Below are 40,724 nucleotides of genomic sequence, written 5' to 3'. Positions count from 1 at the left end.
TGGATGTCTGGGCGATCGCCTCGATCATCAACACCAATGCCAGCAACGGCACCAAGATCCTGTGGATCCTGCTGATTCTGGTTCTGCCGGTGGTCGGCCTGATCATCTGGTGGTTTGCCGGGCCCAAGGCGAATTACGGCCGCTGACGCCTCGGGCATGTCGTCATCAGGACGCGCAAGGGCCGATCAGCCCTGCGCGATGGCGATTGTGTCTGCGGCCTTTGGATCCGGACCAAAACGGTTGGTCGACCGCTCACCATCCGTGCAATGCCAGACAATCAGGATGATCCAGCCAATCAGGGGAATAAGCATGATCAGCACCCACCACCCGCTTCGACCGATATCGTGAAGACGGCGGACGGTGACGGCCAAGGCAGGCAGAAACGTCGCCAGAGAGTAGATGTCCGAGATCCCGAATTCCTGCGCGGAAAACCCTTGCGCGAAGCCAAGGATCACCGCGACGATAAAAAGGATCACCGCGACGATAAAGTTGAACAGGGTAAAATACCAAAATTCGGACCGGCGCGCGCGCCCTGAAAATGTCACATATTTTGAAAAGCAGCTGCTGACAGCTTCGAACATGTTCATCTGAACGACCTCGAAAAAAATGTTACTACGCGCATCAGATTGAGAGAATACAGCGCGTCGTCAACTTATTTCGGCCGCCGCAGATAGACGTAATAGGCGCCCTCGCCCCCGTGATTGAGATGGGCGGGGGTGACCTGCTGCACCAGTACGGCCAACGCGCCGCCATGCAGCCAGAACGGCACCTGATAGCGCAGCGCGCCGGGGCGCGTGGGCAGAGGCCCGTGATCGCCGCGCCCCTTGCCGGTGATCACCAGAACCAGCCGCAGCCCCGCCGCATGGCACGACATCACGAACTGGATCAGCCGGGGATGCGCCTCGGCCAGGGTCATGCCGTGCAGGTCGAGCCGCGCCTCGGGGCGCAGCCTGCCACGGGTCATGCGCTGGTGGGTCTTGGGGTCCATCCGCAGCTGTGCGGCGGCCAGGTGCTGCGCCGGGCTGGGCGCGGGGGCATGCTGGCGCAGCGGGTGCTGAACTGACTGCCCGACCTTGAAAGGCGCAACCGCGCCCGGAGAGGGGCGCGGCAGGGGGTCTGGCTTGCGCGGCTGCGGCTTGTGAGGCTGATGAGGCTGCGGGTCTGCCTCGGGCGGGTGCGGTTTCGCCGCGTCCGGGTGCATCGGCTTGGCAGTGGCTGCGACCCGTGCCCAGATCTCGGAGTCTTCGGGCGTCAGGCCCCGGCGGCGGCGCATCAGCCGGTCGCGACAAGCTGCCAGTTCGGATCGTCCTGACCCATGCCGCGGGCGAAGGTCCAGACATCCTTTTGCTTGCGCGCCACCTTGGGATCACCCTCGACGACATTGCCATCGGCGTCGCGGGTGGCGGCGATCAGCTCGCCTGTAAAGCGGACGGTGATCTCGGCCAGACCGGTCACGGGGTCCAGCTCGGCACTGACAAGGCCGGTGTCGCGGGTGCCCAGATACTGCGCCTCCACCGTCTGACCGTTCTGTCGGCGCAGGTCGATGACGGACTGGAACGCCTCGGCCACCGGGTCGGCCAGAAAATCGCGCACCTCGGACAAATCGCCCCGCTCGAACGCCATCAGGATCATCTCATAAGCCATTTTCGAGCCGCCGAGGAAATCATGCACACCAAAGCCAGGCTCGACCTGCTTCATCAGGGCGAGCGCCTCGGCGGTCGGGCTGCCAGCCTCGGCATGGTTCAGAATATCGTGATCAAACTCTTCGGCGGTGCCGTCGATCACCTCGAAGCGTCGGGCGGGCTGGGCCGGGTTCTCAACTTCGGGCGGCTCGAACCCGTCGCGTGTTCCCAGCACGTTGCGAAGCCGCAGGATCAGGAATATGGCGATCCCAGCCAGAACAAGGAGCTGTAGAAGAGGGTTGGACATGAAGGCAACCTTTGTGCGAACGGGTCTGTTGGTATCTGTAGGCTTGGTCATTATGTAGGGAACGCAGCGGTGCAAGTCCAGTTTCCGCACCGCAAGGAGGTATTTGGCAATGTGGCTGTTCTGGCTGTTTCTGGCCATTCCCATCGTCGAGATCGCGCTGTTCATTCAGGTTGGCGGCCTGATCGGGCTGTGGCCGACGCTGGCCATCGTGGTGCTGACCGCGGTTGCGGGGACAATGTTGATGCGCAGCCAGGGCGCGCATGCCTGGGTCGAGATTCAGCGCAGTTTTTCGGAATTCCGCGACCCGACACGGCCATTGGCGCATGGGGTGATGATTCTGGTGGCCGGTGTCCTGCTGCTGACGCCGGGCTTTTTCACCGATGCCGTCGGCCTGTCGCTGCTGGTCCCGGGCATCCGCGATCTGGTGATGCGGCAGGTCGCGCGGCGGATGCGGGTGACGCGGGTCGAGATGGGCGCTGCGACAATGCGCCGCGACCCCCATCGTCCGCCCTATGGCGACGGGGTGATCGACGGCGATTACTTCGTGGCCGATGACGACCCGGATGCCGCGCAGACAAAAGGCGACCGCCCTGCGCCGCCGGATCTGCCGCCGCAGATCGGCGATGACGTTCCGCCGCGCCGGCGCCCCGGCGGATCGGGCTGGACGCAGCATTGAGGCGGACCCGCCCGCCTGCTAGAAGCGGGCGGAACCCAGATACGAGGATCCAAGATGGCCGACGAAATCACCCCGAACGGCGCCGCGGCGCAACCTCAGGCGCCCCAGACGCAGCTGCGCATGCAGGTTCTGGCGCAATATATCCGCGACCTGTCTTTCGAGAACGGCGTCGCGCAGAAGGGCGCCCCCGCAGGCGAGGTTCAGCCCGAGATTTCGGTGCAGGTCAGTCTGGATGCGCGCCGCCGCGGAGCGGAAAACCAGTATGAGGTGATCAACAAGTTCCGCGTCACCTCGAAAAACCGCACCGATGGCGCGACGCTGTTTCTGGCCGAGCTGGATTATGCCGGTGTGTTCCAGATCGAGGGCGTGCCCGAGGACCAGATGCACCCCTTCCTGATGATCGAATGCCCGCGCATGCTGTTTCCCTTCGTGCGGCGCATCATCTCGGACCTGACGCGCGACAGCGGCTTCCCGGCCTTCAACATGGACCCGGTGGATTTCGTGGCGCTGTATCGTCAGGAACTGGCGCGCCGCGCGCAGGCGCAGGCGGCTCAGCCCGCGCAGGCCGAAACCAAGCTGTCCTGATCCGGGCGCAAGGCGGTGGCCGCGCGCGCGCAAAGGGCCTGGCAGCGCATGCTGTCAGGCCGCAGGCTGGACCTGCTGGACCCGACACCCTTCGACATCGAAATCGGCGACATCGCCCATGGTCTGGCCTTTGTCGCCCGCTGGAACGGGCAGACGCAGGGCGACTGGCCCTATTCCGTGGCCGAGCATTCGCTGCTGGTCGAGGATATCTTTGCCCGTCTGGACCCTGCCGCGCCGCCGCAATGGCGGCTGGCGGCACTGCTGCATGACGCGCCGGAATATGTCATCGGGGACATGATCTCGCCGGTCAAATCGGCTCTGGGTCGGGAATATGGTGCGATGGATGAACGGATCGCGGCGGCGGTTCATCGCCGCTTTGGCCTGCCTGCGGTGATCCCCAAGCCGGTCAAGGCGCGGATCAAGGCGGCTGACCGCATCTCGGCGCGGATCGAGGCCGTCAGCATCGCAGGCTTTGGCGAGGCCGAGGCACGCCGTCTGTTCCCGATCCGGGACGAGGCGCTGTTGTCCGAATTCGGGCTGACATTGCGGCCACCGTCTGAAACGCGGGCGGCCTATCTGACGCGCTTTGCGCATCTGATAAAGCTGATGGATGCCGCACGCGCCTGAAAGCCGCGCGCGGCACTCAGATCAGATCGTCAGGTCTTCCAGCGCTTTGCCCTGATCAAGCAATTCCTGCACCCAGCGCGGCTTACGCCCACGCCCGGTCCAGGTCATCGTCGAATCCTGCGGATTGGCGTATTTCGGCGCGACGCTGCCCGTCTTGCGGGTCTTGGCGCCGGTCAGTTCCGCTAGGTTGAAACCGTGTGCGCGGGCGGCGTCTTCGACGGCGCTCATGGCCTCGCGGCGGCGGCGGTCCTCATAGGTGCTGATCGCGCGGTCCAGTTTGGCCCGCAGATCGCGCAGTTCCTTGAGCGACATTTTTTCAAAGTCCATGGTCATATTGCCTGCTATTATGTGCGTTATTATTGCGTGCTATATCATAGCCGCAGTATTTGGCAATTCAAGCTGTCGGACAATTAACGAGGGCCTCTTTTTGCAAGTATTCGCTGCAGCGTCCGGCGATGCATATGCAGCCTGCGCGCGGTTTCACTGACATTCCTGTCGCATTGCTCGTAAACCCTCTGAATATGCTCCCACCGCACGCGATCGGCGGACATGGGATTTTCGGGCGGCGGCGGCAACACCTCTCCGCTGGACAAAAGCGCTGACGTAACGTCATTCGCATCCGCCGGTTTCGCCAGATAATCCGTAGCGCCCATTTTGACAGCAGCAACTGCGGTGGCGATCGCGCCATATCCGGTCAGAACGATAATACGCGCATCGGCCCGACGCTCGCGCAAGGCCTCGACCACATCCAGCCCGTTGCCATCTTCAAGCCGCAGGTCGATCACGGCATAGGCGGGGGCCTTGCGTTCGATCTGGCGCATGGCCTGCGCGACACTCAGCGAGGTTTCGGTCTGAAAGCCGCGCTTTTCCATCGCGCGTGCAAGGCGGGTGACGAATATCTCGTCATCATCCACCAGCAACAGGCTGGGATCGGGTCCGATCTGTCTGGTCAGGTTATCCATCGCGCGTCCCTGCAAGATAATTGGAGGATGTAGTAACATACGCGCCAGGCGGCAAACAGTTGCGACAAATCGCAATGCCGCAGGCGGGTGCGACCATCAGGACACCATCAGGACGCCGCGTCCACAAAACAGCCGACACGCTCGGCCATATCCTCGGGGCGTTCGGTATTGGGGAAGAATTCCATCGTCTGGTTTCCGGGCATGACCAGATAGGTCATGGTCATGTGATCGACCAGATAATATTCCTTTTCCTCTTCGTCGTTGATCTTATACCAGTTCCGCCAGCCCTTGTTCACCGCCTGAATTTCCGCGTCACTGCCGGTCAGGCCAATCATGTCATCGGCGAACAAGCTGGTGAAATCGGCCAGAACTTCGGGCGTATCCCGACGCGGATCGACGGTGATGAACACATTCTGAATATCCGTGCCCTGCTCGGCCAGCAATTCCTGTGCCTGCGCATTTCGCGCGACATCCAGCGGGCACACATCGGGACAAAATGTATATCCGAAATAAAGCAGCGAGGGCTTGGTGAAAACTTCATCCGCCGTCACGCGCTGTCCGTCATGACGGGTCAGCGTGAAATCGGTGCCAAAAGCATCCATGCCGCCCGCGACCGTGCTGCCACGGCATTGCGCAAAATCGTCGCCCGCGCGTTGCTGGGTCAGAAACAAGGCGCCTCCGGCCAGAACTCCGATCGCGGCCGCCGCGCCGAATATCAGGATTTTCAGGTCGGCCATGGGATATCCTTATTGCGTGTCAAATCCGCGCATTGATTGCGCATCGGGTCGCGGTTATCAAGGCGCGCTCTGTCGCAGGAAGGTCGCGATGCCGGAACCCGCCGCACACACAGCCCCATACGAACCTCTGGCCGAGGCCCCCCTGACCATCAGCGACCACCACACGGCCGAGCCGATCCGCATCCGCACGCTGGTGCTGCTGCGCTGGTTCGCCATCGGCGGGCAGATGGCGGCGGTGGTGGTGGCCTGGAGCATGGGCATCGGCTTTGTCAAAGCCCCGGTGCTGGTGTTGATCGCGGCCTCGGTCACGATGAACCTGTGGCTGTTCCTGCGCCCGCCGCCCCGCACCTCGCCCGGTCGCGCGGTGGCGCAGCTGAGTTTCGATCTGGTGCAGATCTCGGCGCTGATGGCGCTGACCGGGGGTATGGCCAATCCGTTCGCGCTGCTGGTGCTGGCGCCGGTGACGATTGCGGCGGCCTCGTTGCGGGGGCGGCAGGTGCTGGCGCTGGGGCTGGCCACCGTGGCCCTGATCACGGTCGCGGCGGTGTTCGGCCTGCCCCTGCGGGGCCCCGACGGCCAGATGCTGCGGATGGAGCCCATTCTGGCGCTTGGCCACTGGGTCGCGCTGGTGATCGGCGTGGTGTTCTTTGCGGGTTACGCCCACCGCGTCACGGCCGAGTTGCAGGCGACCTCGAACGCGCTGTTCGCCTCGCAGATGGCACTGTCGCGCGAGCAGCGGCTGCAGCATCTGGGGGGCGTGGTGGCCGCGGCGGCGCATGAGATGGGCACGCCGCTGGCCACGATCAAGCTGATCGCGGGCGAGCTGGCCGACGAGTTGGCCGACCGCCCGGATCTGGCTGACGATGTCGCGGCCCTGCGCGCCTCGGCGGATCGCTGCGCCCAGATCCTGCGCAGCATGGGCCGCGCGGGCAAGGATGACCTGCACATGCGCGCAGCCCCCCTGCGCGCCGTGCTGGAGGATGCCGCCAGCCCGCACGCCGATCGCGGCCCCGTGGTCGAGATCAATGCCGAAGGCCCGGTGATCCACCGCGATCCAGCCATCATCCACGCGCTGCGCAACCTGATCCAGAACGCGGTCGATTTCGCCGAAAGCCGCGTGGTGATCGAGACGCAGCTGACCCAGACCAGCCTCAGTGTGACGATCCGTGACGACGGGCCGGGCTATCCGGTGGCGCTGCTGTCGCGGCTGGGCGACCCCTATCTCAGCCGCCGGGCCGAGGTGCAGCGCGGCAGCTATGAGGGGATGGGCCTTGGCCTGTTCATCGCCAAGACCTTGCTGGAGCGGTCGGGCGCGAGGCTCAGCTTTGGCAATGGCGGACCGGGGGCGATCGTGTCGGTGCGCTGGCCTCTGGACCGCATCCGGGCCGAGGATCGCCGCGCGCTGGCCGAAAATCCGCATATAGATCGCTGAGCGCTTAACCCATTCTTAATTAAGCTGTGCAAAACCTGCCATAAGTGACGAACGGAGGCTGGCTGCAATGAACATCGAAGGCATCGAACTGGTTGCGGTTGCGGTTCTGGCAGGCACGCTGTCGGTCATTCTGGCCATTGCCGTGATCCGGCTGTGGGATCGCCTGCGTCAGGGGCGCGGTTACCGGGGCGCGGGGCGTGACCGTCTGGATGCCGCGATCCAGCCGATGGTCTTTCTGTTCCGCCAGCACCGGCTGGTCGATGCGACGGCGCCCGCGCGGGGGTTGCTGGACCGGATCAGCGCGCCCGGCGATGACTGGACGCGCCTGCAGCAATGGATCGGCCCCCGCTTCCCCGAGGCGCCTGCCCGGCTGGCGCAGCTGGAGCGTCTTGGCCGGGTCGAGATGACCGGCGCACAGGGACGGGGCAGCGCGACCCTGCGCCTGCTGGCCGAGGATCTGGGCGAGCGCATGTGGCGCGTCAGCGTGACAGATCCCAACGCGGAACATGCGGGCATCGTGGTCGATTCCATGTCACTTCACGCAATGGAAGAGGAACTGGAGCTGCTGCATCTGGCGCTGGACCAGACCCCCATGCTGGTCTGGCGACAGGACGAGGAAGAGCGGATCACATGGGCCAACGCCGCCTATCTGCGCCGCGCCGAAACCCGCCGGGACGAGGCGCTTGGCTGGCCCCTGCCGCGCTTGCTGGACGCGCCCAAGCCGGTTCCCGGTGCGGGCACCGCAACCCGCCGCGCCGCGATCGAGGATAACGGGATCGTCTCGTGGTATGACTGTCACAGCCACCGCATGGGCGACGAGGTGATGATGTTCGCCCTGCCCGCCGATGCGGCTGTGCGGGCCGAACGCAGCCTGCGGGAATTCGTGCAGACGCTGACCAAGACCTTTGCCGATCTGCCCATCGGGCTGGCGATCTTTGACCGTCAGCGCAATCTGCAGCTGTTCAACCCGGCCCTGATCGACCTGACCGGCCTGCCCACCGGCTTTCTGACCGCGCGCCCGACCCTGTTCGATTTCCTCGACCAGCTGCGCGAACAGCGGATGGTGCCCGAACCCAAGGATTACCGCAGCTGGCGCCAGCACATGTCCAATCTGGAAAGCGCCGCCGCCACCGGCCACCATGTCGAGACATGGTCGCTGCCGGGCGGGCAGACCTATCGCGTCACCGGGCGCCCCCATCCCGACGGCGCGGTGGCCTTCCTGTTCGAGAATATCACCTCGGAAATCAGCCTGACCCGCAAGTTCCGCGCCGAACTGATGCTGGGCAGCCATGTGCTGGACGGGATCGAGGATGCTCTGGCCGTCTTTTCGGAAAGCGGTCAGATGGTGTTGTCCAATCAGGCCTATCGCCTGCTATGGGGCGACGGCACCCCCGATCTGCCCGGCGCTCTGGCGCGCTGGGAATCCGAGACGCGCGCCGGTCCGGGCTTTGCCAGCCTGCGCGAGGCCATGACGGCCACTCCGGACAGCACTCTGCGCAGCGATGGCGCGATGGCCGGTCCACAGGGGCAGTTGCTGGGCTGGACCGTCTCGCACCTGACCGGCGGACGGATCATGCTACGCTTTCGTCAGCCCGCAGCCGATCCCCTGACCGCACAGACCGCGCTGCTGACCGAACATCCGCCCACGCGGAAATTGCCCGGCGCCGTGACCCGCTGAACCGGCAGGGCGCCTGCCGGTCACCGGCACGGCGCCGTCATCGCAGCCGGATCAACCGCTGAACCCGATGGTCGCGCGGATCGCCTTTTCCCATTCGCCATAGCGCATGCTGCGGGTGTCCTCGGCCATATCCGGGGTAAAGCTGCGATCCAGCGCCCAGGAGGCCGCAAACCCCTCGGCGTCGGGATAGATCCCTTGCCGCTGGCCCGCCAGCCATGCGGCCCCCAGTGCGGTGGTCTCGGTAATCTTCGGACGGTCGACCTGCGCGCCGATAATGTCGGACAGGAACTGCATCGCCCAGTCCGAGGCCGCCATGCCGCCATCGACCCGCAGCGCGGTCCGGTCGCCCCCTTGCCAGTCGGCCGTCATCGCCTCCAGCAGATCGCGGGTCTGGAAGCCCACACTTTCCAGCGCCGCGCGGGCAAATTCGGCGGGGCCGGAATTGCGGGTCAGCCCATAGATCGCGCCGCGGCATTCGGGCTTCCAATAGGGCGCGCCCAGCCCGGTGAAGGCGGGCACCAGAATGACGCGCTGGCCGTCATCCGCGCTTTCGGCCAGAGGCTGCGTTTCGCGCGCCTCGCGGATGATCTTCAGCCCGTCGCGCAGCCATTGCACCACCGCGCCCGCGACAAAGATCGAGCCTTCCAGCGCATAGGTCGGCTTGCCGTCGAACTGATAGGCGATGGTCGTCAGCAGCCGCTGGGTCGAGGCGACCGGCGTGTCGCCGGTGTTCAGCAGCGCAAAGCAGCCGGTGCCATAGGTCGATTTCATCATGCCCGGCCGGAAACAGGCCTGCCCCACGGTCGCGGCCTGCTGATCGCCCGCAACCCCCGTGATCGGGATCGGGCGCCCGAACAGATCCGCCCGCGTCATGCCGAAATCGGCGGCGCAGTCGCGCACCTCGGGCAGCATCGACATCGGGATGCCGAACAGATCGCAGATCGTCGCGCTCCACCGGCCCTTGTGGATGTCATACAGCATCGTGCGCGCCGCGTTGGTCGCGTCGGTGGCATGGACCGCGCCGCCGGTCAGCCGCCAGATCAGCCAGCTGTCCACGGTGCCAAAGGCCAGATCGCCCGCCTCGGCCCGCGCGCGCGCGCCATCCACATTGTCGAGCAGCCATTTGACCTTGGTGGCCGAGAAATAGGGATCGACCAGCAGCCCGGTGCGGGCGGTGATCATGTCGCCATGGCCCGCCGCCTCCAGCTCGCGGCAGAAGCCCGCCGTGCGGCGATCCTGCCAGACGATGGCGTTGTGAATGGGCTTGCCGGTCCTGCGGTCCCAGACCACGACGGTTTCGCGCTGATTGGTGATGCCGATCGCCGCAATGTCGGGGTTGCCCGCCTTTTCAATGGCGCCGCGGCAGGTGCCCGCGACCGTGGCCCACAGATCCTCTGGGTCGTGTTCGACCCAGCCAGAGCGCGGGAAATGCTGGGGAAATTCCTCCTGCGCGCTGGCGCAGGGGTGCAGGTCGGCGTCGAACAGGATCGCGCGGGACGAGGTCGTGCCCTGATCAATGGCAAGGATATGGGTCATGCGGTTCCCTCTGTCAGCATGGCAAAGGGGCGCGGCGGACCGCGCCCCAAATGGTTGACGCGGGCGGCCTATTGCTGCCAGCGCTGGATCAGTTCCTCATAGGCGATGGTCACCGGCTCGGGCTTTTCATCCTCCAGCTTCGGCTTGGGCGCGCCTTCGCGGTCCAGCCAGACCTGCGGGTCTTCCGGCTCGTTCAGCACCGGGCCCAGATCGCCCTGCACGCCCGCGCGCTGCAGACGCTCCATCACGGCTTCCTGCTGCTCGCACAGCGCGTCTAGCGCCTCTTGCGCGGTTTTCGCACCCGAGGACGCGTCGCCGATGTTCTGCCACCACAGCTGCGCCAGTCGCGGATAGTCGGGCACGTTCAGCCCGGTATCGGACCAGCGCGTGCGGTCGGGCGAGCGGTAGAATTCGACCAGACCACCCAGTTGCGGCGCGCGTTCGGTAAAGCTTTCATGCCGCACGGTGCTGTCGCGCACGAAGGTCAGACCGGCATGGCTTTTGGCGGTGTCCACGGTCTTGGAGACGATGAACTGCGCGTAAAGCCAGGCGGCCTGCGCCCGGTCCACCGGGGTCGATTGCATCAGCGTGGCCGAGCCGACATCCTGATAGCCGACCTTCATCCCCTCTTCCCAATAGGCGCCATAGGGCGAGGGGGCCATGCGCCATTTCGGCGTGCCGTCATCGTTCATCACCGGCAGACCTTCCTTGACCATATCGGCGGTAAAGGCGGTGTACCAGAACATCTGCTGGGCGATCTGACCCTGCGCCGGGACCGGACCGGCCTCGCTGAAGGTCATGCCTGCGGCTGCGGGGGGCGTGTAGTTCTGCAGCCAGTCGATGTATTTCTCGATGGCATAGACCGCCGCCGGGGCGTTGGTCGCACCACCGCGCGCCATGCAAGAGCCGACGGGTTGGTAATTGTCGTTGACGCGGATGCCCCATTCATCGACCGGAAAGCCGTTGGGTTCGCCCTTGTCGCCCATGCCCGCCATCGACATCCACGCATCGGTGAACCGCCAGCCAAGGCTGGGGTCTTTCTTGCCATAGTCCATATTGCCCCAGACCGTCTGGCCGTCGATCTCGCGCCCGGTGAAGAACTTGGCGATGTCCTCATAGGCCGACCAGTTGACCGGCACGCCCAGCTCATAGCCGTATTCCTCCTGGAACGCGGCCATGATCTCGGGATCGGTGAACCAGTCGTGGCGGAACCAGTAGAGGTTGGCGAATTGCTGCACCGGCAGCTGATACAGCTTGTCATCGGGGCCGGTGGCCGAGGCCAGACCGATGAAATCGTCCAGATCCAGATCGGGGTTGGTGAAATCCGCGCCCTCGTTCGCCATCCAGTCGGTGATATTGCGGGCCTGCTGGTAACGCCAATGGGTGCCGATCAGATCGGCATCGTTGATGTACATGTCATAGACGTTTTCGCCGGTCTGCATCTGGGTCTGCAGCTTTTCGACGACATCGCCCTCGCCGATCAGGTCGTGCGTGACCCGAATGCCGGTGATGGCCGTAAAGGCGGGCGCCAGCACGCGGGCCTCGTATTCATGGGTGGTGATGGTTTCCGACACGACGTTGATCGACATGCCCGAATGCGGGGCTGCGGCGTCGATGAACCACTGCATCTCGGCTTCCTGCTCATCGCGGGTCAGCACCGAGCGGTCGCCGATCTCGGCATCGAGGAACGCGCGGGCGGCCTCGATATCGGCGAAGGCGGGGCCGGACATCGCCAGCAGGACCGCCGTGGTGGACATAAGTTTCAGGTTCATGGTTCCCTCCCTAGGAATTGTCAGTCTTGGTGCTGCCTGTCACACCCACCGGAACACGGCGGCGGCGTAGAACAGGCAGATCAGCAGCGCCCAGGGCTGCAGCGCCGCCCCCATCACACCCAGCCATGCCAGGTTGATGAAGGCGGACCCCAGAAGCGTGATGAACAGGCGGTCGCCGCGCGTCGTCTCGATCCCCAGAACGCCGCGGCGGGGCGTTTCGGGAAACCGGATCGCCAGCACCGAAAAGGTGGCCAGCAGCAGGGCGATGATGACGAAAAAGATCGCGGTCGGTGTGGTCCAGGCCATCCAGGACATGATGCGTTCCCCCCTTACACGCGGCCCAGGGCAAAGCCCTTGGCGATGTAGTTGCGCACGAAATAGATCACCAGCGCGCCCGGCACGATGGTCAGCACCCCCGCCGCCGCCAGCACGCCCCAATCGACGCCGGACGCGCCTTGCGTCCGGGTCATCGCGGCGGCAATCGGCTTGGCCGCGACCGAGGTCAGGGTGCGCGACAGCAGCAGTTCGACCCAGCTGAACATGAAGCAGAAGAACGCGGCCACGCCGATGCCCGACGAGATCAGCGGCATGAAGATCCGCGTGAAAAAGCGCGGAAAGCTGTAGCCGTCGATATAGGCGGTCTCGTCGATTTCCTTGGGCACGCCGCGCATGAAGCCCTCAAGGATCCAGACCGCCAGCGGCACGTTGAACAGGCAATGCGCCAGCGCCACCGCGATATGCGTGTCAAACAGCCCGACGCTGGAATAGAGCTGAAAGAACGGCAGCGCAAAGACGGCAGGCGGCGCCATGCGGTTGGTCAAGAGCCAGAAGAACAGATGCTTGTCGCCCATGAAGTGATAGCGGCTGAAGGCATAGGCCGCAGGCAGCGCGACGGCGACCGAGATCACCGTGTTCATCACCACATAGATCAGGCTGTTGACATAGCCCATATACCAGCTGGGATCGGTCAGGATGGTGACATAGTTCTGAAAGGTCAGGTTCTGCGGCCAGAGGCTGAAGGTGCCGGTGATCTCGGCATTGGTCTTCAGGCTCATATTGATCAGCCAGTAGATCGGCAGCATCAGAAACAGCAGATACAGCCCCATGATGATCACGCTGCCCCTGATGCGCGGCAGGGCGCGGGCACGGGGGGTTGCCGTGGCGGTTGCGGTCAGATCGGCCATCGCATCAGCCCCTTTTGTCCAGATTGGTCATCACGGTATAAAACACCCATGAAATCAGCAGGATGACCAGAAAATACATCAGCGAGAAGGCGGCAGCCGGCCCCAGATCGAACTGGCCAAGCGCCATCTTCACAAGGTCGATCGACAGGAAGGTGGTGGCATTGCCGGGGCCGCCTCCGGTGACGACGAAGGGCTCGGTATAGATCATGAAGCTGTCCATGAAGCGCAGCAGCACCGCGATCATCAGCACGCCCGCCATCTTGGGCAGCTCGATATAGCGGAACACCTTCCAGCGGCTGGCCTGATCAATGCGCGCCGCCTGATAATAGGCGTCGGGGATGGATTGCAGCCCGGCATAGGCCAGCAGTGCGACCAGCGAGGTCCAGTGCCACACATCCATCACGATCACCGTGGCCCAGGCATGAACCGTGTTCTGGGTATAGTTATAGTCGATTCCCAGCGCGTTCAGCGTATAGCCCAGCAGCCCGATATCGACGCGGCCAAAGATCTGCCAGATCGTGCCCACCACATTCCACGGGATCAGCAGCGGCAGCGACATCAGCACCAGCACGATGCTGGCCCAGACCCCGCGTTTCGGCATGTTCAGCGCGATCAGGATGCCAAGCGGAATCTCGATGGCGATAATGATCCCCGAGAAGGCCAGCTGGCGCCACAGCGCGCTCCACATCCGGTCGGAATGCAGCAGTTGTTCGAACCAGCCCAGCCCCTCCCAGAAAAAGACATTGTTTCCGAACGTGTCCTGAAAGGCGTAGTTCACCACCGTCATCAGCGGGATCACCGCCGAGAATGCGACCAGAACCAGCACCGGCAGAACCAGAAACCATGCCTTGTGATTGACGGTCTTTTCCACGTTTTTCCCCCTCCCTTCGCGCGCCCTCAGGCGGCGCTGACGCGCCAGTCGTCGGCGTAGACATTGACCCGTGCGGGGTCGATCACGACGCGGCGCATGGCCTCGCCGATCGCCTGATCCTCTGGCGCGATGATATTGATGTCGTGGCCCTGCAGCTCGGCCCGGATGATGCGGTGACGGCCCACATCCTCGATCCGGCGGATGGTCACGGGCAGGCCGTCATCTTCCGACAGGCGCAGATGTTCGGGGCGCACCCCGATCTGGACCTTGCCCGACAGCGCGCGATAATCGCCCGCCAGAGGCGTGACACCGCCGGGAATCCGCGCCTCGCGCCCCATGATTTCGGCGGGCAGCAGGTTCATGCCGGGCGAGCCGATGAAATAGCCCACGAACGTATGTTCGGGCCGGTCGAACAGCTCTTCGGGCGTGCCGATCTGCACGACGCGGCCGTCATACATGACCACCACCTTGTCGGCGAAGGTCAGCGCCTCGGTCTGGTCATGGGTCACATAGATCATGGTATGGCCGAAATCGTGGTGCAGCTTTTTCAGCTGCGTGCGCAGTTCCCACTTCATATGCGGGTCGATCACGGTCAGCGGCTCGTCGAACAGCAGCGCGTTCACGTCTTTGCGCACCATGCCGCGACCAAGGCTGATCTTCTGTTTCGCATCCGCCGTCAGCCCGCGCGCCTTGCGGTCGAGCATATGCTCCATCCCGATCATGGCGGCGATCTCGGCCACCCGCTCGGCGACATAGGCCTCGGGGCGGCCCCGGTTGCGCAGCGGGAAGGCCAGGTTGTCGCGCACGGTCATGGTGTCGTAGACGACCGGGAACTGGAACACCTGCGCGATATTGCGTTCCGCCGTGGGCGCGCGGGTCACGTCCTGCCCGTCGAACAGGATGCGCCCCTGTGAGGGCACCAGCAGCCCCGAGATGATATTGAGCAGCGTCGATTTTCCGCAACCGGAGGCGCCCAGCAGCGCATAGGCGGCGCCGTCCTCCCAGTCGTGGTTCAGTTCCTTCAGCGCATAATCGTCCGGGCCCTTGGGCTGGGGCAGATAGGAATGCGCCAGGTTGTCCAGCGTGATCTTGGCCATCGTCCCCTCCGTTACGCGGCTGCGGCATAGGCGGCGGCGGTGACCAGACGGCCATCCTCGCCAAAGACATAGATGTGGCGCGGCTCGAGCCAGACCGGCAGCGGCTGGCCAAGCGCCAGATCGTGGATGCCGTGGATCAGCCCCACCCATCTGGTGCCGTGGTGATCCAGATGCACGAAGGTCTCGGAGCCGGTCAGTTCGGTCACCACCAGCCGCGTGTCAAAGCGCAGCGCCTCGGCCGATGGCTGGCGCAGATACAGGTGATTGGGCCGGAACCCGGCCAGATAGCGCCCGTCGGCCAGCCCGGCCAGCGGCCCGGCGGGCGCGCGCGTGTCGCCATAGGTCAGGGCGCCCGCCGACAGGGTGACGGGCAGGAAATTCATCGGCGGATCGCTGAAGACGCGCGCCGTGGTCGCATCGACCGGCTGGCGATAGACCTGTGGCGTCAGGCCGAACTGCGTCACCCGCCCCTCCCACAGGGTGGCGGTATTGCCGCCCAGCAACAACGCCTCTTCGGGTTCGGTCGTGGCATAGACAAAGATCGCGCCCGAGGCCTCGAAGATGCGCGGGATCTCGATCCGCAACTCTTCGCGCAGCTTGTAATCGAGGTTCGCCAGCGGCTCGTCCAGCAGCACGAGGCCGGCATTCTTGACCAGCGCGCGGGCCAGCGCGCAGCGCTGCTGCTGCCCGCCCGACAGCTCCAGCGGGCGCCGGTCCAGCATCGGGCTCAGGCGCATCATATCGGCGGTTTCCCGGACGCGGCGGTCGATTTCGGCACGATCCACGCCCATCAGCCGCAGGGGCGAGGCGATGTTCTCGAACACCGTCATCGCCGGATAGTTGACGAACTGCTGATAGACCATCGCCACCTGCCGGTCCTGCACCCGCATGCCGGTCACATCCTGCCCCTGCCAGATCACGCGGCCCTGCGCGGGCCGGTCCAGCCCCGCCATCAGCCGCATGAGCGAGGTCTTGCCCGACAAAGTCGGCCCCAGCAGCACGTTCATCGTGCCCTTTTCCAGCCGCAGATCGGTGGGGTGGATATGCACCTGCCCCTCGACGATCTTGCTGACGCCCTGCAATTCCAATGTCATGTCGTTCCCCCTCCCCTTCGGTGGCCGCTATTCGGCGGCAGCCGCGGCACCGCCCCTTCGGGCGCGCATCCAGTCGTCCAGTTCGCCGATCTGCGCGGCACTCAGCCGCAGTCCCAGCTTGCTGCGGCGCCAGACGATGTCCTCGGCGCTGCGGGCATATTCATGGTCCATCAGCCAGATTACCTCGGCTTCGGTCAAAGTCGCGCCGAAATCGCGGCCCGGATCACCGGGCGCATCTGCGCCGGTCAGCACCTGCGCCGCATCGCGCCCATAGGCCCGCACCAGCCGCTGCGCCCAACGCGCGTCCAGAAACGGATGCGCCGCGCGCAGATCCGCAATCAGCGCGGGCACGCCATCGACCGGAAAATCCCCGCCCGGCAGCGCCGCGCCTTTGGTCCAGGCGCCCGGCAGGCCCGGAAAGAACGGCGCGATCTTGTCCAGCGCCGATTCCGCCAGCCGCCGATAGGTGGTGATCTTGCCGCCAAAGACGTTCAGCACCGGCGCGCCGCCCGTCTGATCGACCTTGAGCGTATAGTCCCGCGTCGCCGCCGTCGCGCTCTGGGCGCCGTCATCATACAGCGGGCGGACGCCGGAATAGGACCAGACCACATCCCCGGCGGTGACCGGCTGGCGGAAATACTGGCTGGCGAAATTCAGCAGATAATCGCGTTCCCCGGGCGTGCATTCAGGCGCCTGCGAGGGGTCCTCGTGTTCGGCGTCGGTGGTGCCGATCAGGGTGAAATCGCCCTCATAGGGGATCGCAAAGATGATCCGGCCATCGGTGCCCTGAAAGAAATAGCATTTGTCGTGATCATACAGCCTGCGCGTCACGATATGGCTGCCGCGCACCAGCCGCACGCCCTCGGTCGAGTTCAGGCGGATCCGCGACTGGATGATCTCACCGACCCAAGGGCCACCGGCATTCACCAGAACCCGCGCCAGATGGATGCGCGTCTCGCCGGTCCCGGCATCCTGCGTCGTCACGCGCCAATGTTCGTTTTCACGCTCGGCGGACAGAACCTTTGTGCGGGTCATGATCTGCGCGCCCCGCGCCTCGGCATCGCGGGCGTTCAGCACCACAAGGCGCGAATCCTCGACCCAGCAGTCGGAATACTCGAAGGCACGGCGAAAGCGGTCCTGCAGGGGGGCGCCTTCGGGTGTGCCCTCCAGCGACAGGGTCGCGGTGCCGGGCAGGATCTTGCGACCGCCCAGATTGTCATAGAGAAACAGCCCCAGACGGATCAGCCAGGCCGGGCGCCGCCCCCGCATCCAGGGCATCACCAGCCCCATGATCTTCGAGGTCGGCGTGTCGGATTCAAACCGCATATCAGGGTGATAGGGCAGAACAAAGCGCATCGGCCAGCTGATATGCGGCATGGCGCGCAGCAGGATCTCACGTTCGACCAGCGCCTCGCGGACCAGCCGGAATTCGAAATATTCCAGATAGCGCAGCCCGCCATGAAACAGCTTGGTCGAGGCGCTGGAGGTCGCCTGCGCCAGATCGCCCATCTCGGCCAGCCGCACCGACAGGCCCCGCCCTGCGGCGTCACGGGCAATGCCGCAGCCATTGATGCCGCCGCCGATCACGAACAGGTCGACCGTCTCCTGTGCTGCATCTGCGGTCATGCGGGCCTCCTCTGGCACTCCTGAACTGTCAGAACCTTGCCGCAGGTCGCACCAAAAAGAAAGGATTTTGTATTCGTTTCCTTTCTTTTTTAGGTGTTGTGATAATTCAGTGGGTTACCGATCCTGATCCATGCCGCCTCCGGTCCCTGACGCCCTTTCGGACCAGAGACCCGCGCCCGCCAGGCACCACAAATCTGCTGATCAGACAGAACCGCAAGAATACGAACATCTTGATTCGCAGATTCGAGCATGCGACATCAGGTCATTCCACCGGAGCCCGCATGTCACAGACCTTCCGCCAGCCCGAAATCCTTGAGATCGCCCGCCGCGACGGCAAAGTCACTGTCGAAGCACTGGCGCAGCATTTCGGCGTCACCCTGCAGACGATCCGCCGCGACCTGACCGAACTGGCCGATGCCGGGCGGCTGGAACGTGTGCATGGCGGCGCCATCCTGCCCTCGGGCGTCAGCAATATCGGCTATGAGGAACGGCGCGCGCTGAACCACGAGGCCAAGACCGCGATCGCGCGGGCCTGCGCCGCCGAAGTGCCGGAGAACATCTCGCTTTTCCTCAATATCGGCACCAGCACCGAGGCCGTGGCGCGCGAGTTGCTGGGCCATCGCAACATGCTGGTTGTCACCAACAATATGAACGTGGCCAATATCCTCGCCGCCAATCCCGAATGCGAGGTGATCGTGACCGGCGGCAATCTGCGCCGCGCCGATGGCGGCCTTGTCGGCACGCTGGCCGCCGAGACGATCCGGCAGTTCAAATTCGATCTGGCCGTGATCGGTTGCTCGGCGCTGGACCCCGACGGCGATCTGCTGGATTTCGATATACAGGAGGTCGGCGTCAGCCAGACCATTCTGCGCCAGTCGCGGCGGACCTTTCTGGTCACCGACCACTCCAAGCTGAAGCGCAGCGCCCCCGCCCGCATTGCCTCGCTTGCCGAGCTTGACTGCATTTTCACCGACCGTGCGCTGCCACCGGACCTGACGCGGCTGTGTCAGGGCTGGGACACGCGGATCGTCACGGCCCGGCCCTGATCACCGCCACCGCGTGACACCGGACCCACGGATCGGCCAGCAGCCAGGCTCAGGACGGGGTCTTGCCAGCCTGCTTGCCTGACCCGGCCAACTGCGTCAGTCTGATCCGAGGCCCCGCCTGCGGGGGCAAAGGCGGGAGAGGGATGGAGCGCGAGACAGATCAAACGCTGGCAAGCGAACTGGCCGCGCTGGGTCAAAGCATTGCGCAACTGGCCGACGCCTTCATGGCAAGCCTGCTGCGGCCATGGAACACCTATCAGATCGCCATTGCCCTGATGCTCTTTGTGCTGGCCCACGGGCTGCGGATGGTTCTGGCGCCCCGCCTTCACGACTGGATGCACGCCCGCGAGGGCTGGCCGATGTGGCGGATGCGGCTTCTGGTTCTGGTACACCGGCGCCTGCGCGGCATCCTGTTCGTGATCCTCATATGGCTGACTGTGGTGGTCATGCAGGAGGTGACCTGGCCCAGCAGGTCCTATCTGCTGGTCCTGCTGTCAAATCTGGCGCTTGCCTGGCTGATCATCGTGTTCACCACGCGGCTGATCCTGAATCCGCTCTTGCGAAAGACGGTGAGGTGGGGCGCGCTGATCTGGGTCACGCTGCGCGTTCTGGACCTGACCGACAATGTGGCACGGCTTCTGGACCGTCTGGCCATCGAAATGGGCGAAGTCCGCATATCGGTCCTGATGGTGGTGCAGATGGTCGCCACGCTTGCGGTCTTCTTTCTGGTCGCGAAATTTGCTGCGCGCTGGCTGTCCGCCCGGATCGCGGCCAGCGAAGACCTGACCCCCTCGATGCGCGTGCTGGCGGTCAAGCTGCTGCAGACGGCCATGTTCATCACCGCTTTCCTCATCGGCCTGCGCGCAATCGGCGTCGATCTGACCGCGCTGGCCTTTCTGTCAGGCGCGATCGGTCTGGGGATCGGCTTTGGCCTGCAGAAGGTCGTGTCAAATCTGGTGTCCGGTGTAATCATCCTGATGGACAAGTCGATCAAGCCCGGCGACGTGATCTCGATCGGCGAGACCTTTGGCTGGATCAACCAGCTTGGCGCGCGCTATGCCTCGATCTCGACGCGCGACGGGCGCGAATACCTGATCCCGAACGAGGATCTGATCACAGGGCAGGTCGTCAACTGGTCGCATTCCGATGAGTTCGTGCGTCTCGATATCAACTTCGGCGCGTCCTATGCCGACGATCCGCATCTGGTACGAAAGATCGCCACCGAGGCCGCCTTGACCGACGAACGGGTGTTGAGCACGCGACCGCCTGTCTGCCACATCGTCGGGTTCGGGGATTCCAGCATTGATTACGTGCTGCGCTTCTGGATCAAAGACCCGACGGGCGGCCTGACCAATATTCGCGGCAAGGTGTTTCTGGCATTGTGGGACAGGTTCAAGGCAAACGGAGTCACCATTCCCTTTCCTCAGCGCGAGGTGCGCCTGCTTGACCCCCCGGCCCGGCGCGGCAGGTCCAGCCCGGATCGCGACTGAGGGGCCATTGCGGTCGGCCTCACGGCGCTGACCCCGTCAGGCCCGGGCCAGCCCGGTTCTGATCGGGCAGCCCATGGACCTGATCGCAATCAGATTTGTATAAGCAGGGCTACGGGCAATACCGCCCCGCCATATCCGGACAGGCCTGCTTTGGTCTGATGTTCACCGCAGGGAGGCAAGGATGGTTGATTTTGCAGGCAAGGTGGTCCTTGTCACCGGCGCCAGCCGTGGCATCGGCGCCGCCACAGCGCGGGCCTTTGCAGACGCAGGCGCGCTGGTGGGCGTGATGGCCCGGAACGAGGCCGCCGTCAAAGACCTTGCAGCAGAGATCGGCGGCGTCGCCCTGTCCGGCGATGTCGCCCGCGCCGACGACATGGAGCGCGCCGTGGCGACGCTGAACGACCGTGCGGGGCGGCTGGATGTGCTGGTGAACAACGCCGGCGTCATCGGTCCCATCGCCGGTCTGGCCACGGCGGATCCAGACGCGTGGGGGCAGGCGATCGACATCAATCTGAAGGGCGTTTTTCACGGCATGCGGGCTGCATTGCCGGTGATGCGCGCAATTGGCGGTGGCACGGTTCTCACCGTCGGCTCGGGCGCCGCCCATGCGCCGCAACAGGGTTGGAGCGCGTATTGCGCAAGCAAGGCAGGCGCCTGCATGCTGACCCGCGCGCTGGATCACGAGGCCCGCGCGGATGGGATCCGTGCAATCAGCCTGTCGCCGGGCACGGTTGCGACGGACATGCAGGCGGCGATCCGCAGCAGCGGCATCAACCCGGTCAGCCAACTGGACTGGTCGGTCCATATCCCGCCCGAATGGCCGGCACGGGCACTTGTCTGGCTGTGCGGGCCGGATGGCGACGCGTTTCTGGGGGCCGAGGTTTCCCTCAGGGACGAGGCGATCCGTCGCCGCATCGGTCTGATATCCTGACATGGATCCAGCGCTGCCGCGCCGTGACCGGTCCACGCCCTGCAATCGCGTGGCCATCACTGTCGCGCGGCGCATTCCCCCCTCAACGGGCCAAGGTCCGGCCCTTACCATGCGCCTGATCGGCGCCAGCTTTGCCAGAGTGGACACGAGCTTGCGACCGAACCCGCGACGTCGGGTCTGCCCGTGGTTCAGTTGGGCGCCACGCTGAGCCGGTAGTCCACGCTGAGGGCAAGTTGCGGGATCTGCGGGCGCTGCCGGCCTTCGGTCAGCTCGGGCACCCGTGATGAGGTGAACAGGACGATCTCTTGCAACGAATTGAACCCGTCGCGATTGCCCACACGCGTGTCAGCCAGACCACCCAGCCCTTCCAGCAGCGCCGCCGTGAAGGCGCCATGCCCGCCGCCGAAGCTGTCATCCTCAAAGCTCAGCTCTGACCCCGAGGACGATGCGAAGACCACCGCCCCCGTCCCGCGCGTCAGGCTCTGCACGGCGTCATCCGCCACGACCCGCGTATCGCCTGCGCCGGAATGGCAGATGTCGAGCAACAGGAGGGCATTCTGGTTCAACGGCCGGTTTTCCAGGAAGCTGCGGAACCGGTCCACGCTCATCCCGGTATAGGGTCTTTGCAAATCGCCCTCGTGCGTCATGAAATAGAGCTGCTGTTCTTCGTCCACGACACCGTGCCCGGCCAGAAACAGTACGATGACATCATCCTTGCCAGCCTGCCCGAGGAATTCATTCATCTGCACGCGAACATTGCGTTCCGTCGCCTCGGCGTCGGTCAGCACCATGCTCTCGACGCGGCGGAACAACCGGCCCTGTTGCGCCGCCATCAACCGCGCGAGTTCAATTGCGTCCTTATGGGCAAAATTCAGGTTCTGGCTTGGGCGCTCATAGTCCGACACCCCGACCCCAAAGAACCACAGCGTCCGGCCTGCGGGTTGTTCATCACGCGTCTGGCCGCCTTCGCGCAGGATCCGGATCGTCTGGGTCTGAATGCGGGCGTCGCGCCAGACAAGCGATGCCTCAATCACGTTGGGACCCGGAGCAAGGTCAAAGCGCCGTTTCAGGCCAAGGATTTCCAGACTATCGAAAACCGCCTCCTCCTCGAAGCCGCGCGACTTCAGCACGCGCCGTCCGTTCAGCGTGTATTCGATTTCGGGATCGGCCAGATCAGCGCTGTCCTTCTGAACTTCCAGTTCCAGCATGAATGTGTCGTCGGTTGTCCTGACCTGTGCGTCCGACACCAGCCGGACCTTGTACGGCGCATCGAACACATCCGCCTCGACATTCGGACCATCCCTGGGCAGGTCCGCACCGCGGGCAATTGCGTCCAGCAGGTCGCGGATCAGGCCGGGGCGTTCGTATTGTTCGGAAAGCGCGGCGAATGGCAGGTAATTGTCACCCAGCGACCAGTACACGGACCCGGTGCCATTCAGCGATGCCGTGTAGCGCCCGTCCGGGGTAAAGGCGATCCATTCCTCATTTGCATGTGCTGCGATGGTCAGGGCCTGCTGCATGGTGTTCAGGTCAATGAACACCAGCTCGTTGCCCGTGGTCAGGCCGATGGCCAGGTTTCGGGCCTCATTCACCTCAAGGTGGCGCAGGTTATAGGGAAAGCTGATCTCGCGGCCGTCCAGCATGACATGGTCCCAGAACCATTCCAGCGTTCGACCGTCCTGCAAGGCAATCCGGTAGGCCGGGTCCGGCGTTTCGGTGCCGGTCACGCGCCCGTTGGCCGGATCGTGCAGGGACCACAGCCCCCGCCCGCGAAACTTCAGATGGGTGCCGCCTTCGGTCCATTCCATGTCAAAATAGCGGTTCTCGGTTTGAAAGCTGGTCACTTCGCGGTCCTGGTCCGGGTCATAGATGGTGACCACCCGGCCCTCTGTGCGACCGTTCCTGAAACCGGCAACCCAGGACGACGTGACCGCGACCATTCCGTTATCGGCCAGCTTCACATGGACCCTTGGGGCATAGATGTCGGGAAAGGTCGTGGGCTCGGACACGAGATCAAAGCTTTTGCGCATGACCGTCCGGAGGGTCGCTTTCTCGATCACATGGATCGTGGCGCCTGGAGAGGTGAAGGGCCCGTTGCCGGACGGAATGCTTCCCAGCGCGATATGGGTGGCGTTTTCGGACATGCTGTAGGGCTCACCGTCCAGCTGCAGAACCGTTTCACTGCGGAAGCTGGCCGCGTCGAACCGGTGCATCTGCCCTTGCTTGTCAAAGGTGAACAGAACGGTGCCGTCCGGCGACAGGGGCTGCCAGGCGAACGCGACCTCGCCGTCGATGCGATGGACCCGGCGGCCGGTCGTGACATTCCAGACATCGGTGCCTGCGGCATCGCGCGTCATCACCAGATCCTGCGACGGCACCATCGTCAGGCCCAGCCCCTCGCGCGCATTCCCGGACAGGCGGCGGTCCACCTGCAGGTTGCGGGTGTCCAGATAGGCGATCTGATCCTCAAGAACCGTCACGAAACTGGCCCCGTCAGGGGTGAAGCCGCCATTCAGAAGCGTGTCGCGGTCCCCGTCCGGACGGGTCAGACTGGCCAGAACCTCACCGCTTGGCACATCGACCAGCGCCAGCCGCATGGCATTGGTGAAGGCATCCACGATCATGACCTGCTGCTGGGTCGGGTGCGCCACAAGGCCAAAGGTCATGGCGGGCATCCGATGGCGCGCAACCTCGGCCCAGTCAGAACTGCGCCAGACCACCAGTTCATAGCTGTTGTTCATGGCGACCAGATAGGCGCCGTCGAACGTGCTGACCATGGAATGCACCCAGCCCGCATTTGACAGCGTTTGCAGGGGCTGCAAGCTGTTGGCATCGCGCACGATGGCATCATTTGTGCGCGGCGCCTTGGTCACGATATGCGCCCCGTCCGCAGTCCAGGCCAGCCCCTCGCTGCCGCGGATCGTGCCCATCTTGGCCACGGCCCGGATGCGGCGCGTGGACAGGTCATAAATGCGCACAAACCCATTCACATCGGTATAGGCCACGGCGTCGGAAAACGGAGACCAGGCCAATTCGTCCAGTCTGCTGGTATTGGGAAGCTGACTGTGCAGCAGCCCGGTACGCAGATCATAGATCAGAAGCGCGTTGTCGGTGACCCCCGTGACCCCCAGGAAAGAGGATTTGACCGCGATATAGCGCCCATTGGGCGAGATCTGGCGCCCGGTTCCGCCCACCGGCAGTTGATGCACCCGCACCATACGTTCCAGATCCCAGACCTGTGCGGGGGTGTGGCCGGTGACCGCGTAGCGGCCATCAGGGGTCAGCGCCAGCCCTTCGGCCTGCAGCCAGCCCGATGTTGCAATGCGCGGGGCCGTGATATTGCCATAGGGCCGGATCTCGACCCGGCGGTTCGTCTGCTTGCCGCTTTCGGTCGCGTTGGTGGCCAGCGGAATGCGCGGACCATGGCCCACGGTCTGCAGCCGTTCGGGCGCGATCGCGGCGCGGCGGATGAAATGCTCTCTGATTGCATCGGCACGCGCATGGCTGAGCGGCAGGTTGACGGCGTCCGTGCCGGTGCTGTCGGTGTGCCCTTCGATCAGAAAGACATAATTGTCCGCACCGGGCGCGTTCAGCGCCTGAGCCGCGCCGTCCAGAACCCCGAAGCCGCCCGGCTGGATCTCGGCCTTGCCGGTGGCGAATTCGACCGTCACGCGCAGGCTGTCACCAAAGCGCACCTCCCAGTCCTGCAGGAACGGGTTTTCGGCATAGAACTGGTCGCGCTGGCCGGACAGGCGCAGGGCATTGCTGATGCGGTTCGCGCGCGCGGCCAGCCACGTGTCCGAAAACCCACCCATCCGGGCCGCGCGCTCCAACAGGCGGCTGGCCTGCGCGAAATCGCCCGCATGCACACGGTTATCCAGATAATGGCCCAGAATGTTGCGTTGGCTGTCCCCGGTCGTTTCGGTCAGGTGGCGTTCGAAGACCGGCACGGCACGGTCATGCAGGGCGGCTTCCATGGTGAACCCGCTGTAGACCTGAATGGCCGTGTCCAGCTCGGTCTGCGTGGGGGCGTTGGCGATCGCGCGTTGGCCGAAATCCTCTGCCTTTTGCGGGTCCAGCTGGAAATCCCTGTAGGCCCAGACCGCAGTGGTGAGCACACGGAAATTGTCGGGAAGATCGCGCAGGCCCCGTTCCAGAATCGCCAGCCCGGCCGCGAAATCGTCATTGCCGATCGTCCCGAAGGCGCCCTCGACCGCTTCGGGGGTCGGGGCAATGTCATAGGCTTCGACCATCAGGTTGTGCGCATCGCGGTTCAGGTCAAAATCATTCGAAAGAACCATGGCCGCATGGCGCAACGCGGGCTCACTGCGGGCATTGCGCGCCCACCCGATCGCCTCCAGGATCACGGCGATCCGCGCATCGCGGCTGGCGCGCTGCCCGGCCAGCAGTTGCAGACGGTTGTCCAGCCAGCCCGTCAGCGCGTCGTGGTGATCGCTTCTGGCCAGCGCCTGCGTGAAATACTGATCCGCGCGGGTCAGATCGCCGTCATCGCGCGCGACGACGCCGCGCACATAATCAAACGTCCAGTCCTCGGACAGGCCGTCCTGCTCCGCCTGCCGCAGCATCTGCTGCGCGGCGTCCCGTCCCTTGGTGTTCTTTACCGTGTAATACGCGTATTGGACAAAGAACGGGTGCTGTGGCCAGACGGCGGCCCCTTGCAGGTAAAGCTCTGCGGCCTCGTCCATTTTTTCCATCCGCTCGAGGACATGGGCGAGGTTGGTATAGCCCAGCCCAAGCCCGGGGTCGCGGCGGATCCCTTCGCGATACAGGGCGGCCACATCTTCAAGGGGTCCCTGGCGCCCGTCCAGAACCCAGGCGCGCGCCACATGTCCGGCAGCGGTTTCAGGGTACTTTTCGGCAATCCACGCGCGGATTTGCGCACGCAACGCCGCACTGTTCATGGACACCGACAGCTCAAGCAGGTCGGGCAGGGGTTTGCCCTCGCAAAACCGGCAGTCAAGCGCCTGCGCCGTGCCCCCAAACGACAACGTGGCAAGCAAGACAAGATTGAACAGGGCTGCGCGGATCACGAGGCTCTCCTTCGGCTGCGTTCATCAGTCATGGCTCAGGTAGAACTGCACGGTGCGCCGCGCCATGTTGCCGGCGGCATCGCGGGTTTCGATCGTGACCGGGTGCGGGCCGGGCCCTTCGGGAAGCTCGATCTGGGCACGGAAGGGGCCGCGCGACGAATACTGGCTGGACAAGGCCCCGGTCACGCTGAGCCCGGCAATCTCCGAGTCATCCTGCGCCGCGCCGTCGATCTGGAAAAAGCGGCTGCGAACCGGGATTGGCGCATCGGTGTCGTCAAATGCTTCGGGGGTGGGAGTGGTCAGAACGATCAGAGGCGGGGTGCTGTCCCCGTCGCCCGGAATCGCGGCAACGTGATCCAGACTGACCACCATCGCGGCGACATCGGCATCGCCGCTGGCGGCCTCGAACCCGGGGGTGGTGGCGTCGAACTCCATCTCCCCCGCTGCGACTAGCCTGCCGCCCAGACCTGCGTGCAACCGCTCCATGACCGTGCCGGACCCGGTCGCCATACGTTCGGCCAGTTGGTCGGGGTCCAGCGGGCTCTGCGCAAAGAGAAGGATGTAGTAATCGGTGCCGATCGTGTCGTTCAGCCGCGTGAAATGCTGCTCGGTCGGACCCGGCAGCAGCAATGTCGCCCCCTGATGGGCGAAGGGCGCGACCGCGTCGCCACGCGGATAGAGCAGCACATAATCGCCGGTGGCATCGCCCCCGATCACATACAGATAGCCGGTCCGGTCACTGGCGGCTTCGACCCGGAACCGGGTGCCGGACGGCAGGGGCCGGTCCAGATGATAGCCCGCAGCGGTGCGGCGCGCGCCGATCTGCTCGCCCGAGATATGGATGAACCGTGCCATGCCGCCCATGTCGACCACGCGCGGCGGGGGCGGCGGGTCGAAGGGAAGGATCTCGTATCCCTCGAAGGTCACCGCATTGAACATGTCATAGCTGATCCAGAAAAACCCGCCATTGCCCCAGCCGCTACCCCATGAATTCACGATCTCGAACGCGCCGCCCTCGTGCAGATCATCATAGCCGACGACCGTCATGGCATGGCCGCCCAGCGCGCCGCTGGCGAAAGCGCGGTCAAGGTCATTCAGATGGCCCAGATCCGTCTGGGATGGCCGCCACACGCCCTGCCCCCCGTAAGACTGAAAGCTGTTCCCCACCGCCATACCGATGACAACCGGATTGCCATTTGCAAGGGCGCGACGCACCGCGACATGCTTGTTGCGCGCGCTTTCGCCCCACAACCGCGCGAACCCCTTGATGCGATGGGCGCCAGCACTCGAGCGCAGCATCTGGGATGGTTGGGCGGAACAGACGTCGACATTATAGCCAAACTCGCTCAGCGGCGCGACGCCCTGGTCGCGGATCAGTTCCAGGGCGTCGGGCACATACGATCCGTCGCAACCGGCCAGCGCGATCTGGTTGAAGACGTAAGAGGGTGACAAGACGATCCGGCTCAGGTTGGAGCGATCTTCGACCCCAAGTTCCTTGGCCTTCAGCAGGGTGCGCGCGGCGTAGGCGGTGGCCCAGCCGACGCAGCTGCCTTGGCTGCCCTGATCCCCGACTGGCGGAACAAAGGCCTTCAGCGACATTGCGGGCGGCGCGCTGAGGTAATCGCCCCGTGCCAGGGGCGCGGTGCGGGGCACTGACGCATATACCTCCGGGTCCAGCGCGGCCCCGCGGCCAAATCCCTGTGACCACGCCCCGGATGCACCCGGCCCGACGGACACAGAGACAAGCAGCATCAGGACAAAGACAATCCTCGGGGCCGAACTCAACACATCAGAACTCAACAAATCACAGGTCTTAACGACACACGTACCCAGGCATGGCTTCAAGTGACCCCGAGCATGCGCAAGTTCATGGAACATCTTCACATTAAACCCGGCACAATGATCCACAAAGCGAAAATTCGTTCTGATTTTTTGGATTTGTTCCCTGCGGTCGCATCAAAAGATGCAGAGAATTTATATAAAATATTGATATTTATTGCAAATCATGAAACTCGGCGGGCGACGAAGATGGATCGTGATACCATCTCCGCGAGGTGGTCCTTGGCGCCGACCTGAAAGAAGGTCTTAAGTCACACAGAGCCAACAGTCGATTTCCTCTGGATGACCCGGAAATTGACGTCAGTTTAAAATCTGAATTTGTATATTGAAAATGAGCTCAGGATTTCTGAAAATTAACCCGCTGGGAGGCAGCTTGTATTTGTGCATATAATAGTTCTGGTGACCGCACAGGGGAGTTAACTCAGGCAAGTCCCACCCCGAGCCCCCGGAAAATCACGATCAAAGCACGCCAGAAAGAAGGCGATCAGCCGCGACGGCACCGGATAGGCGTTGCAATCAATCTCGACGGCGCAGTCCGATGACAGAGAATCGGACCAAAGCGGTCGTTCACGCAGCTCGCGGAGTTTTCAGCATGGATCGACGAGAGCGGGGGGACGACGATGCAGAGGAAAGAACGAGTAGCCTTTCGTCTGGCTCCGTTGCACTGGAAACCCGATGAAGTGGCCTGCGATGGCTGGGGGATGTTCTTACACTATTGATAAGATCGCACGGAAAGAGTGCAACCTTTCCGCGGCCATCCCCCGAACAGGCACAGAATGCGCCTTTGACATACTTCAGGCGTCCTTTCGCAGCTGGTGTCCCGGAGAGACCTGGTCCCAGACCGCCAAAGGCAACACCGTGCCGACAGGATAGACGGGTGCGCTGGTCGACATGGGGGGCATCGTGCGGCGAAACCGCTGTCCGGGATGTGCGACGGGGACCGCGTCGAGCAATCGTTTGGTATAGGGGTGGGCGGGGCGCATCAGAACCTCGCGCACCGGCCCCTGCTCGACAATAACGCCGCGATACATGACCAGAATTCGATCAGCGATCCGTTCGACCACGGCCATGTCATGCGAGATGAACAGCAGCGCCAGATCCTCGTCGCGCTTCAACCGTTCCAGCAGGGTCAGGATCTGTTCCTGCACGGCGACATCCAGCGCCGAGACGGGTTCGTCCGCGATCAGCACCTTGGGACGCACGACCAGCGCGCGGGCGATGCAGATCCGCTGGCGCTGCCCGCCCGAGAACTGATGCGGATAGCGATCAAGGCTGCCCCCGGGCAGGCCGACCCGCGCGATCAGGGCGGCCAGAGCCGTGTCACCGGCGCACTCGGTCCGGTGCAGGCCCCTGATGCGCAAAGGCTCGGTCAGGATCTGGCGCACGGACATGCGCGGGTCCAGCGCGGCATAAGGGTCCTGAAACACCATCTGGATGTCGTCGCGTGCGGTGCGCAGGGCCTGCCCGCTCAGCGCCAGAATATCCTTGCCCGCCAGCATCGCCCGCCCGTCATCGGTCGGCACCAGCCGCAGCAACGACCTGGCAAGCGAAGATTTCCCGCAGCCGCTTTCCCCGATGACCGCGACCGTCTCGCCGGGATGCAGATCAAAGCTGACATCCTCGACCGCGTGAAGATTGGCGGTGTGCCGCCGCCAGAGGCCCGAGCGGACGGCAAAGCGCGTGGTCAGATGGCTGACCGACAGCACCGGCACCTTGCCGGACGGCGGCGCCGGGGGCCGGGCGGCATCGGGCTGACGGAACCGGGGCGCGGCATCCAGCAGCTTGCGGGTGTATTCATGCGCGGGCGCATCAAAGACCTGCGTCACGCAGCCCTGTTCGACGATGCAGCCCCGCAGCATGACCGCGACCCGGTCGGCAATCTCGGCCACCACGCCCATGTCATGGGTGATGAACAGCACGCCCATTCCGGTCTGCTGTTGCAGGCTGCGGATCAGCTGCAGGATCTCTGCCTGAACGGTCACGTCCAGCGCGGTTGTCGGCTCGTCCGCGATCAGGATGTCGGGCTCGCACACCAGCGCCATGGCGATCATCACCCGCTGGCGCATGCCGCCCGACAGTTCGTGCGGGAACTGGTCGAACCGGCGCAAGGGGTCGGTCATGCGGACCTTGTCCAGCATCGCCACGGCGCGCGCCTTTGCGGTGCCCTCGTCATGGGGGCGGTGTTGGCGGATCGCCTCGATCAGCTGCGCGCCCACCGTCATCACCGGATTGAGCGATGTCATCGGGTCCTGAAAGATCATCGCGATCCGCGCACCCCGCACCCGACGCAGGCGCCGCTCGGACAGGCGGGCAAGATCCAGCGGTGGCTGGCGGGGCGTGTTCAGCAGAATGCGCCCACCGGTGATATGGCCGCCCTGATGGTCGATCAGGCGCATGATCGCCTTGACCGTGACCGACTTGCCAGACCCGGATTCACCCACCAGCGCAAGGATCTCGCCCCGTTCCAGCGTCAGCGAGACGTCGCGGACCACCGGGGTCCGGTCCGCGCCAAAGGCCACATCAAGGTTCTGGATGCTCAGCAGGCTCATGGGTGGCCCCTTTCAGGTCAGGCGGCGGCAGGGCGCGCGGCCCAGACACGGATTTCAAGCAGGGAATCGCGGCGCGAGGCGGCCATTTGCACCACCGACAGCCCGGGGGCATGGGCATCGCCGACCCAGTCATTCCAGACCGGCACAAAGGCGGGCCAGTCGGCCATGTCGGCCAGCCACACCTGCGCGCCGATCAGCCGGGCACGGTCGCTGTCCATCTGGCCCAGAAGGTCGTCGATGACGCCCAGAATGCCCCATGTCTGCCCCACGAAATCGCACGCCTTGTCGGGCGCCGTCAGGCAGACCGAGGCGATGTCGCCCGCCGCCGACCCCAGAAAGATCTTGGGGCCCCAGCTGTCGATGCGTCCGGTTTTCTGAATGCTCATGCTGCAGCCTCGCGCCAGGCGACGGCCACGATCTCCAGCAGCAGGTCGGGGCGATACAGCTCGCCCGACACGCAGGTGCGGGCCGGCGGATTGGCCGCATCGACCCAGCCGTTCCAGACCGAATTCAGGCCCGAGAAATAGCGCATGTCCTTGAGCCAGATCGTCACCGTGAACAGGTCGGCCTGCGTCAGCCCGGCCTCGGCCAGCAACTGCTCCAGCTGGTCGACCACGTCGCGGGCCTGTTCCTTGATGTCGCCGTCCAGATTGCGCGGTTGCAGCCCGGTGAAATGGGTCCAGTTGCCGGTCTTGCAGACCAGCGAGCGTTTGGCGCCGTCCATCGTGGCGGGATTGGTGCGGGTGATCATGTCGTCTCCTCTCAGTGGGATTTCAGTTTCGGGTCGAACTGGTTGCGCAGGGCATCACCCAGCAGGTTCATGCCCAGCACGGTCACAAAGATCGCAAGGCCGGGAAACAGCGCCATCCACCACGCGGTCGAGATATAGGACCGTGCATCCGACAGCATGCCGCCCCATGTCGGGATGGCGGGCGGCACGCCCAGCCCCAGAAAGCTGAGCGAGCTTTCCGCGATGATGGCATTTGCCATCGCGAAACTGGTCATCACGATGATCGACAGCATGACATTGGGCAGGATGTGGTGGCGGATGATGAACGCGTCCGAGGCGCCAAGCGTGCGCGCCGACAGGATGAATTCGCGTTCGCGCAGGGCCATCGTCTCGGCCCGTGTGACGCGGCAATAGGGGATCCAGCGTTGCGCCGTCAGGGCGATGATAACGATGCTGAGGCCCTGGCCCACAAAGGCCACGATGGCGATCGCCAGCATCAGCGGCGGGAATGACCAGAAGATCTCGACCAGCTTCTGAATCGCGGCGTCGATGCGACCGCCGAAATAGCCCGCGACGACGCCCATGAACACGCCCGTCAGGCTGGCAAAGACCGCCACCGCGCCCGCGATGATCAGCGACACCCGCGATCCATAGATGATCCGGCTGAGGATGTCGCGCCCGACATGATCGGTGCCCAGCACATGCGGGCCGGTCCAGTCGGGCGGCAGCATCGCAACCATCAGATCCTGATGGTTGGGCGAATGCGGCGCCAGCCACGGGCTGAACAGCCCCATCACCAGCAGGATCGCCACGGTGGTGATGCCGAACCCCGCCTTGAAGCCGGTCAGATGGCGATAGGTCTTGCGAAAGCGCATCCAGCGGGCACGGAACCCCTGCGAAATGGTCTGGGTGGTCGTGCTCATCTCAGTTGATCCTGATGCGGGGGTCGATGAGGGTGTAGAGAACGTCGATCAGCAGGTTCACCAGAATGAAGATGCCGGTGTAGATCAGCACCAGACCGATGATCAGTGGATAGTCGCGCGACGAAATTCCCTGAATCAGCAGGCTGCCGATACCGGGCCACGCAAAGACCGTCTCGACGATCATCGCGCCCGACAGCAGCGCGCCGAATTCCAGCCCGATGATGGTCACGACCCCGATCAGGGCGTTGCGGAACGCATGCCGCCACAGCACACGGCTGCCGCTGAGCCCCTTGGCGCGCGCGGTCATCACGAAATCCTCGTGCAGCGCCTCTTGCACCGATGCGCGGGTCAGCTGCGTGATGATGCCCATCATGTTCGTGCCCAGAACGATGGCGGGCAGGGCCAGATGCTTCAGCGCCGCCACGAACGCATCGCCCCTGCCCTGCAACAGCGCATCCAGCAGCAGAAACCCGGTGATCCGGTCCAGCCCCAGCCCCCATGGCTCGCGCCCGCCCGAGGGCAGGATGTGCCAGTGCCCGGCAAACAGCAGGATCAGCAGGATGCCCATCCAGAAATTCGGCATTGAAATGCCCGCGAAACTGAAGGTCGAGGCGATGCTGTCCCAGACCGATCCGGGCCGCGCGCCTGCCAGAACGCCAAGCGGAATCCCCACCAGAACCGCAATCAGCGTGGCGGCCAACGCAAGCTCGATCGTGGCGGGCAGGCGTTCCAGCACGATGTCCATCACCGGCTGGCGATAGCGGAACGACATGCCGAAATCGCCGGTCAGCGCGTTGCCCAGAAAACTGAGAAACTGGATCACCGGCGGGCGGTCCAGCCCCCATGCCTCGCGGATGCGGGCCTTGTCGGCATCCGATGCCTCGTCCGAGATCAGCATGCTGACCGCATCGCCGGGCGCGAACTGCATCAGGGTGAAAACAATCCCCGCCACGACGACAAGAACCGGGATCGCGCCCAGCAGGCGCTTGGAAAGATAAAGGTGCATCGGATGTCTCCTGTTCCGGTCCGGGCCACTGCGGCGACCCGGACCGAAGGGGGGTCAGTTGACGAAGATCTCCCAGCCATTCACCTGATCGGCCGGGCGCGGCGTAAAGCGGATGTCATGCGACACGCCCCACGCCATCTGATGCTGCCACATGAAGGCGGCGGGCGCCTCTTCGACCAGATGCGCGATGGCGGCCTGCATCTTGCGGGCGCGTTCGGCGGGATCGAACTCTGCCCGCTCTGCGGCCAACACTTCATCCAGGTCCGGGTCCGAAAAGCCGATCCGGGGCGAGCCGCCGGTCGCGAAATACTGGTGCAGCGCCCGCGACGGGTCGATCATGGACCCGCGCCCCATATAATAGAATGGGACGTTGCCCTGCTGCACATTGGCCCACAAGGTCGCCCATTCCGGCGTGTCCAGCGTGACGGAAAAGCCTGCGGCCTCCAGCATGGGCACCATCGCCTCGGTGATCTGACGATCGGCGGTGTAGCGGCCGACCGGGGTGGACAGCGTCACCTCGACACCCTCCAGACCCGCCGATTGCAGCAGCGCGCGGGCCTTTTCAGGGTCATAGTCGAAGGGACTGGCGAAACCCGGATCATAGCCGATCTGGCCTTCGCTGACCGGACCATCCAGCAGGTTGGCCTGCCCTTGCAGGATCGCGCGCACGATCGCCTCGCGGTTGATGGCATGGGCCACGGCCTGCCGCGCCTCGATCCGGTCCCAGGGGGGCGTGCCCGGAGACATGGCCAGAAACATCATTTCGACGGAATTGGTCGAGGCGATGCGGGCATGGGGCATATCCTCAACCCGCTGCATCAACTGCGGCGGCACGCCCTGCGCGATCTGCACCTCGTTATTGGCCAGGGCGGTGACACGCTGTTCCGGCTCGGCCATGATGCGATACATGATCTGCGCGGGGTTTTCGGGCGACAGCATCGGGTGGCCGTCATTGCGTTCGATGACGATATGCTGGCCAATGCTGACCTCGGACAGCTTGTAGGGACCGGCGCCATAGGGGGCGTCGGTGAACATCGCGTCGCCCATCTCGTCGAACAGCGCCTTGGACGTCACGGCCACACCGGCCAGATTGTCGCGCAGCGTCGCGTCCGGCGTGGCCGTCGTGATGCGGACCGTCAGGTCGTCGACCGCCTCGACCGTTTCCCAGCCTGCGACCAGATAGGATTTGCCCGACCCCGGATTGCTGCCCAGATAGTCGATGGAATGCACGATATCCTCGGCAAGGACCGGGTCGCCGTTATGGCGGATCAGCCCTTCGGGCAGCCTGATCTCCCACGTCAGCTCGTCGATCGACTCGACCGATTGCGCCAGAAACGGCACGAACTCGCCCTTGTCGAAATCATAGCGGGTGATACAGCCATAGATCTGGCACCAGACGCTGGACAAAAGCACGACCGGATCGCTGTAAGGGTTATAGCCCGAGATCGTCTCGGTGATCGCCACCGCCACGCGTGCGCTCGTCGGGTCCTGCGCAAGGACACCGGAGGCCGGGGCCGTCATCGCCGCTGTCGCAAGAAGAGGTAGAAGTGTCTTTCTCATGTTCGTCCGCTCTGTTGGGCCATGTCGGGGTGACAGGTCTTTGGATTCACTTTGATCTTGCCTTGCCGGCTTGTGTTGGTAAGAATGTAAGTGAACGATTACTTACTATCTGAGAACCCTGAAACTCGATGAAAGGCCCGTAATGTCCTGCCAACCGCAGCCCGCGCTTAACGAATGGTCGAACTGCTCGGGTTTCGCGCAATTCGGGGATGAAATTTGATGCAGAGCGCGGCTGATACCGTCGCCAACGATTCGCCCGGTGGTGTTGCCGGGCGCCTGATCGAGGCGGGCACCACCGAATTCGTCCTGCATGGATTTCAGGGGGCCAGCATCTCGCGGATCGTCGAGTCCGCGGGCTGCAACGTGCGCATGATCTATCATTACTTCGGCAGCAAGCTGGGCCTCTATCGCGCCTGCATCGATCGCAGCTATGACAGGTTGCGTCAGGCCGAGGCCGACGCGACCTTCTGGGCGCTGCCCGCGCGCGAGGCGATCTCGGAACTGGTGCGTTTCACCTTTGACTACATGGTGAACAATCCCGAGTTTCAGGGGCTGATGCGGGTCGAGAACATGGCCGACGGCCAGCACGCCCGCACACTGGAACAGGTGAATGCCCGCGCCGTCGCGCTGTTCGATGCGATCGGAGGGGTTCTGGACCGGGGGATCGCCGCCGGGGAATTCGCCCGGCGGTGCGAGCCGCAGCTTTTGTATCTGTCGATCCTCGGGCTTTGCACGATCCACGTCTCGAACAGGCACACGATGGGCGTGGTCATGGGCCGCGACCTTGGCGCGCCCGATTTCCTGAAGGCGCGACGGGACGAGGTCGTGCGCATCATCATCGCCTCGCTGGACGAAAGACCTTCATGAACGGCGCAGTCACCACCCCCCACCCCCTTGCGACCGAGGCCGGGATGGCGGTGCTGCGCGCAGGTGGCACCGCCCCCGAGGCGATGATCGCCGCGGGCGCCATGCTGACCGTGGTGACCCCGCATTTCTGCGGTCTGGGCGGCGATGCGGTCTGGCTGGTCGCCGACCGGCACGGGGACCAGCGCGCGTTTCTGGCAATCGGGCAGGCCATCGACCGGGACATGCCCAAGGCCCCCTTCCCGCAAAGGGGGCCGGGATCAATCCTGACCACCGCGGCGGTTGTCGATGGCTGGCGCCATGCGCTGGCCTATTCTGCCGAGCGCCTGGCCGGACGGGGCCGGTGGGAGGATTTGCTGGCACCCGCCTTTGCCGTGGCGCGCGACGGGTTCGCCGTGACCCCCTCTCAGGAATTCTGGGCCAGTTTCCGCGCGGATGACATTGCGCACTGGCCCGGGTTCGAGGGGTTGTTCGTGCAGGACGGCCGCGCCCTGCCTGCCGGGCATCTGCTGCGCCAGCCGGATCTGGCGCGCAGCCTGCACATGATCGCGCAGAACGGACCGGGCGAATTCTATTCGGGCGGGCTGGCCCGCAGGATCGTCGAGGCACTCTGCGATGCCGGGGCAGTCATGTCCGCCGCCGATCTGGCGCAAACCCGAACGCGCGAGGACGTGCCGCTTTCGCTGCGCTATCGGGATTTCAGCCTGCTGGCGCCGCCGCCGCCGACGCAAGGCCTGACCACGCTGCAGATCATGGGCATCCTGTCCCGCTTTGAGCTGTCAAAGCTTGAACCCGGGGGCGCCGACCACTTTCACCTCTGCGTCGAGGCGGTCAAGCAGGCCTTCCTCGATCGTGGGGTCATTGCCGATCCAGCCAGCGCTGCGGTGCCGACGGGCCGGCTTTTGGGCAATGACCATCTGGACCGTCAAGTCGCCCGCATTTCACGGGATCGGGCGCTTGCATGGCCCCATGACTGGCAGCATGGCGACACGGTCTTTCTGGGAGCGATAGACGAGCGGGGCAACGCCGCAAGCGTTCTGCAAAGCACCTATTTCGACTGGGGCAGCGGCGTTGTTGCGGGCGATACAGGGATCATCTGGCAGAACCGCGGGGCCGCCTTCAGTCCAGATCGGCACCACCCGAACGCCTTTGCCCCCGGGAAACTGCCGTTCTACACGCTCAATCCCGGCATCGCCCTGCGCGACGGAAAGCCTGCATTTGTCTATGGAACGCAGGGTGCGGATGGACAACCTCAGACCCTCTCGATGCTTTTGACGCTGCTGATGGACTTCGGGCAGGACCCGGTCACGGCCCTTTCGGCCCCGCGCTTTCTGCTTGGCCGCACATTCTCGGATCAGCGCGATAGCCTGAAGCTCGAAAGCCATGCCGGAGTCGACATCATCCGCGCGCTGGCGGCAAGGGGCCACGACGTTTCACCCATCCCGGCATTAAGCCCTCTGGCCGGGCAAGCGGGTGTCGTTACCCCTGAAGGTGGCTTTCACGATCCGCGCGGCTAGCAGATGCAGCGGGTTCATCACTGGGCAATCCCCCCATTTCTGACGGGGTGCCGAAATAGAACTCATGCGTCCATCTTCAGTGTCCGGGCGGGTGTGATGCCGCCGATGCCCCTGTTCGGGCGGTCGTTGTTGTAAGTCCATAGCCATTGCGTGGCGGGATCCTGCGCCTCCTCGATGCTGTCGATGATGTCTTGGTCGCGCCATTCATGCCGAACCGTGCGGTTGTATCGCTCGATGCAGGCGTTCTGCCGGGGTTGGCAGATCAGGCTCATCCACAAAAGATCGACAAGCCGGGCCGGATGCCTGAATACACCAACAAGACCCGGTGACTCAGCTGTCGTGAACGGTGCAGGGCACCGCCCACAGCCCCGGACCTCTTCAAGGGGAGGGGGCGGTGTGCTTGCTGATCAGTGGTCGGCAGGCGTCCACCAACGCAGGTTTTCCGATTACAAAGCGCAGCTTTTCAGTCAATGGTGTCGAGGTCCAGTCCAGCGTCGAGACGGCGCCAAGTGCGATCAGGACCGGCCAGGCGGCCATCACGTCCCACGCGCTTTCACCATAGCCGACATGGCCATCGACCTCACCGAGGGCGACCTCGATGAGCGAAAGGGTTGACGCATTGCAGCAGCGGAACATGATCCCGGCGTCTTCAGTCAGAAACCGCAGCATCTCGATCCGCTCGGGGGCCGGGATGGCGCGGCCCAGACCCACGCCTACGGCCGCGCGGTCGGGAAGATAGGGGGAAAGGGGCGGCAGGGGCGCGCCGTTCAGCAGCGGGGCATGGCCCGCACCGCCGGTCAGGGTCAGGCCAAGGGCCGGGGCATGGATGATGCCGAGCACGGGCTGCCCGTCCTGCCACAGCCCGATAGAGACCGCCCATTGCCGCCCGCCACGCACGAAGTTGAACGTGCCGTCGATCGGATCGACGACCCAGATGCGCCCTGATCGGCCGGGGGTCAGGCCGTCCTCTTCCCCCAGGATGCCATCATCGGGAAAGGCCGCGCGCAGGCGGGCGGTGATGAGGGCCTCGACGGCGCGGTCGGCGATGGTGACCAGATCCAGCGGGCCTTTGGCGCTGACCGCGCTGTGGTCGAGTTGGCCGAAATGGGTCAGGGCCAGATCGCCTGCCTCATGCGCAAGCGGCGTCAGAAGATTGAACATGCAGGTTCCGGGATCAAAGGTCGGGAAAGCGGTGATGGATGACGTGGGCGCCGTCCGCGTTCAGAAGATGAACGGCATAGTGATAGGGCTCGGGAACGGTGGGCGGCTCGTCCGGGGCGCCCAGGTCCAGCGCGAACTGGAAGGCGGTGCTGGTCGCCGCGCAAACCATCGAATGGCCGAACCGCGCGGTGAAGGGGCGGTGCAGGTGGCCGCACAGGATCGTGGCGGGCCGGGGCTCTGCGTCCAGCAGGTCCGACAGGTCGCCCGCGCCCTCGATCAGGATCGGGCCGTCCAGCCGGCCCATGCCGGCCGCGCAGGGCGGATGGTGCAGCGCCACCAGCGTGTGTCCGTCGAAGGGGCGGGCCAGCTGCGTCTCCAGCCAGTCCAGCTGCGGCGGCAGAATGCGGCCACCGACCTCGCCCGGCGACAGGCTGTCCAGCGCGATGACGCGCACATGGTCCTGCTGCCAGACATGGTGCAGCAGGTCAGGATCGGCATAGCGGCGGTCGGGGACGCAGGCGCGCAGCAGGTCGCGGTCGTCATGATTGCCGGGGACGATCAGGAAGGGCACCGTCAGTGCCGCCAGCACGTCCGCCAGCACCGCATATTCATCGGCGCGGGCGTCGTTGACCGTGTCGCCGGTGATGACGACCAGATCCAGACCCGGAAAGGCGGACAGGTCCGCCATCAGCGCGCGGGCGCGGCTGACCGCATCGGGCCGGGTCAGGCCCGGCGCATCCGGCGCGGCGGTGATGTGCAGGTCCGAGATATGGGCGATACGCATCGGGGGTCCTTTTATCTGATGCCCGCGCGCATGAAGCTTTGCACGAACTGGCGTTGGAAGATCAGGAAGGCCACCAGCAGGGGTGCCACCGACAGCAGGGTGGCGGCGGTGATGGTGGGCCAGTCGATGCCCTGCTCGACCGTCGAAAAGACCTGCAGTCCGACGGTGATGGGGCGGGTGGTGGCGGAATTGGTGATGATCAGCGGCCACAGGAAGTTGTTCCAGTGATAGGCGACCATGACCAGACCGTAAGCCAGATAGGTGGGGCGCGCGAGGGGCACATAGACCCGCCACAGCACCTGCATCGGCCCCGCGCCCTCCATCCGGGCGGCCTCGTCCAGTTCTTTCGGCACGCTTTTGAACGCCTGCCGGAACAGGAAGATGCCGAAGGCCGAGGCCAGATAGGGCAGCGCAATCGCGGGGATCGTGTCCAGGAGGCCCATCTGCGAAATCGTGGCGTAGTTGCGCACCAGCAGCACCTCGGGCATGACCATCATCTGCACCAGCACCAGCATGAACAGCCACTCGGACCCGCGAAACGGAAAGACGGCAAAGGCATAGGCGGCCAGCGTGCAGATCACGAACTGGCTGGCGACGACGAAGACCACCAGCAGCACGGTGTTCAGGAAATAGCGGTCGAAGGGCACGGCGTTCCAGACGCGGATGAAGTTCTCCAGCGTCAGCGGCGCGAACAGATCGAAGCTGGCGGCATAGACCGGCGGATGGATCGCGGTCCAGATCGCATAGACCAGCGGCAGGATCCACAGCAGGGCCAGCGCCCATGCGATCAGGTTCAGGGTGATGCGGTTTAGGGTGGGGCGGGTCATCGGTAGTGGATCCTTTTGTCCAGAACGCCGAACTGGATCAGCGCGATCAGCGCCAGCATCCCCAGCAGCACCACGCTGAGCGCCGCCGCATAGCCCGTGTCCCAATAGCTGAACGCCACCTGATAGATGTAATGCAGCAGCAGCTGGGTCGAGTTGTTGGGGCCGCCGCGGGTCAGGGCGATGACGTGATCGACCAGCCGGAACGCCTCGATCACCGCATTGATTAGGATGAACAGCGTGGTGGGCATAAGCAGCGGCAGGATCACCCGGCGCAGGCGTTGGGCGGGGCTGGCGCCCTCCAAAGCGGCGGCCTCCAGCAGGCTGGGCGGGATCTGTTGCAGGGCGGCGAGGTAAAAGATCATGAAGAACCCCGCCAGCTTCCACACGGTGATGACGATCAGCGCCCAGAGCGCGGTTCCGGGCATGCCCAGCAGGTTGTTGCCGCCCAGACCGAACAGGCCCAGGATCTGGTCGATCAGCCCGTAATCGGGGGCATAGAAGAACATCCAGATATTGGCCACGGCGATCATCGGCAGGATGGTGGGGGTGAAATAGGCCAGCCGCACCAGCGCCCTGCCCCCGATCCGGGCATTGACCAGCAGCGCCATCGCCAGCGCCAGACCCATCGAGGCGGGGATGA

General features: G+C 64.5%; 37 protein-coding genes and 1 pseudogene. 11 read left to right on the top strand and 27 right to left on the bottom strand.

Features of this window, described 5'->3' with window-relative positions; translation table 11 throughout:
- Window positions 1-146, top strand: a 146-nt coding sequence (locus ACK41U_RS13115) for a PLDc N-terminal domain-containing protein (protein ID WP_409680948.1), incomplete at its 5' end; no start/stop codon positions are given.
- 39 nt (window positions 147-185) lie between these two features.
- Here ACK41U_RS13115 and ACK41U_RS13110 read toward each other — a convergent pair.
- The 3 genes from ACK41U_RS13110 to ACK41U_RS13100 form a co-directional block, all read right to left on the bottom strand.
- On the bottom strand, window positions 186-587 hold the full coding sequence (locus tag ACK41U_RS13110; RefSeq protein ID WP_409680945.1) for a DUF805 domain-containing protein: 402 nt from the start codon (window positions 585-587) through the stop codon (window positions 186-188).
- A gap of 65 nt (window positions 588-652) precedes the next feature.
- Complete coding sequence (locus ACK41U_RS13105) at window positions 653-1,273, bottom strand: Smr/MutS family protein (protein WP_409680942.1); 621 nt, start codon at window positions 1,271-1,273, stop codon at window positions 653-655.
- A complete protein-coding gene (locus tag ACK41U_RS13100) occupies window positions 1,273-1,929 on the bottom strand; it encodes a Tim44/TimA family putative adaptor protein (RefSeq protein WP_409680939.1) in 657 nt (218 codons plus the stop codon). The genes ACK41U_RS13105 and ACK41U_RS13100 overlap by 1 nt, the downstream gene beginning before the upstream one ends.
- A gap of 109 nt (window positions 1,930-2,038) precedes the next feature.
- Between ACK41U_RS13100 and ACK41U_RS13095 the strand changes: the two genes are divergently transcribed.
- The 3 genes from ACK41U_RS13095 to ACK41U_RS13085 are packed head-to-tail and all read left to right on the top strand — an operon-like array spanning window position 2,039 to window position 3,817.
- Entirely contained in the window at window positions 2,039-2,605 is a 567-nt protein-coding gene (locus ACK41U_RS13095) for an FxsA family protein (protein WP_409680936.1), read from the top strand.
- A gap of 54 nt (window positions 2,606-2,659) precedes the next feature.
- Window positions 2,660-3,190: a protein-export chaperone SecB gene (gene secB / locus ACK41U_RS13090; protein ID WP_409680933.1), complete on the top strand. Its 531-nt coding sequence runs from the start codon at window positions 2,660-2,662 to the stop codon at window positions 3,188-3,190.
- 15 nt (window positions 3,191-3,205) lie between these two features.
- Window positions 3,206-3,817: an HD domain-containing protein gene (locus ACK41U_RS13085; RefSeq protein WP_409680931.1), complete on the top strand. Its 612-nt coding sequence runs from the start codon at window positions 3,206-3,208 to the stop codon at window positions 3,815-3,817.
- Between the two features lie 21 nt (window positions 3,818-3,838).
- Here the strand turns inward: ACK41U_RS13085 and ACK41U_RS13080 are convergent, their stop codons facing one another.
- The 3 genes from ACK41U_RS13080 to ACK41U_RS13070 form a co-directional block, all read right to left on the bottom strand.
- Complete coding sequence (locus ACK41U_RS13080) at window positions 3,839-4,150, bottom strand: H-NS family nucleoid-associated regulatory protein (RefSeq protein WP_409680928.1); 312 nt, start codon at window positions 4,148-4,150, stop codon at window positions 3,839-3,841.
- Window positions 4,151-4,227: 77 nt separating this feature from the next.
- Window positions 4,228-4,779 (bottom strand): ActR/PrrA/RegA family redox response regulator transcription factor, encoded by a 552-nt coding sequence (locus tag ACK41U_RS13075; protein ID WP_409680925.1) that lies wholly within the window; start codon window positions 4,777-4,779, stop codon window positions 4,228-4,230.
- A 107-nt stretch (window positions 4,780-4,886) separates the two neighbouring features.
- Window positions 4,887-5,516, bottom strand: a complete 630-nt coding sequence (locus ACK41U_RS13070; RefSeq protein ID WP_409680922.1) for an SCO family protein — start codon at window positions 5,514-5,516, stop codon at window positions 4,887-4,889.
- Window positions 5,517-5,604: 88 nt separating this feature from the next.
- Between ACK41U_RS13070 and ACK41U_RS13065 the strand changes: the two genes are divergently transcribed.
- Both ACK41U_RS13065 and ACK41U_RS13060 read left to right on the top strand, forming a co-directional pair.
- The gene (locus tag ACK41U_RS13065; RefSeq protein WP_409680919.1) at window positions 5,605-6,948 is read left to right on the top strand and encodes an ActS/PrrB/RegB family redox-sensitive histidine kinase; all 1,344 of its coding nucleotides are present in this window, start codon (window positions 5,605-5,607) and stop codon (window positions 6,946-6,948) included.
- Window positions 6,949-7,015: 67 nt separating this feature from the next.
- A complete protein-coding gene (locus ACK41U_RS13060; protein WP_409680917.1) occupies window positions 7,016-8,626 on the top strand; it encodes a PAS-domain containing protein in 1,611 nt (536 codons plus the stop codon).
- A gap of 51 nt (window positions 8,627-8,677) precedes the next feature.
- Here ACK41U_RS13060 and glpK read toward each other — a convergent pair whose 3' ends face one another.
- The 8 genes from glpK to glpD all read right to left on the bottom strand — a co-directional run bounded on the left by glpK (window position 8,678) and on the right by glpD (window position 17,806).
- Window positions 8,678-10,162 (bottom strand): glycerol kinase GlpK, encoded by a 1,485-nt coding sequence (gene glpK / locus ACK41U_RS13055; RefSeq protein ID WP_409680914.1) that lies wholly within the window; start codon window positions 10,160-10,162, stop codon window positions 8,678-8,680.
- Between the two features lie 68 nt (window positions 10,163-10,230).
- On the bottom strand, window positions 10,231-11,934 hold the full coding sequence (locus tag ACK41U_RS13050) for an ABC transporter substrate-binding protein (RefSeq protein ID WP_409680911.1): 1,704 nt from the start codon (window positions 11,932-11,934) through the stop codon (window positions 10,231-10,233).
- Window positions 11,935-11,973: 39 nt separating this feature from the next.
- Entirely contained in the window at window positions 11,974-12,249 is a 276-nt protein-coding gene (locus ACK41U_RS13045; protein ID WP_409680908.1) for a DUF2160 domain-containing protein, read from the bottom strand.
- A gap of 14 nt (window positions 12,250-12,263) precedes the next feature.
- A complete protein-coding gene (locus ACK41U_RS13040) occupies window positions 12,264-13,118 on the bottom strand; it encodes a carbohydrate ABC transporter permease (protein WP_409680905.1) in 855 nt (284 codons plus the stop codon).
- A gap of 4 nt (window positions 13,119-13,122) precedes the next feature.
- Entirely contained in the window at window positions 13,123-13,989 is an 867-nt protein-coding gene (locus ACK41U_RS13035) for a carbohydrate ABC transporter permease (RefSeq protein ID WP_409680903.1), read from the bottom strand.
- A gap of 26 nt (window positions 13,990-14,015) precedes the next feature.
- Window positions 14,016-15,086, bottom strand: a complete 1,071-nt coding sequence (locus tag ACK41U_RS13030; protein WP_409680900.1) for an ABC transporter ATP-binding protein — start codon at window positions 15,084-15,086, stop codon at window positions 14,016-14,018.
- 11 nt (window positions 15,087-15,097) lie between these two features.
- Window positions 15,098-16,180, bottom strand: a complete 1,083-nt coding sequence (locus ACK41U_RS13025; RefSeq protein WP_409680897.1) for an ABC transporter ATP-binding protein — start codon at window positions 16,178-16,180, stop codon at window positions 15,098-15,100.
- Between the two features lie 27 nt (window positions 16,181-16,207).
- Window positions 16,208-17,806, bottom strand: coding sequence for a glycerol-3-phosphate dehydrogenase (gene glpD, locus ACK41U_RS13020; RefSeq protein ID WP_409680894.1), 1,599 nt, complete (start codon window positions 17,804-17,806; stop codon window positions 16,208-16,210).
- A gap of 281 nt (window positions 17,807-18,087) precedes the next feature.
- Here glpD and ACK41U_RS13015 point away from each other — a divergent pair, with 281 nt between their 5' ends.
- The 3 genes from ACK41U_RS13015 to ACK41U_RS13005 all read left to right on the top strand — a co-directional run bounded on the left by ACK41U_RS13015 (window position 18,088) and on the right by ACK41U_RS13005 (window position 21,273).
- Entirely contained in the window at window positions 18,088-18,852 is a 765-nt protein-coding gene (locus ACK41U_RS13015) for a DeoR/GlpR family DNA-binding transcription regulator (RefSeq protein WP_409680891.1), read from the top strand.
- A gap of 143 nt (window positions 18,853-18,995) precedes the next feature.
- Window positions 18,996-20,342, top strand: a complete 1,347-nt coding sequence (locus tag ACK41U_RS13010) for a mechanosensitive ion channel family protein (protein WP_409680888.1) — start codon at window positions 18,996-18,998, stop codon at window positions 20,340-20,342.
- A 181-nt stretch (window positions 20,343-20,523) separates the two neighbouring features.
- A complete protein-coding gene (locus ACK41U_RS13005; protein ID WP_409680885.1) occupies window positions 20,524-21,273 on the top strand; it encodes an SDR family oxidoreductase in 750 nt (249 codons plus the stop codon).
- A gap of 188 nt (window positions 21,274-21,461) precedes the next feature.
- On the opposite strand, the gene ACK41U_RS13000 is transcribed toward ACK41U_RS13005, so the two are convergent.
- The 8 genes from ACK41U_RS13000 to ACK41U_RS12965 form a co-directional block, all read right to left on the bottom strand.
- A complete protein-coding gene (locus ACK41U_RS13000) occupies window positions 21,462-26,324 on the bottom strand; it encodes an OmpA family protein (protein WP_409680882.1) in 4,863 nt (1,620 codons plus the stop codon).
- Window positions 26,325-26,348: 24 nt separating this feature from the next.
- Complete coding sequence (locus tag ACK41U_RS12995) at window positions 26,349-27,977, bottom strand: C1 family peptidase (RefSeq protein WP_409680879.1); 1,629 nt, start codon at window positions 27,975-27,977, stop codon at window positions 26,349-26,351.
- A gap of 980 nt (window positions 27,978-28,957) precedes the next feature.
- The gene (locus ACK41U_RS12990; protein ID WP_409680876.1) at window positions 28,958-30,712 is read right to left on the bottom strand and encodes an ABC transporter ATP-binding protein; all 1,755 of its coding nucleotides are present in this window, start codon (window positions 30,710-30,712) and stop codon (window positions 28,958-28,960) included.
- A gap of 17 nt (window positions 30,713-30,729) precedes the next feature.
- Complete coding sequence (locus ACK41U_RS12985; protein ID WP_409680873.1) at window positions 30,730-31,098, bottom strand: Rid family hydrolase; 369 nt, start codon at window positions 31,096-31,098, stop codon at window positions 30,730-30,732.
- Window positions 31,095-31,463, bottom strand: a complete 369-nt coding sequence (locus ACK41U_RS12980; protein WP_409680870.1) for a Rid family hydrolase — start codon at window positions 31,461-31,463, stop codon at window positions 31,095-31,097. Before ACK41U_RS12980 ends, ACK41U_RS12985 begins: the two co-directional genes overlap by 4 nt.
- 11 nt (window positions 31,464-31,474) lie before the next feature.
- Complete coding sequence (locus ACK41U_RS12975) at window positions 31,475-32,365, bottom strand: ABC transporter permease (protein WP_409680866.1); 891 nt, start codon at window positions 32,363-32,365, stop codon at window positions 31,475-31,477.
- A 1-nt stretch (window position 32,366) separates the two neighbouring features.
- Window positions 32,367-33,371 (bottom strand): ABC transporter permease, encoded by a 1,005-nt coding sequence (locus tag ACK41U_RS12970; protein WP_409680863.1) that lies wholly within the window; start codon window positions 33,369-33,371, stop codon window positions 32,367-32,369.
- A gap of 54 nt (window positions 33,372-33,425) precedes the next feature.
- Complete coding sequence (locus ACK41U_RS12965; RefSeq protein ID WP_409680859.1) at window positions 33,426-34,931, bottom strand: ABC transporter substrate-binding protein; 1,506 nt, start codon at window positions 34,929-34,931, stop codon at window positions 33,426-33,428.
- Between the two features lie 219 nt (window positions 34,932-35,150).
- Here ACK41U_RS12965 and ACK41U_RS12960 point away from each other — a divergent pair, with 219 nt between their 5' ends.
- Both ACK41U_RS12960 and ACK41U_RS12955 read left to right on the top strand, forming a co-directional pair.
- On the top strand, window positions 35,151-35,798 hold the full coding sequence (locus tag ACK41U_RS12960; protein ID WP_409680856.1) for a TetR family transcriptional regulator: 648 nt from the start codon (window positions 35,151-35,153) through the stop codon (window positions 35,796-35,798).
- The gene (locus ACK41U_RS12955) at window positions 35,795-37,312 is read left to right on the top strand and encodes a gamma-glutamyltransferase family protein (protein WP_409680853.1); all 1,518 of its coding nucleotides are present in this window, start codon (window positions 35,795-35,797) and stop codon (window positions 37,310-37,312) included. Before ACK41U_RS12960 ends, ACK41U_RS12955 begins: the two co-directional genes overlap by 4 nt.
- 62 nt (window positions 37,313-37,374) lie before the next feature.
- Here ACK41U_RS12955 and ACK41U_RS12950 read toward each other — a convergent pair.
- From ACK41U_RS12950 to ACK41U_RS12930, 5 genes and pseudogenes are all read right to left on the bottom strand, one after another.
- A pseudogene (locus ACK41U_RS12950) lies at window positions 37,375-37,569 on the bottom strand (integrase core domain-containing protein); the annotation flags it as partial.
- 121 nt (window positions 37,570-37,690) lie between these two features.
- Window positions 37,691-38,473: an inositol monophosphatase family protein gene (locus ACK41U_RS12945; RefSeq protein WP_409680850.1), complete on the bottom strand. Its 783-nt coding sequence runs from the start codon at window positions 38,471-38,473 to the stop codon at window positions 37,691-37,693.
- Window positions 38,474-38,486: 13 nt separating this feature from the next.
- Entirely contained in the window at window positions 38,487-39,257 is a 771-nt protein-coding gene (locus ACK41U_RS12940) for a metallophosphoesterase (protein ID WP_409680847.1), read from the bottom strand.
- 11 nt (window positions 39,258-39,268) lie between these two features.
- Window positions 39,269-40,084: a carbohydrate ABC transporter permease gene (locus ACK41U_RS12935; RefSeq protein ID WP_409680844.1), complete on the bottom strand. Its 816-nt coding sequence runs from the start codon at window positions 40,082-40,084 to the stop codon at window positions 39,269-39,271.
- Window positions 40,081-40,724 (bottom strand): carbohydrate ABC transporter permease (locus tag ACK41U_RS12930; protein WP_409680840.1); only part of this gene is annotated, 644 nt, incomplete at its 5' end. The genes ACK41U_RS12930 and ACK41U_RS12935, both read right to left, overlap by 4 nt.

The sequence above is a fragment of the Paracoccus sp. (in: a-proteobacteria) genome (assembly GCF_046289755.1).
Taxonomy (GTDB): Bacteria; Pseudomonadota; Alphaproteobacteria; order Rhodobacterales; family Rhodobacteraceae; genus Paracoccus.
This window is presented reverse-complemented; position numbering and strand designations above follow the sequence as displayed.

Bases quoted from the DNA above. Each gene is read 5' to 3' on its own strand.
- ACK41U_RS13100 (WP_409680939.1), bottom strand. From the start codon at position 1,929: ATGTCCAACCCTCTTCTACAGCTCCTTGTTCTGGCTGGGATCGCCATA.
- ACK41U_RS12935 (WP_409680844.1), bottom strand. From the start codon at position 40,084: ATGACCCGCCCCACCCTAAACCGCATCACCCTGAACCTGATCGCATGG.
- ACK41U_RS13080 (WP_409680928.1), bottom strand. From the start codon at position 4,150: ATGACCATGGACTTTGAAAAAATGTCGCTCAAGGAACTGCGCGATCTG.
- ACK41U_RS13075 (WP_409680925.1), bottom strand. From the start codon at position 4,779: ATGGATAACCTGACCAGACAGATCGGACCCGATCCCAGCCTGTTGCTG.
- ACK41U_RS13040 (WP_409680905.1), bottom strand. From the start codon at position 13,118: ATGGCCGATCTGACCGCAACCGCCACGGCAACCCCCCGTGCCCGCGCC.
- ACK41U_RS12970 (WP_409680863.1), bottom strand. From the start codon at position 33,371: ATGCACCTTTATCTTTCCAAGCGCCTGCTGGGCGCGATCCCGGTTCTT.
- ACK41U_RS12975 (WP_409680866.1), bottom strand. From the start codon at position 32,365: ATGAGCACGACCACCCAGACCATTTCGCAGGGGTTCCGTGCCCGCTGG.
- ACK41U_RS13005 (WP_409680885.1), top strand. From the start codon at position 20,524: ATGGTTGATTTTGCAGGCAAGGTGGTCCTTGTCACCGGCGCCAGCCGT.
- ACK41U_RS12980 (WP_409680870.1), bottom strand. From the start codon at position 31,463: ATGATCACCCGCACCAATCCCGCCACGATGGACGGCGCCAAACGCTCG.
- ACK41U_RS12960 (WP_409680856.1), top strand. From the start codon at position 35,151: ATGCAGAGCGCGGCTGATACCGTCGCCAACGATTCGCCCGGTGGTGTT.
- glpD (WP_409680894.1), bottom strand. From the start codon at position 17,806: ATGACCGCAGATGCAGCACAGGAGACGGTCGACCTGTTCGTGATCGGC.
- ACK41U_RS13065 (WP_409680919.1), top strand. From the start codon at position 5,605: ATGCCGGAACCCGCCGCACACACAGCCCCATACGAACCTCTGGCCGAG.
- ACK41U_RS12990 (WP_409680876.1), bottom strand. From the start codon at position 30,712: ATGAGCCTGCTGAGCATCCAGAACCTTGATGTGGCCTTTGGCGCGGAC.
- ACK41U_RS13010 (WP_409680888.1), top strand. From the start codon at position 18,996: ATGGAGCGCGAGACAGATCAAACGCTGGCAAGCGAACTGGCCGCGCTG.
- ACK41U_RS13095 (WP_409680936.1), top strand. From the start codon at position 2,039: ATGTGGCTGTTCTGGCTGTTTCTGGCCATTCCCATCGTCGAGATCGCG.
- ACK41U_RS12940 (WP_409680847.1), bottom strand. From the start codon at position 39,257: ATGCGTATCGCCCATATCTCGGACCTGCACATCACCGCCGCGCCGGAT.
- ACK41U_RS12985 (WP_409680873.1), bottom strand. From the start codon at position 31,098: ATGAGCATTCAGAAAACCGGACGCATCGACAGCTGGGGCCCCAAGATC.
- ACK41U_RS13105 (WP_409680942.1), bottom strand. From the start codon at position 1,273: ATGCGCCGCCGCCGGGGCCTGACGCCCGAAGACTCCGAGATCTGGGCA.
- ACK41U_RS13045 (WP_409680908.1), bottom strand. From the start codon at position 12,249: ATGTCCTGGATGGCCTGGACCACACCGACCGCGATCTTTTTCGTCATC.
- ACK41U_RS12945 (WP_409680850.1), bottom strand. From the start codon at position 38,473: ATGTTCAATCTTCTGACGCCGCTTGCGCATGAGGCAGGCGATCTGGCC.
- ACK41U_RS13060 (WP_409680917.1), top strand. From the start codon at position 7,016: ATGAACATCGAAGGCATCGAACTGGTTGCGGTTGCGGTTCTGGCAGGC.
- secB (WP_409680933.1), top strand. From the start codon at position 2,660: ATGGCCGACGAAATCACCCCGAACGGCGCCGCGGCGCAACCTCAGGCG.
- ACK41U_RS13110 (WP_409680945.1), bottom strand. From the start codon at position 587: ATGAACATGTTCGAAGCTGTCAGCAGCTGCTTTTCAAAATATGTGACA.
- ACK41U_RS12965 (WP_409680859.1), bottom strand. From the start codon at position 34,931: ATGAGAAAGACACTTCTACCTCTTCTTGCGACAGCGGCGATGACGGCC.
- ACK41U_RS13030 (WP_409680900.1), bottom strand. From the start codon at position 15,086: ATGGCCAAGATCACGCTGGACAACCTGGCGCATTCCTATCTGCCCCAG.
- ACK41U_RS13025 (WP_409680897.1), bottom strand. From the start codon at position 16,180: ATGACATTGGAATTGCAGGGCGTCAGCAAGATCGTCGAGGGGCAGGTG.
- ACK41U_RS13050 (WP_409680911.1), bottom strand. From the start codon at position 11,934: ATGAACCTGAAACTTATGTCCACCACGGCGGTCCTGCTGGCGATGTCC.
- ACK41U_RS12955 (WP_409680853.1), top strand. From the start codon at position 35,795: ATGAACGGCGCAGTCACCACCCCCCACCCCCTTGCGACCGAGGCCGGG.
- ACK41U_RS13015 (WP_409680891.1), top strand. From the start codon at position 18,088: ATGTCACAGACCTTCCGCCAGCCCGAAATCCTTGAGATCGCCCGCCGC.
- glpK (WP_409680914.1), bottom strand. From the start codon at position 10,162: ATGACCCATATCCTTGCCATTGATCAGGGCACGACCTCGTCCCGCGCG.
- ACK41U_RS13070 (WP_409680922.1), bottom strand. From the start codon at position 5,516: ATGGCCGACCTGAAAATCCTGATATTCGGCGCGGCGGCCGCGATCGGA.